Source organism: Wenjunlia tyrosinilytica (assembly GCF_014646055.1).
GTDB lineage: Bacteria > Actinomycetota > Actinomycetes > Streptomycetales > Streptomycetaceae > Wenjunlia > Wenjunlia tyrosinilytica.
Genome location: NZ_BMMS01000009.1, coordinates 56177 through 112959, shown reverse-complemented (window position 1 = coordinate 112959; position 56783 = coordinate 56177). Strand labels below are relative to the sequence as shown.

At 71.7% G+C, this 56783-nt stretch carries 53 protein-coding genes (2 of these 53 running past the window's edge); 24 read left to right on the top strand and 29 right to left on the bottom strand.

The window, feature by feature from the left end:
• Positions 1–35: the 3' end of a DUF4031 domain-containing protein gene (locus IEY86_RS12225; RefSeq protein ID WP_189131634.1), read on the top strand. The gene continues 235 nt to the left of window position 1, outside the view; 35 of the gene's 270 nt are visible here — the last part of the coding sequence; the start codon falls outside the window, past its left edge; its stop codon occupies positions 33–35.
• Between the two features lie 49 nt (positions 36–84).
• On the opposite strand, the gene IEY86_RS12220 is transcribed toward IEY86_RS12225, so the two are convergent.
• Complete coding sequence (locus tag IEY86_RS12220; RefSeq protein ID WP_189131633.1) at positions 85–765, bottom strand: HD domain-containing protein; 681 nt, start codon at positions 763–765, stop codon at positions 85–87.
• Positions 766–825: 60 nt separating this feature from the next.
• Here IEY86_RS12220 and IEY86_RS12215 point away from each other — a divergent pair, with 60 nt between their 5' ends.
• Positions 826–1533: a copper homeostasis protein CutC gene (locus IEY86_RS12215; protein WP_189131632.1), complete on the top strand. Its 708-nt coding sequence runs from the start codon at positions 826–828 to the stop codon at positions 1531–1533.
• A gap of 6 nt (positions 1534–1539) precedes the next feature.
• Here the strand turns inward: IEY86_RS12215 and IEY86_RS12210 are convergent, their stop codons facing one another.
• Positions 1540–3687, bottom strand: coding sequence for a HelD family protein (locus IEY86_RS12210; RefSeq protein ID WP_189131631.1), 2148 nt, complete (start codon positions 3685–3687; stop codon positions 1540–1542).
• 298 nt (positions 3688–3985) lie between these two features.
• Here IEY86_RS12210 and IEY86_RS12205 point away from each other — a divergent pair, with 298 nt between their 5' ends.
• Positions 3986–4171, top strand: a complete 186-nt coding sequence (locus IEY86_RS12205; protein WP_189131630.1) for a hypothetical protein — start codon at positions 3986–3988, stop codon at positions 4169–4171.
• Between the two features lie 33 nt (positions 4172–4204).
• Positions 4205–5392, top strand: coding sequence for a glycosyltransferase 87 family protein (locus IEY86_RS12200; protein ID WP_373287004.1), 1188 nt, complete (start codon positions 4205–4207; stop codon positions 5390–5392).
• Here IEY86_RS12200 and IEY86_RS12195 read toward each other — a convergent pair.
• Positions 5344–6990 carry a DNA repair helicase XPB gene (locus IEY86_RS12195; protein WP_189131629.1) on the bottom strand — a complete coding sequence of 549 codons (1647 nt, stop codon included), beginning with the start codon at positions 6988–6990 and terminating at the stop codon, positions 5344–5346. The two genes, IEY86_RS12200 and IEY86_RS12195, sit on opposite strands and share 49 nt — an antisense overlap.
• A 232-nt stretch (positions 6991–7222) precedes the next feature.
• On the opposite strand from IEY86_RS12195, the gene IEY86_RS12190 reads away from it, so the two are divergent.
• Positions 7223–7828 (top strand): VanZ family protein, encoded by a 606-nt coding sequence (locus IEY86_RS12190; protein ID WP_373287003.1) that lies wholly within the window; start codon positions 7223–7225, stop codon positions 7826–7828.
• Here the strand turns inward: IEY86_RS12190 and IEY86_RS12185 are convergent.
• On the bottom strand, positions 7791–10202 hold the full coding sequence (locus IEY86_RS12185; protein WP_189131628.1) for a helicase-associated domain-containing protein: 2412 nt from the start codon (positions 10200–10202) through the stop codon (positions 7791–7793). The genes IEY86_RS12190 and IEY86_RS12185 overlap by 38 nt on opposite strands.
• A gap of 128 nt (positions 10203–10330) precedes the next feature.
• Here IEY86_RS12185 and IEY86_RS12180 point away from each other — a divergent pair, with 128 nt between their 5' ends.
• Positions 10331–11338: a hypothetical protein gene (locus IEY86_RS12180; protein ID WP_189131627.1), complete on the top strand. Its 1008-nt coding sequence runs from the start codon at positions 10331–10333 to the stop codon at positions 11336–11338.
• Between the two features lie 135 nt (positions 11339–11473).
• Positions 11474–12151, top strand: a complete 678-nt coding sequence (locus tag IEY86_RS12175; RefSeq protein ID WP_373287002.1) for an HAD family hydrolase — start codon at positions 11474–11476, stop codon at positions 12149–12151.
• Here IEY86_RS12175 and IEY86_RS12170 read toward each other — a convergent pair.
• Positions 12115–12372 (bottom strand): hypothetical protein, encoded by a 258-nt coding sequence (locus tag IEY86_RS12170; RefSeq protein ID WP_189131626.1) that lies wholly within the window; start codon positions 12370–12372, stop codon positions 12115–12117. The two genes, IEY86_RS12175 and IEY86_RS12170, sit on opposite strands and share 37 nt — an antisense overlap.
• Before the next feature lie 199 nt (positions 12373–12571).
• Here IEY86_RS12170 and IEY86_RS37810 point away from each other — a divergent pair, with 199 nt between their 5' ends.
• Positions 12572–12955 (top strand): cold-shock protein, encoded by a 384-nt coding sequence (locus IEY86_RS37810; RefSeq protein WP_189131625.1) that lies wholly within the window; start codon positions 12572–12574, stop codon positions 12953–12955.
• Positions 12956–13036: 81 nt separating this feature from the next.
• Here the strand turns inward: IEY86_RS37810 and IEY86_RS12160 are convergent, their stop codons facing one another.
• From IEY86_RS12160 to IEY86_RS12145, 4 genes are all read right to left on the bottom strand, one after another.
• Entirely contained in the window at positions 13037–13885 is an 849-nt protein-coding gene (locus tag IEY86_RS12160) for a 1,4-dihydroxy-6-naphtoate synthase (RefSeq protein WP_189131624.1), read from the bottom strand.
• A complete protein-coding gene (locus tag IEY86_RS12155) occupies positions 13882–14595 on the bottom strand; it encodes a futalosine hydrolase (protein WP_189131623.1) in 714 nt (237 codons plus the stop codon). The genes IEY86_RS12160 and IEY86_RS12155 overlap by 4 nt, the downstream gene beginning before the upstream one ends.
• A 16-nt stretch (positions 14596–14611) precedes the next feature.
• Entirely contained in the window at positions 14612–15079 is a 468-nt protein-coding gene (locus IEY86_RS12150) for a DUF2771 domain-containing protein (RefSeq protein ID WP_189131622.1), read from the bottom strand.
• Between the two features lie 93 nt (positions 15080–15172).
• Positions 15173–16462 carry an MFS transporter gene (locus IEY86_RS12145; RefSeq protein WP_373287008.1) on the bottom strand — a complete coding sequence of 430 codons (1290 nt, stop codon included), beginning with the start codon at positions 16460–16462 and terminating at the stop codon, positions 15173–15175.
• Between the two features lie 418 nt (positions 16463–16880).
• Here IEY86_RS12145 and IEY86_RS12140 point away from each other — a divergent pair, with 418 nt between their 5' ends.
• Both IEY86_RS12140 and IEY86_RS12135 read left to right on the top strand, forming a co-directional pair.
• Entirely contained in the window at positions 16881–17771 is an 891-nt protein-coding gene (locus IEY86_RS12140; protein WP_189131743.1) for a DUF3027 domain-containing protein, read from the top strand.
• A gap of 1248 nt (positions 17772–19019) precedes the next feature.
• Positions 19020–22202, top strand: a complete 3183-nt coding sequence (locus IEY86_RS12135) for a sacsin N-terminal ATP-binding-like domain-containing protein (RefSeq protein WP_229698358.1) — start codon at positions 19020–19022, stop codon at positions 22200–22202.
• A 92-nt stretch (positions 22203–22294) separates the two neighbouring features.
• Here the strand turns inward: IEY86_RS12135 and IEY86_RS12130 are convergent, their stop codons facing one another.
• From IEY86_RS12130 to IEY86_RS12115, 4 genes are all read right to left on the bottom strand, one after another.
• Positions 22295–22489, bottom strand: coding sequence for a hypothetical protein (locus IEY86_RS12130; RefSeq protein ID WP_189131620.1), 195 nt, complete (start codon positions 22487–22489; stop codon positions 22295–22297).
• Between the two features lie 11 nt (positions 22490–22500).
• On the bottom strand, positions 22501–25005 hold the full coding sequence (locus IEY86_RS12125) for an HAD-IC family P-type ATPase (RefSeq protein ID WP_189131619.1): 2505 nt from the start codon (positions 25003–25005) through the stop codon (positions 22501–22503).
• Positions 25006–25080: 75 nt separating this feature from the next.
• The gene (locus IEY86_RS12120; RefSeq protein ID WP_189131618.1) at positions 25081–25449 is read right to left on the bottom strand and encodes a DUF2530 domain-containing protein; all 369 of its coding nucleotides are present in this window, start codon (positions 25447–25449) and stop codon (positions 25081–25083) included.
• A 150-nt stretch (positions 25450–25599) separates the two neighbouring features.
• Complete coding sequence (locus tag IEY86_RS12115) at positions 25600–25785, bottom strand: ribbon-helix-helix protein, CopG family (RefSeq protein WP_189131617.1); 186 nt, start codon at positions 25783–25785, stop codon at positions 25600–25602.
• Positions 25786–25944: 159 nt separating this feature from the next.
• Here IEY86_RS12115 and IEY86_RS12110 point away from each other — a divergent pair, with 159 nt between their 5' ends.
• The 3 genes from IEY86_RS12110 to thpR all read left to right on the top strand — a co-directional run bounded on the left by IEY86_RS12110 (position 25945) and on the right by thpR (position 28572).
• Positions 25945–26379, top strand: a complete 435-nt coding sequence (locus tag IEY86_RS12110; RefSeq protein ID WP_189131616.1) for a MarR family winged helix-turn-helix transcriptional regulator — start codon at positions 25945–25947, stop codon at positions 26377–26379.
• A gap of 133 nt (positions 26380–26512) precedes the next feature.
• Entirely contained in the window at positions 26513–27799 is a 1287-nt protein-coding gene (locus IEY86_RS12105) for an MFS transporter (RefSeq protein WP_229698372.1), read from the top strand.
• A gap of 206 nt (positions 27800–28005) precedes the next feature.
• Complete coding sequence (thpR, locus tag IEY86_RS12100) at positions 28006–28572, top strand: RNA 2',3'-cyclic phosphodiesterase (RefSeq protein ID WP_189131614.1); 567 nt, start codon at positions 28006–28008, stop codon at positions 28570–28572.
• 144 nt (positions 28573–28716) lie between these two features.
• On the opposite strand, the gene IEY86_RS12095 is transcribed toward thpR, so the two are convergent.
• On the bottom strand, positions 28717–28935 hold the full coding sequence (locus IEY86_RS12095) for a DUF397 domain-containing protein (protein WP_189131613.1): 219 nt from the start codon (positions 28933–28935) through the stop codon (positions 28717–28719).
• 28 nt (positions 28936–28963) lie between these two features.
• The gene (locus tag IEY86_RS12090) at positions 28964–29560 is read right to left on the bottom strand and encodes a DUF5919 domain-containing protein (RefSeq protein WP_308425133.1); all 597 of its coding nucleotides are present in this window, start codon (positions 29558–29560) and stop codon (positions 28964–28966) included.
• A gap of 513 nt (positions 29561–30073) precedes the next feature.
• Here IEY86_RS12090 and IEY86_RS36380 point away from each other — a divergent pair.
• Positions 30074–30421: a helix-turn-helix domain-containing protein gene (locus tag IEY86_RS36380; protein WP_229698356.1), complete on the top strand. Its 348-nt coding sequence runs from the start codon at positions 30074–30076 to the stop codon at positions 30419–30421.
• An 8-nt stretch (positions 30422–30429) separates the two neighbouring features.
• Here the strand turns inward: IEY86_RS36380 and IEY86_RS12080 are convergent, their stop codons facing one another.
• From IEY86_RS12080 to IEY86_RS12050, 7 genes are all read right to left on the bottom strand, one after another.
• Positions 30430–30897, bottom strand: a complete 468-nt coding sequence (locus tag IEY86_RS12080; protein ID WP_189131611.1) for a hypothetical protein — start codon at positions 30895–30897, stop codon at positions 30430–30432.
• A 90-nt stretch (positions 30898–30987) separates the two neighbouring features.
• Positions 30988–31182, bottom strand: coding sequence for a DUF397 domain-containing protein (locus IEY86_RS12075; RefSeq protein ID WP_189131610.1), 195 nt, complete (start codon positions 31180–31182; stop codon positions 30988–30990).
• Positions 31183–31277: 95 nt separating this feature from the next.
• A complete protein-coding gene (locus IEY86_RS12070; protein WP_189131609.1) occupies positions 31278–32111 on the bottom strand; it encodes a helix-turn-helix domain-containing protein in 834 nt (277 codons plus the stop codon).
• A complete protein-coding gene (locus tag IEY86_RS12065; RefSeq protein WP_189131608.1) occupies positions 32108–32620 on the bottom strand; it encodes a DUF6879 family protein in 513 nt (170 codons plus the stop codon). The genes IEY86_RS12070 and IEY86_RS12065 overlap by 4 nt, the downstream gene beginning before the upstream one ends.
• Positions 32604–32831, bottom strand: a complete 228-nt coding sequence (locus tag IEY86_RS12060) for a hypothetical protein (protein ID WP_373287001.1) — start codon at positions 32829–32831, stop codon at positions 32604–32606. The genes IEY86_RS12065 and IEY86_RS12060 overlap by 17 nt, the downstream gene beginning before the upstream one ends.
• A 165-nt stretch (positions 32832–32996) precedes the next feature.
• The gene (locus IEY86_RS12055; RefSeq protein ID WP_189131607.1) at positions 32997–33980 is read right to left on the bottom strand and encodes an aldo/keto reductase; all 984 of its coding nucleotides are present in this window, start codon (positions 33978–33980) and stop codon (positions 32997–32999) included.
• Between the two features lie 77 nt (positions 33981–34057).
• A complete protein-coding gene (locus IEY86_RS12050; protein WP_229698355.1) occupies positions 34058–34759 on the bottom strand; it encodes a GDSL-type esterase/lipase family protein in 702 nt (233 codons plus the stop codon).
• Positions 34760–34802: 43 nt separating this feature from the next.
• Here IEY86_RS12050 and IEY86_RS12045 point away from each other — a divergent pair, with 43 nt between their 5' ends.
• Complete coding sequence (locus IEY86_RS12045; protein WP_189131606.1) at positions 34803–35798, top strand: hypothetical protein; 996 nt, start codon at positions 34803–34805, stop codon at positions 35796–35798.
• Positions 35799–36050: 252 nt separating this feature from the next.
• Here the strand turns inward: IEY86_RS12045 and serC are convergent, their stop codons facing one another.
• Positions 36051–37169, bottom strand: a complete 1119-nt coding sequence (gene serC, locus IEY86_RS12040) for a phosphoserine transaminase (RefSeq protein ID WP_189131605.1) — start codon at positions 37167–37169, stop codon at positions 36051–36053.
• A gap of 170 nt (positions 37170–37339) precedes the next feature.
• Between serC and IEY86_RS12035 the strand changes: the two genes are divergently transcribed.
• Positions 37340–40270, top strand: coding sequence for an FAD-binding and (Fe-S)-binding domain-containing protein (locus IEY86_RS12035; protein WP_189131604.1), 2931 nt, complete (start codon positions 37340–37342; stop codon positions 40268–40270).
• Between the two features lie 147 nt (positions 40271–40417).
• Here IEY86_RS12035 and IEY86_RS12030 read toward each other — a convergent pair whose 3' ends face one another.
• Positions 40418–41518 carry a citrate synthase 2 gene (locus tag IEY86_RS12030; protein WP_189131603.1) on the bottom strand — a complete coding sequence of 367 codons (1101 nt, stop codon included), beginning with the start codon at positions 41516–41518 and terminating at the stop codon, positions 40418–40420.
• A gap of 395 nt (positions 41519–41913) precedes the next feature.
• Here IEY86_RS12030 and pdxH point away from each other — a divergent pair, with 395 nt between their 5' ends.
• The gene (gene pdxH / locus IEY86_RS12025; RefSeq protein WP_229698371.1) at positions 41914–42549 is read left to right on the top strand and encodes a pyridoxamine 5'-phosphate oxidase; all 636 of its coding nucleotides are present in this window, start codon (positions 41914–41916) and stop codon (positions 42547–42549) included.
• 517 nt (positions 42550–43066) lie between these two features.
• Positions 43067–44512 carry a PAS domain-containing protein gene (locus IEY86_RS12020; RefSeq protein ID WP_189131602.1) on the top strand — a complete coding sequence of 482 codons (1446 nt, stop codon included), beginning with the start codon at positions 43067–43069 and terminating at the stop codon, positions 44510–44512.
• 67 nt (positions 44513–44579) lie between these two features.
• Here IEY86_RS12020 and IEY86_RS12015 read toward each other — a convergent pair whose 3' ends face one another.
• Positions 44580–45332: an SIS domain-containing protein gene (locus tag IEY86_RS12015; RefSeq protein ID WP_189131601.1), complete on the bottom strand. Its 753-nt coding sequence runs from the start codon at positions 45330–45332 to the stop codon at positions 44580–44582.
• Between the two features lie 113 nt (positions 45333–45445).
• On the opposite strand from IEY86_RS12015, the gene IEY86_RS12010 reads away from it, so the two are divergent.
• Positions 45446–46138: an iron-dependent transcriptional repressor DtxR gene (locus IEY86_RS12010; protein ID WP_189131600.1), complete on the top strand. Its 693-nt coding sequence runs from the start codon at positions 45446–45448 to the stop codon at positions 46136–46138.
• A 354-nt stretch (positions 46139–46492) separates the two neighbouring features.
• Positions 46493–47359 (top strand): alpha/beta fold hydrolase, encoded by an 867-nt coding sequence (locus IEY86_RS12005; RefSeq protein WP_189131599.1) that lies wholly within the window; start codon positions 46493–46495, stop codon positions 47357–47359.
• Positions 47360–47401: 42 nt separating this feature from the next.
• Here the strand turns inward: IEY86_RS12005 and IEY86_RS12000 are convergent, their stop codons facing one another.
• Entirely contained in the window at positions 47402–48052 is a 651-nt protein-coding gene (locus tag IEY86_RS12000; protein WP_229698354.1) for a bifunctional DNA primase/polymerase, read from the bottom strand.
• Between the two features lie 265 nt (positions 48053–48317).
• Here IEY86_RS12000 and IEY86_RS11995 point away from each other — a divergent pair, with 265 nt between their 5' ends.
• Entirely contained in the window at positions 48318–49700 is a 1383-nt protein-coding gene (locus IEY86_RS11995) for an NsdA family TPR-like regulatory protein (protein ID WP_189131597.1), read from the top strand.
• Positions 49701–50090: 390 nt separating this feature from the next.
• Positions 50091–51761: a hypothetical protein gene (locus IEY86_RS11990; protein ID WP_189131596.1), complete on the top strand. Its 1671-nt coding sequence runs from the start codon at positions 50091–50093 to the stop codon at positions 51759–51761.
• Positions 51762–51929: 168 nt separating this feature from the next.
• Here IEY86_RS11990 and IEY86_RS11985 read toward each other — a convergent pair whose 3' ends face one another.
• Positions 51930–53180: an ABC transporter substrate-binding protein gene (locus tag IEY86_RS11985; RefSeq protein ID WP_229698353.1), complete on the bottom strand. Its 1251-nt coding sequence runs from the start codon at positions 53178–53180 to the stop codon at positions 51930–51932.
• 352 nt (positions 53181–53532) lie between these two features.
• Between IEY86_RS11985 and IEY86_RS11980 the strand changes: the two genes are divergently transcribed.
• Both IEY86_RS11980 and purU read left to right on the top strand, forming a co-directional pair.
• On the top strand, positions 53533–53979 hold the full coding sequence (locus tag IEY86_RS11980; RefSeq protein WP_189131737.1) for an SCO4402 family protein: 447 nt from the start codon (positions 53533–53535) through the stop codon (positions 53977–53979).
• A 175-nt stretch (positions 53980–54154) separates the two neighbouring features.
• Positions 54155–55036 (top strand): formyltetrahydrofolate deformylase, encoded by an 882-nt coding sequence (gene purU, locus IEY86_RS11975; RefSeq protein WP_189131595.1) that lies wholly within the window; start codon positions 54155–54157, stop codon positions 55034–55036.
• Positions 55037–55157: 121 nt separating this feature from the next.
• Here the strand turns inward: purU and IEY86_RS11970 are convergent, their stop codons facing one another.
• Complete coding sequence (locus IEY86_RS11970) at positions 55158–56405, bottom strand: maleylpyruvate isomerase N-terminal domain-containing protein (RefSeq protein WP_189131594.1); 1248 nt, start codon at positions 56403–56405, stop codon at positions 55158–55160.
• Positions 56402–56783: the 3' portion of a sigma-70 family RNA polymerase sigma factor gene (locus IEY86_RS11965; RefSeq protein WP_189131593.1), read on the bottom strand. The gene runs 158 nt beyond the window's last position; 382 of the gene's 540 nt are visible here — the last part of the coding sequence; the start codon falls outside the window, past its right edge; its stop codon occupies positions 56402–56404. Before IEY86_RS11965 ends, IEY86_RS11970 begins: the two co-directional genes overlap by 4 nt.

Below are 56783 nucleotides of genomic sequence, written 5' to 3'. Positions count from 1 at the left end.
GCCTGCGCCGCCCCAAGCACCGCGCTCTCCCCTGAGCGTCCCCGATCGATCCCTCCTGAACGAGCCGCGGACGCGCGGACCGGCTCAGCCGAGCAGTTCCAGCTCCGTGGACAGATTGCGGCGGGCCTTGGCCTCCCAGCGGTCGTGGCCGGCCGTGGTGCGGAACAGGCGCGGCAGCCCGAGCAGTTGCCGCAGCACGTCGGAGCGGCCCTGGCGGAAGAGGTCGTCGGGGACGAACGCGTACTCCTCCCGTACCGCGGCCGCGTAGCGCGCGTACTCCTGGGGGCCGCCCGCGAGCACCGCGAGGTCGGCGTCGCAGAGCACCTCGCCGTCCCGGTCGCCCCGCGCCGGGTCATGGGTGGCGGTGAGCCGGACCAGCCGGGCGACCTCGGCGACGGTCCGGGACGGGACACCCGCTTCGGTCAGGGCGCGTTCGGCCAGACGGGCGCTGCGCTCCTCGTTCTCGGAGCGGTCCGGCAGGTAGACGGCGTCGTGGAACCAGGCCGCCAGGCGCACGGCGTCGGCGTCGGCCGCGTACTCGGCGAGCTCGTCCACGCGGTCCAGCACCGCGATCAGATGGTCGGTGGTGTGGTAGCGGCGCTGCGGCTCGGCCCAGGCGGAGAGCAGGCGCTCACCGTAGGCGGCGGGTTCGTGGCCCTCGCCGCCGTCGGGCTCGTCCGTAGGGTTCGTACCGCCGCGGGCACGGCCGAGGAGCTCGTTCCAGCGGTCGAGGAGCGCGGAGTGCGCCGGGTGCGTGGCAGCCATGAACGCATTGTCGCAATCCCCGCTCGCCCCCAGGTGCCCGGCTGTGGCACGCTGTGCTACATGTCTAGACCAATCTTCGAAGTGATCGCGGTCAGCGCCGACGATGCCGTGGCCGCTCAGGCGGGAGGGGCCGACCGGCTCGAGCTGGTCACCGACATGGCCGCCGACGGCCTCACCCCACCCCGTGAGCTCTTCGCCCGGATCCGCGCCGCCGTGGACCTGCCGCTGCGGGTGATGCTGCGGCTCCAGGACGGCTTCGCGGCGGGCGACACCGACCGGCTGTGCGCCACCGCCGAGGAGCTGCGGGCCGAGGGCGCCGAGGAGTTCGTGCTCGGCTTCCTCGGCCCCGACGGCGGGCTCGACCTCGACTCCGTCCGGGCGGTGACCGGCGCCGTGCCCGGATGCCGGTGGACCTTCCACCGCGCCATCGACCACAGCGCCGACCGCGACTGGCTGCGGTCCCAGCTCGAGGGGTACCCAGGTCTGGACACCTTCCTCACGGCCGGCTCGGCCCGCGGTGTAGACGACGGCCTCGCCACCCTCCTCGCCGAGGCCGCGGCATCGGACAGCGGCGCACCGGGCCATGAGCCCCGCCTCCTGGTCGGCGGCGGCCTGCGCCTGGACCATCTGCCCGTGCTGCGGGCGGCGGGGATCGACGCCTTCCATGTGGGCGGAGCGGTCAGGCAGGGCGGCTGGTCGGGCGCGGTCGACCCCGCCCTGGTGCGGGAGTGGCGCTCCCTCCTCGACGCCCCCGCCGTCCCCGTCTGAGACCGCTCACCGGGCGTCGCTGTCCAACTCCCGCGGCAGCGGGGCCGCGTGCACGATCGTCAGTCCGGAGACCGCCCGGGTGAGGACGACGTACAGGCGCCGCAGCCCCGTCCGCTCGTCGGGCTCGCCGTCGACGATCGCCACCGGCTCGTCGGCGACCACGTAGTCGTACTCCAGGCCCTTGGCCAGGGACGCCGGTACGAGGGTCAGCCGGGCCTGCCGGGAGGTCTCCTCGCCGGGCTCGAGCCGGCTCAGCCCGGCGGCGTCGAGTGCTTCGGCCAGCCCGGGGATCCTGGCGTCGGCGGCGATCAGACCGATGGACCCCTCATGGGTCAGCGCCTCCCGGCACGCGGCCACGACCGCCGAGTCCAGCCCGGCCGCCTCCACCGTACGGATGTCCAGCGAGCCGGGGGAGTCACGCACCGAGGTGGCCGGGGCGAGTCCGGGCGCGATCGACGGCAGCAGGCGCGAGGCGTAGTCGATCACCGAGCGGGGCACCCGGAAGCCACGGGTCAGCTCCTCGATCCTGGCCTCGGCCTTGCCGAGGTGGGACAGCGCCTCCTGCCACGATCCGGTCGCCCACGGCGTCGTTCCCTGGGCGATGTCGCCGAGGACCGTCGCCGATCCGGTCGAGCAGCGCCGTCCCACCGCCCGGTACTGCATCGGGGACAGGTCCTGTGCCTCGTCGACGACCACATGGCCGAGGCTGTGGGTGCGCTGGACCAGATCGCGGACCTCGTCCACGAGCACCGCGTCGGCGAAGGACCACGGCGCGGACCCCACCCCCCTGGCCGGTTTGGACCACAGCAGCAACTTGCGCTCGTCCTCGGTCAGCACCCCCTCCGAGCACTGATCGAGGAACTCCCCGTCGGACAGCAGCCGCAGTACCAGCTTCGCCGGGTCGACCGGCGGCCACAGCTCCTTGACCGCGTCCTTGACCGCCTTGGTGCGGGCCACCGCGTCCTGCACCCGGTCGTCGGGTGCCTCGCCGCCGAGCTCCATCTTCACCAGCACCGCGTGGGCGATCCGCTGGGGCAGCGCCTCGCGGGCAGCGCCGTAGCGGATGTCGCGCTCGCGCAACTCGGTGACGATCTCATCCAGTTCGTACACCGGCACCCGCCAGCGGCGGGAACCGCGCACCACCACCAGGCCCTCCGTCGGCATCCGCAGCCCGGATCCGACCGCGCGCCGCAGCACCTCGGCCATCCGCGCGTCGCCCTTGATCTGCGCGGCCGCCGCCGAGTCCGTGCCGCGCACCGGTACGTGCGCCACCAGTTCCTCGACCGTCGCCTGCGCAACGTCCAGCTCGCCGAGCGCCGGGAGCACCTGCTCGATGTAGTGCAGGAACGACCGGTTGGGGCCGACGACGAGGGTGCCGGTCCGGGCCAGCCGCTCCCGGTGGGCGTAGAGCAGGTAGGCCACGCGGTGCAGGCCGACGGCGGTCTTTCCCGTGCCCGGCGCCCCCTGGACGCAGACCGTCCCGGAGATGCCGGCGCGCACGATCTCGTCCTGCTCCGGCTGGATGGTGGCGACGATGTCGCGCATCGGGCCGACGCGCGGCCGTTCGATCTCCGCCTGGAGAAGGGCGCCGCCGGTGTCCGCCTCGGACGGATCGCTGAGGTGCTCGTCCTCGTAGGCGGTCAGCTCCCCGCCCGTGTAGCCGAAGCGGCGGCGCAGCGCCACATCCATCGGCTCGGCGCGGGAGGCGCGGTAGAACGGCTGCGAGACCGGAGCCCGCCAGTCGATCACCATCGGGTCGCCGTCCTTGTCGTGGACGTGGCGGCGGCCGATGTAGAAGCGCGTTCCGTGCTCGTCCGCGGACGGTTGGGGCAGGGGGCTGTCCGCCTCGCCGGGCGTGTGCAGGTAGTCGAGGCGGCCGAAGAACAGCGGGGTGTCCGCGAGATCGGCGAGCGCGGCGATCCGGGCGGTGATCTCGCGCTGGAGGATCCGGGCGTTGACCCAGTTCCCCGTGACGTCGGTGAGGTCGAGCGCCTGGACGTCGGCGCGCATGGCGGACAGCGCCGCGCGGGAGGCGGCGAGGTGGGAGCGTTCGCGGCCCAGGGGGTCGTCGGGGATGTCGGGTTCGTGGGGAATGCCGGGGTCGTCGGGTCGGGCGTGCGTGGGCACGGGTGTGGCCTCCGGAATTTCACGCATGGCGGCGGAACGCGGCGGGCGGGGCCCACCGCGGCCGGGGAAAACATGGAGACGCCGACCGGTTTCCGTCCGGGCGGCCCTCCCGCGGATGTGCTTCGGGAGGCGGCAAGAGCGGAGAGTGTAGTGCGGCTTCCGGACCCCCGCGACTTGTTTTCCGGCCGTCGGCGCTCGGCCGCCGGCGCTCGCGGGCCGGGGCGCGGACGCAGGCGCGGCGCTCCCGAGCGGGCGTCCGGCGCGCCACGGATTCCGGGCCCGGTGGCCCATGCGTTCCATGTGGAGCGGTTCGTACATTGGGGGTATGAGCACCGCACACATGAACCGTCCGCCCGTGCCACGGGTCCGCGGCAGCACCGCGGTCACCGGCACGCACAACCGCCCCCGGCACCTCGTGGGCTCCGCTCTGCGCGCCATAGGCATCTTCGCCGAGACGGCCTTCCGTGTGACCGTCCTGGGCTCCGAGGGCGTCAAGTACTCCACGTACTGATTGCCGTCACCCGGCCGCGCTAGGGTCGCGCGCGTGATCGCCGAGCTCCGCAGTGAAACGCGCCCCGCCGCGCGCTTGATCTGGACCCTGCCCCTGCTGTCCCTGGCCGCCTACGCGGCCCTGCACGCGACGGTTGTCCCCGCCGAGATGGCGGACATGCTCGTCTACCGCGCGGAGGGCGCGGCGGCCGCGGCCGGAGGCCATGACCTCTACGGCCTGCGGGTCACCGAGTGGGATCTGCCCGCCACCTATCCGCCGTTCGCCGCCCTGCTCTTCGTTCCCACCACCTGGCTGGGTCTGCCCGCGCTCAAGGTGGCGGTCACCCTGGGGAACGCGGCCCTGCTCGCGCTCCTGGTCCATCTCTCGCTGCGCTTGGCGAACTGGCCCGCCCCGCACGCGCGCCGGATCGCGGTACCCGCCGCCATCGCCCTGGGGATCTGGCTGGAGCCCGTCTTCCAGACCCTGCACTTCGGCCAGGTCAACCTGCTCGTCACCACCGCCGTCCTGTGGGACCTCTCGCGCCCCGACGGCGCCCGCGGCAAGGGCCTGGCCGTCGGCCTCGTCGCGGGGATCAAGCTCACTCCCGCGATCTTCGCCGTGCACCTCCTGCTGACCGGCCGCACCCGGGCGGGGCTCACCGCCGCGGGGGCCTTCCTTGCCACGGCCGCCGTGGGCCTGGCCCTGCTGCCGTCGGCGTCCGTGGAGTTCTGGACGCTGCGCCTGTTCGAGACCGGACGCGTCGGCAAGCCCTGGATCGTGGACAACCAGTCGCTCCAGGGGCTGATCGCCCGCGCCCTGCACACCGCGCAGCCCGGCCCGGTGTGGTCGGCCGCGGCCGTCGCCACCGCCGCCGCCGGGCTCGCCGTCGCCGCGCGGGCGAGCAGGCGCGGTGACGAGCCCTGGGCGGTCGTGGCGTGCGCCGTGACCGCCCTGCTGGTGAGCCCGATCAGCTGGTCCCATCACTGGGTGTGGTGCGTGCCCCTGCTGGCCCTGCTCGCCGCCGATGCCCCGGGGATCGCTCTCGGCGCGACGGCCGTCTTCCTGGCCCGCACCATGTGGCTCGTCCCGCACGCGGGCGTCCTCGATCTGCGCCTGCCCTGGTGGCAGCAACCGCTGGCCGCCCCCTACCCGCTGCTGGGCCTGGCCTTCCTCGCCCGCACGGCGATGCGGGCTCAGTCCGAGGCGAGCAGCTCGTCCGCGTCCACGATGCGGTACGCATAGCCCTGCTCCGCCAGGAAGCGCTGCCGGTGAGCGGCGAAGTCCTGGTCCACCGTGTCGCGGGCCACGACCGAGTAGAAGCGGGCCGCCCGGCCGTCCGCCTTGGGCCGCAGCACCCGCCCGAGCCGCTGTGCCTCCTCCTGCCGTGATCCGAAGGTGCCGGAGACCTGGATCGCCACCGCCGCCTCCGGAAGGTCGATGGAGAAGTTCGCGACCTTGGAGACCACCAGGACCGAGATCTCTCCCTGGCGGAACGCCTCGAACAGCTTCTCCCGCTGCGGGTTCGAGGTGTCGCCCTTGATCACGGGCGCGCCGAGGTGGTCGCCGAGCTCGTCGAGCTGGTCGATGTACTGGCCGATCACCAGGGTCTGCTCGCCGGTGTGCATGCGCACGATGGCCTCGCACACATGCTGCTTGGTCGCCGTGGTCGAGCAGTAGCGGTACTTCTCCTCGGGCTCCGCCGTGGCGTAGGTGAGCCGCTCGTGGTCGGTGAGGTTGACCCGCACCTCCACGCAGTCGGCGGGCGCGATGTAGCCCTGCGACTCGATCTCCTTCCACGGGGCGTCGAAGCGCTTGGGCCCGATCAGGGAGAACACATCGGTCTCACGGCCGTCCTCGCGCACGAGCGTGGCCGTCAGGCCGAGGCGGCGCCGCGCCTGGAGGTCGGCGGTGAACTTGAAGACCGGCGCGGGCAGCAGGTGCACCTCGTCGTAGATGATCAGGCCCCAGTCACGGGAGTCGAACAGCTCCAGGTGCGGGTAGACGCCCTTCCGCTTGGTCGTCATCACCTGGTAGGTGGCGATGGTGACGGGGCGGATCTCCTTGCGGGTGCCGCTGTACTCGCCGACCTCGTCCTCGGTCAGCGAGGTCCGCCTCACCAGCTCGTGCTTCCACTGCCGGGCGGAGACGGTGTTGGTCACCAGGATCAATGTGGTCGCCTTCGCCGTGGCCATCGCCCCGGCGCCGACGAGCGTCTTGCCCGCGCCGCACGGCAGCACCACGACACCCGAGCCGCCGTGCCAGAAGCCCTCGACCGCCTGGCGCTGGTACGGGCGCAGCGCCCATCCGGTCTCGTCGAGCTCGATGGGGTGCGCCTCGCCGTCCACGTACCCGGCGTGGTCCTCGGCGGGCCAGCCCAGCTTCAGCAGGAACTGCTTGATCTGCCCGCGCTCCGAGGGGTGCACGACGACGGTGTCGGGGTCGACCCGCGCCCCGACGAGCGGAATGATCTTGCGTGAGCGCAGGACCTCCTCCAGGACCGGGCGGTCGCTGGAGGTCAGCACGAGGCCGTGCACCGGGTGCTTGAGGAGCTGGAGGCGCCCGTACCGCGACATGGTCTCGGCGACGTCCACGAGCAGGGCGTGCGGGACGGGGTAGCGGGAGAACGTCACCAGGGCGTCGACGACCTGCTCGGCGTCGTGGCCCGCGGCCCGCGCGTTCCACAGGCCGAGCGGGGTGACCCGGTAGGTGTGGATGTGCTCGGGAGCGCGCTCCAGCTCCGCGAAGGGGGCGATGGCGCGGCGGCACTCGTCGGCCTTGGGATGCTCCACCTCGAGCAGGAGTGTCTTGTCGCTCTGGACGATCAGCGGTCCGTCGTTCACGCGCTGGGCCTTTCCTCCGGCTCGGTGGGTGATGGCTGGCTCGGTGGCTCGGTGGGTGGTGCAGCCAAACAACCAGTGTCGCTCATCGGCGCAAGTACCCGCCCCCGCCGCATGCGAGCTCTCACCCTGGGTAGCCGCCCCCACGGCAGAGCTCCCGCGACTGGGCTTCCGCACGCGGACACAGACGCGGACGCGGACCGACACCGCACAACCGACCCCCGGGGGGTGGACCGTGGCGCGCAGCCTCGTGTTCGGCAGAGACAGGACCGGCAAGGCAGGAGCGGCGGAAAGGGTGCGGGAGGAGGAGCGGGACGAGGCTGCGGCCGCGCCGAAGGCCCCGGCCCCCCTCGCGGTGCGGGTCCTGGTGATGCTGGCGGCCTTCGCCGCGATGGTGGCGTTCGCGGTGGTGCTGGCCAGGCTGACCCTCGTTCCGTCCCAGGCCTCGGTGCCCCTGACCCACACCAACCTGCGCCCCGGCGACTCCATCCGCGACTACATGGACCAGCCGGCGCTGCGCGACACCTTCAAGCAGATCGGCGGGAACATCCTGCTGGGCGTGCCGTTCGGTGTGCTCCTGCCCGTGGTGTGGCCGAAGGCGCGCGGGCTGCTGAGGGTCTGCGTCCTCACCGCCGTGGTGATGGTCATGGTCGAGACCGTCCAGGGCATGCTCGTGGAGGGCCGGGCGTTCGACATCGACGACGTCATCCTCAACACCGTGGGAGCGCTGCTGGGCTACCTGGTCCTCGGCCGCCGCCTGGGCCGGGCCATCCACCCCCGCCGCCACCACTGGTGGCACCGCTTCACGCGGGCTCGTCGGCCAGTTCCGCGACGCCCGTGACGCGGTGCAGGGCGAAGGTCCGCACCTCGTCGGTGGTGTGGTCGTAGGCCGTGACGAACCCTCCCTCGACACGGACCGGGGCGATCACCCGCTGGCTGGCCGCCCCGTCCGCGTTGACGTAGCCGATCCAGACGGTCTCCCCGACCATGACCGCGGCCTGCATCGCCGCCAGGGTCTCGGCCGCCGCCGACCGCGGCAGCCCTCCGTCGGCGGGCGCCGGAACGGCCGGCCGGCGTGTGGCCGTGGACGCCCGGTCGCCCGCCCGGATCGCCTTGACCGCGGCCCCCAGCAGCACGGCGTCCGGGACCGGGGGCCCCTCGGGGACGGGAACGGGCGCGGAACGGGGCGGCGTGCGGTGGGCGTCCGCGCGGGCGATGAGCACATCGCCGTCGGCCGACTCCGCCGCCGGGGCGCAGCCCATCGACCGCAGCCGCTCCAGCAGGACATCCGGCGGGGCCTGCGCCGCCAGCACGGTCGGCGCGAGCCTGCGCAGACCGAGGCCCGACGAGCGGCGGTCGGCGAGGAGTTCGGCGAGCAGGGCGTCGTCGTCGCAGCGCAGATACGCCGACGCGGCGCCCACCCGCAGACGGCCGTGCTTACGGGCCACATCGTCGATCAAGTACGTCAGCGGCTGCGGAACGGGCGTCCTCGAGTGCTCGGCGAGGAAGGCGTGAAGGTCGGAGGCGCTGCGTCCGGCGTCCAGCGCCCGACGCACCGACTCCGGAGTGAACCGGAAGACGGTCGCCCCGCCCTTGGACTCCACATCGGCGGCCACCGCCAGCGTCTCGGCGAGATGGGTGACCAGGGGACCGGGTGCCACCGCGGTCAGATCCGCCTGGAGCAGCACATGGTCCAGCGGCTGCGGGAGCAGAGGGGCCAGCAGCGGTGCCGGGTGGCCGCCGGAGAGCAGGGCGCGGCCGTGGGAGGACAGGGCGCCGCGGCCGGTCACTCCGAGGAGTTCGGCCTCGAGGAGCGTCCAGTCCATGATCTGCTCGCGCAGCCCGTCGGCGCCGTCGCGCAGCGGCCGGTCCCAGCGCAGCCGGGCGAGCAGCTGGTCGCGGCCGGCCGCGCCGCCCTCGGGCAGGCCGGCGAGCAGGGCCAGCAGTCGGCGGCGCACCTCGGCGGCCAGTGAGCGGTCCAGGTCCGGGCCCAGGGCGGCGAGCACCCTGCCCTTGCTGTCCTTCGTGCCCACGAGACCGGGGACGCGGGTGGCGGTGAGCCAGGCGGCGGCGAGCTGTTCCCAGCGGCGTTCCGTGGGGTGTTGCCGCCACTCGTCGTACGCGGGGGTGGGCGCCCACTCCTCGTCCACATCGCCGTCCGACGCCAGCAGTCCGGCGCCGAAGGCGACCTCCAGCCAGAACGCGGCCGTCTGCTCGCTCAGGTCGAGCGCGGCCGCCGTGCGCTTCAGGTCGCGCACGCTCAGGCCTCCCGCCCGCAGCACCGCGGGCCCGCCGGTGTCCCAGCGCTTGAGCAGTTCCTCCACGGTGCGAACGGCGGTGAACGCCTGCCCGGCCGCGGCCGCGTCCACAGCCTGTGGATCACGCTCGACCGGCTCGACCGACGGCGGAACGGGCTCGTGGTGCCGGTGCGCCCGGCCCCCGCGCAAGTACAGTCCGGCCTCGCGCGGCAGCACGACATTGCCGGGACCTGATGGCAGCAGGAGCCCCCGGGCCAGCAGCCACTGGACCGGGGTCACCGCGTCGGCGGCCCGCACATGGCGCCCGGCGTCCGGAGTCTCGCCGTAGGGCGGCCCCCAGGTCAGCTTGCCCAGCACCTCCGTGGTGCCGCGGGGCGCCGAGGCGAGCAGGACGTCCATGCGCTCGGCGTCGCTGAACAGGGCCGTCAACGAGGCGACGGCGCTCACCGGATCGTGTGTCGCGGGCAGCCCGGCGTCGGCCAGCAGCTCCTGCATCCGGCCCGGCGACGTACCGGAAGTGGCCTCCGCCACGGTCGGGCCGAGGCCGGTCGGGGAGGGCGCGCCCGTGGACGGGGCGAGCATGTCGCGGGCGGTGCGCACCAGGCGCAGCCGCTCGTCCGACCCCCACACCAGGGCCCGCTCCCGCAGCCGCTCCACGGCCGCCTCGACCGCCGGGGCCTCCACGTCCGGCATCAGCGCGCCCAGAACACCCAGGTCGCAGCCGTCCGGCCCCACCGCCATGGCCTCCGCGGTCTGGAGGGTGAAGCGGTCCAGCCGCTCCAGGGCCCGCACCACCGAGGCACGGGTCCCGGCGCGAGTGGCCAGCTGGGTGAGGTCGTTGGGCACGGGAGAGAGCAGATCGGGACGCGCCCGAAGCAGGCCGGACAGCGCCTCGTCGTCGCGGGCGCGCAGATCCTCGGCCAGGGTCCGGGGCGCGGTGCTCTGCTCTGTGCTCATCCGCTCAACATTAGCCGCCCTGTGTCGGGGGAGGCTTGTGCGTGGGCGGGCTCTATCGTTTCGGATGGGCCGACAGGCCACGACGAAGGCCGGCCATGACGAGGACCGGCACAGGCGGGGGTCGGACAATGGGGATCGAGAGCGAGCAGCTGATCTACGACTACCTGAGCCGGGTCGGCGACCTGGCTCAGTCGGCGCTGCCCGCGGCGGAGCGCCTGCGGCTGGTGACCCAGCTGCGCCAGGACATCGAACGGGAACGCGAGCGGTCGGCGGGGCAGGCCGACAACCCGGCGGCGGTACGGCGGATCCTGGGGAAGCTGGGCAGCCCCGACACCGTGGTGGAACGGGCGGCGGCTTGGGGCGACACCCCGCAGGACGATCCGGACGCTCCTCCGTTCCCCGGCAGCGAGGTGCTGGTCGATCCCGCCGAGGTGGCCGTGGCCGCCGAGTGGTGGCGGCTGCCGCAGCAGCGTTCGGGCTCGGCCGACTCCGAGCCCGCCGACCCGGATCCCGCCGACCCGGGTCTCAATGTGTCCTCGCTTCCCCCGGGCTTCCTTCCCAAGCCGACCGTGGTGTCCCCGTCGAAGTCGACCTTCGGAGGTGTGGGCAAGACCACGGATGTACCGGCACAGCGGGGCTTCGAGCAGAAGAAGGCGCGCAAGCACTGGTGGAGCCCGCTCAGCCCCGCCGATCCGGGTCCCGACCCCGGGACAGCGGTGGAGCAGGCGGAGCCGCAGCGGCGGCGAGGGCTGCTGCGCCGACGCCGGAACGCGGCCGCCTTCTCCCCGGCTCGCGGGGTCTTCTGGCGTGAGTGGCTTGCCGCGGCGCTCCTGCTGGTGGGCACCTTCACCGGCTCGCTGTTCGTGGTCGCGGCGGGCTGGCTGGTCGCCTACTACTCGTCCCGGCTGACCCGGATGGAGGCCCAGGTCGCGGCGCTCGGCATCCCGGCCCTGACCGCCACCGGCACCTTCACCTGGCTCTGGGGCCGCAACACCGGCCGCTGGGGCGAGCCGCTGAAGGACGGCAGGATGGGGCCCGCGCTGCAGGACGCGCTGCCGGTGATGGTGCGGGTGGCGGCGATCGGTTCGGCCGTGTACCTGGTCTGGCGGGCGGACCGCCGCGCCCGGAGGGGCTGAGCGCCGACCCGCAGGGGCTGAGCGCCGACCCGCAGGGGCCGGGCACCCTGCCCGCGCAGGGCCGGCCGTCGCCGGCGACTCGGCTGGGGCGAACCCGTTCGAGGGGCGGCGGCCCCGTCAGCCACAATGGGCCCCATGCCCATGACGCGACCTGGCCCCGCCGCGCCCACGAGAGCGAGCACACGCCCCTTCACCGTCGGCTTCGACCTCGACATGACGCTGATCGACTCCCGGCCCGGCATCAAGGCGGCGTTCGACGCGCTCGCCGAGGAGACCGGCACGTTCATCGACACGGACCTGGTCGTCACCCGGCTGGGGCCGCCGCTGGAGATCGAGTTGGCGCACTGGTTCGCGGCCGAGCGGATCGAGGCCATGACCCTGCGGTACCGAGAGCTCTATCCGGTGCACGCGATTGCCGGGACCGCCGCCATGGCCGGGGCCCGTGAGGCGGTGGACGCGGTGCACCGGCACGGCGGCAAGGCCATCGTCGTCACGGCCAAGCACCAGCCCAACGCGCAGCTGCACATCGACCGCCTCGGCATCGCCGCCGACTCGGTGATCGGCTGGCTGTGGGCAGAAGCCAAGGCGGAGGCGCTGCGCGAGCACGGCGCCTCGGTCTACGTCGGCGACCACATCGGGGACGTGCGCGGGGCGCACGCCGCCGGGGCGTTGAGCGTGGCCGTGCCCACCGGGCCCTGCGGGGCGGAGGAGTTGCGCGGCGCCGGAGCCCATGTGGTGCTCGACGACCTCACGCGCTTCCCCGCCTGGCTGGACTCCTACGCGGCCGACGAGATCGAGGAAGCCCTCATCTGAGCCCGGCGCTGGGACAGCACCGATCGGACCGTCCCGGCGATGGCGAGGGCGAAGCCCGTCGGCATGAGCATGGACACCAGGTAGGCGGCCGTCGGCAGCGGGTCCAGACCGAGCAGGAGCGGTATCACGGTGACGACCGTGGCGACCGCTCCGACAATGAAGACGATCACCCCGATACGGACGAGGAGATCGCCGGGCTGCGCATTGGTTTCGTTGCTCACCGGACCAGGGTAGAACTCGCGGGCATCTTGCCACGGGGTGGGGGACCATTAGCCTGGTGGGAGCGGGTTACCGGTCGTCCGGTCACCCGCGACAATGTGTTACCCGAGCTTTTCTGTTTTTCGACGCGTATTCGAGTGAGTGACGAGCGCCAATCGCGCTTCAGTTTTTCCGACGCGAGGACGAGGGACGAGGTCTGACGTGCCTACCGGCAAGGTCAAGTGGTTCAACAGCGAGAAGGGCTTCGGCTTCCTCTCCCGCGACGACGGCGGCGACGTCTTCGTGCACTCGTCGGTTCTTCCGAGCGGGGTGGATTCGCTCAAACCCGGCCAGCGTGTGGAGTTCGGCGTGGTCGCCGGCCAGCGCGGGGACCAGGCGCTCTCGGTGACCCTGCTGGACCCGGCGCCCTCCGTGGCGGCCGCTCAGCGCCGCAAGCCCGATGAACTGCTGCCGATCGTGCAGGACCTGACGACCCTGCTGGAGGAGGTGGCCCGCTCGCTCCAGCGCGGCCGCTACCCGGAGAAGACGCACGGGCGCAAGATCGCGGGGGTCCTGCGCGCGGTCGCCGACCAGCTGGACGTCTGAGCGGGGGCGCCGGCAGGGGAAGGCGGGACGGCCGTCCGGGGAAGCAAGGAGCTTTTCCGGACGCGCGCTTGTCCGGGGGCGTTATCCGGGGAAGCGCAGCGCGTCGGGCTTGATCGGCGGGACGAGGCCCTCGGCGGCGGCGCGGGTGAGGAGCCCGCGCACCGCCGCATAGCCGTCCACCCCGAGGTCGGCGGTGAACTCGTTGACATAGAGCCCGATGTGCTGCCGTGCCACGGAGGGGTCCATCTCCTGGGCGTGCTCGGCCACATAGGCCTGCGACGCCTCGGGGTCGTCCCACGCCAGCAGCACCGAGGCCTTCGCCGCCTCGGCGAGTTCGACCAGCCGCTCCTCGCCGAGGGACCGCTTGGCGATGATCGCGCCCAGCGGGATGGGCAGCCCGGTCTCGTCCTCCCATGCCTCGCCCATGTCGGCGAGGCAGTGCAGGCCGTACTCCTGATAGGTGAAACGGGCCTCGTGGATGACCAGTCCCGCGTCCACCCCGCCGTCGCGCACCGCGGGCATGATCTCGTGGAACGGCATGACGACGATCCTGCCGACACCGCCCGGCACCGCGCGCGCCGCCCACAGCCGGAAGAGCAGGTAGGCGGTGGAGCGCTCGCTCGGCACGGCCACGGTCCCACCCGCCAGCCGCGCCGGATCGCTCTCCTCGCGGGTGAGCACCAGCGGCCCGCAGCCGCGGCCGAGCGCTCCCCCGCACGGCAGCAGGGCGTACTCCTCCAGCACCCACGGCAGCACCGCGTAGGAGACCTTGAGGATGTCGGACTCGCCGCGCTCGGCCATGCCGTTGGTGATGTCGATGTCGGCGAAGGTCACATCGAGCTCGGGCGCGCCCGGCACCAGTCCGTGCGCCCACGCGTGGAAGACGAAGGTGTCATTGGGGCAGGGTGAGTAGGCGATCCGCAGGCTCATGTCTTCTCCAGTAGCGGGCGCAGCTTCCCGAACGCGTCGGTGAGCGCGGCCAGCGCGTCGCCGATCCGCCAGGCGTCGCGGTCACGGGGCCCGACGGTGTTCGAGACGGCGCGGATCTCCAGGACGGGTACGCCGTGCGCCTCCGCGGCCTCCGCGACGCCGAAACCCTCCATGGCCTCGGCGGCGGCGCCCGGGTGGCGGGCGGCCAGCAGTTCGGCGTTCCGCGCGGTACCGGTGACGGTGGAGACGGTGAGCACCGGCCCCGTCACCGCTTCGAGCGTACGCGCCACCTCACCGGCCAGGGGCTGCGGCGGCAGATGCACGGAGGTGCCGAAGCCGAGCTTCTGGACCGGCAGGAACCCGGCGGCGGTCTCCGCCCCCAGGTCGGCGGCGACGATCGCGTCCGCGACCACCACCGATCCCACGGGGGCGACACCGCCGAAGCCGCCCGCGATGCCCGCGGCGACCACCAGGTCGTAGGCCTCGTTGGCCAGGAACGCGGTGGCCAGCGCCGAGGCCGCACCGGCGGCGGCCGCGCCCGGGCCGACACCCGCGGCCAGCAGGTCGGCGCGCAACGGGCCCCCTGCCACGCCCAGTCGGCGCAGGCGGTGGCCCGGAAGCGGATGCACTCCCCTGTCTTCCAGGGCGCGCAGTCCCTGGGCGACGGAGTCCAGCTCCGCCGCCACAGCGGTCACGACGAGCAGTCGCACGGGACGCGGCGGCGTGTCAGTCGGCCAGCTTGACCTTGTAGTTCCACACGCCGTAGTACTCCTTCTTCTTCAGCGAGTTCTCGATGATCGAGACATTCACCGACTTCGCCCGCTGACCCGTGGTCTGGTCCGCCTGGAAGAAACCGTCCACGGGGTAGCTGTGGTAGGTGTCCTTCGTCGGGTCGTTGATCTGCTGGCCCTCGATGCCCAGCGACCAGCCCTCCTTGGCGATCGTCGGGTCGACGCCGAAGCGGATCCGCTCACCGAGGTGCACCGTGATCGTCTTCTTCGGCTTGGCGTTCAGGCACTGGCGGACGCGGCCGAGCGAGATCTGGTCCCCGTCGTCGTAGCACTGCGCCTCGGCGTGGACCGAGTCGGTGCCCGAGGTGATGTAGGCGAGCGGGGTGGGCTTGTCGCAGGCGGCAAGCGTGGCCAGCCCGACAGCAACGGCGCCGATCACGGCGGCACGGCGGCGAATGGTCATGGCCCGAGGCTACCGGGCGCCACCCGCGCCACCACGCGGGGGTGCGGCGTGCCGCGCCCACATCAGAGGGGACACCCTGCGGGGCCGTGCGTCTCAGACGGTCCGTGGATGCGGTGTGCCGCGTCGGCCGGCGAGCAGCAACCCGCGCACCGTCGTCACGAAGCCCAGGGCCACCAGCCCGGCGGCGACACCGAGTCCGAGCTCCCCGTTGAGCGGCAGCATGATGCCGATGGCGCCGCCGACCACCCAGGCCATCTGGAGCGCCGTCTCCGAGCGGGCGAACGCCGAGGTGCGGACCTCCTCCGGCACATCGCGCTGGATCAGCGCGTCCAGCGAGAGCTTGGCGAGTGCCTGCGCCAGGCCGGCGGTCGCGGCCACCAGGGCCACGGTGACCGTGCTGTACCAGATCGCCGCGGCGATCGTGGCGCCGAGCGCCAGCGCCAGGACGGTGGTGATGATCGCCTCCGGCGCCCGGGACTTCAGCCAGGAGCCGAGGGCGGTGCCGAACGCGTTGCCCAGGCCCGCCGACACCACGACCACGCCGAGCGAGACGGGGGCGCTGAGCCCCCCTATCGGATGTTCACGCAGCAGGAACGCCATGAAGAGGGTGAGGAAGCCGGACAGGGCGCGCAGCGAGGAGTTGGCCTGGAGGGCGTTCAGGACCGAGGAGCCGACGTTGCGCAGGCCGGGGGCCCGCCGCTTCTTCAGCGTGGCCGCGCCGGTGTCGCGCTTGTGCAGGTCGACCATGTGCGCGCGCTCCTCGCCCTTGGCCGAGTCGACCTTGTGCGGCAGCGAGAACGCGAGGACGGTGCCCAGGACGAAGATGCCGAACGCCCCGTAGAGCGGCCAGCCGGGGCCGATCATGTGCAGCAGGCCGCCCAGGGGAGCGGCGACGGCCGTGGCCACGAGTCCGGCCAGCGTGACCCGGGAATTGGCCTTCACCAGCGTGACCCGGTGCGGCAGGAGCCGTGGCACGACGGCACTGCGCACGACCCCGTACGCCTTGGACGCCACCAGGACGCCCAGCGCCGCCGGATACAGCTCCAGCCCCGCGTTCGCGACGGAACTCGCCATCGTCCACGCCAGGACCGCGCGGGCCAGCATGGCCATGGCCATCGCGGTGCGGCGGCCGTGGGGGACGCGGTCCAGGAGCGGCCCGATGACCGGTGCCAGCAGGGCGAAAGGGGCCATGGTGACCAGCAGGTACAGGGCGACCCGGCCGCGGGCCTCGCCGGTCGGGACGGAGAAGAAGACGGTGCTGGCGAGGGCGATGGTGATGAGCATGTCGCCCGCGGAGTTCACGGCGTGCAGCTCGATCAGCTTGCCGAGGCCGGACTCACCCGCCCCCTGGGCATGGGTGGCCTTGCGGATCCGGCCGCCCACGGCACGGCCCGCCCGTCGGAATCCGCCGAAGAATCGCGACCCGCCGCGGGCAAGCGTGCTCTCGGACCGGCGCGCCGGCCCGCCGTCGGTCCTCCTGTCGGCTGCCACCTGGCCATACTGCCTCAACTGAGGCGGACGACGGCCGACTAGTGGACAAACCGCAGGCAGTCTCCTCCTTGCGGTGGGGCTTGCGGATCCTCGCGGTCGCGCTTCCGCAGGTGCTTTCCCGGTGCTGTCGGAGCCAGGTACCGTGCACGAGGCAGCCGTCCGGTGAACGGCACCGCTCCCGGTCCAGCAGAATGGTCGGGACAAGCGTTTGCCGGTGCACGCGTCGATGCGGATCCAGATATCCGCTCCGCCACCCGGAGGGCGCCATTGATCTGCGGCTTAGGAGAGAATCGTTCTTGTGAGTGCTGCGATGCGAAGCCGTACCCCTGACCGCCTGTGTGCCGAGGCCGTCGAGCTCGCCCGTGCCGCGGCCGAGGACGCCGCAGGCCCCGACGGCGTGGGCGAGCACCTTGGTGTGGTGGCGGACGGCGACCGGGTCGTCACGCACTCGTTCGCCACGAAGGAGGCCGCCTACCGCGGCTGGCGCTGGGCGGTGACGCTGGCCCGCGCGTCCCGCAGCAAGCAGGTGACGGTCGACGAGACGGTGCTGCTGCCGGGCGGGGACGCGGTGCTCGCGCCCGAGTGGGTGCCGTGGAGCGAGCGGCTGCGCCCCGGTGACCTGGGGCCGGGTGATCTGCTGCCGACGGAGGCGGACGATCTCCGGCTGGAGCCGGGGTTCACCGGGGCCGATGAGCCGCCGCCGAACTCCGCGGTGTCGCCGGAGGTCGCGGAACTGGCGGAGGCCGAGGACGCGGATGTGGAGCCGAAGCCGGCTCCGGGTGTGAGCAGTATCGCGGCTGTCGCCGAGGAGATCGGCATGGCGCGGCCGAGGGTGCTGTCCCGTTACGGGCTGCACGCGGCCGCGGACCGGTGGGAGGAGCAGTTCGGGCCGAAGACGCCGATGGCGCAGGCGGCGCCGGCCAAGTGCGCGACCTGCGGCTTCCTGGTCCCGATCGCGGGGTCGCTGCGGCAGGCGTTCGGGGTGTGCGCGAACGAGTACGGCCCGGCCGACGGGCATGTGGTGTCACTGTCGTTCGGCTGCGGGGCGCATTCGGAGGCGGCGGTGGTCCCGAAGCCGCCGAAGCCGGCGGAGCCGGTGCTGGACGAGATGCACGACGTGGACCCGATGTCGCTCCATCCGGAGCGGACCGGCGGATCGGTGGAAGAAGGCGCCGAGTCGGAGGAACTGGGCCACAGCTGAGCGGCGCGCGGGGACGCGGGCCGGCGTCGCCGCGACGGCGGCGCCGCCGGGCGGGGCGTGGGTTGCGCACTTCCCGCGCGAGTGAGACAGGAACGCCGACAACGGCAGAGGCGGGCGCGGGGTGGGCCTGCCCCGTCGGGCGGGTCTGGTTCGTGGGTCGGGGTTGTGGGTCGGGGTTGTGGGGTCGGGGTTGTGGCGCTGGTGTGACGGTTTTCTTTGCCGGGTGGCAGTTCGGTCCGCGCGCTGTCGCGCGAAGGATAAAAGCGTCGGCAACGGCGAAAGTGGGCGCGAGGTGCGGCCGCGCCGCCGGGTCGGCGGTTTTCGCGCGCCGCTTCGCGTCGGTGAGGCGTGCACGGGCCGGGGGTATGGGTACCGTTTCTGAAATTGGTGGTGCAATTTCACTTGTGCCCAGGGGGGTGTGCGCGGGGGCGCGCGGCCAAATTCTCACCACCAGTTTTGAAAACGGCATCCCCGTACCCCTGCCACCCGTCCCCTCGCCGCGAAGCGGCGCTAGTAAACCGCCGCCCGGCTGCCGGAGCAGGTCCCTCGCCCGCCCTTCCGCCGTTGCTGGCGCGTTTGTCCTTCGTGCGGCAGCGCGCAGATCGAACCGCCGCCCGGTGGTGGAGCCGTCAGATCGGCGTCACCAGTCCGTCACTATCGCCGCGAAGCGGCGCTTCGAAGCCGCCGCCCGGCTGCCGGAGCGGGCCCCGGCCCCTTCCGCCGTTGCTGGTGCCTTTGTCCTTCGTGCGGCAGCGCGCAGATGGAACCGCCGCCCGGCAAACGAGACCGTCGGACCAGCGTCACCAGTCCGTCACTATCGCCGCGAAGCGGCGCTTCGAAGCCGCCGCCCGGCTGCCGGAGCGGGCCCCGGCCCCTTCCGCCGTTGCTGGTGCCTTTGTCCTTCGCGCGGCAGCGCGCAGATGGAACCGCCGCCCGGCAAACGAGACCGTCGGACCGGCGGCGCCTGTCCGTCACTATCGCCGCGAAGCGGCGCTTCGAAGCCGCCGCCCGGCTGCCGGAGCAGGCCCCTCGCCCACCTTCCGCCGTTGCTGGTGCCTTTGTCCTTCGCGCGGCAGCGCGCAGATCGAACCGCCGCCCGGCAAACGAGACCGTCGGACCAGCGTCACCAGCTCGCCCCCCGGCTCCGGTCCCCGTCGCCGCCCACAAGGGCGATGATGTTCCCAGGGCGGTTCGGCTGTACCTTCACCGGACCAGGTAGCTCGGCGTCGGTGGCGGAGGAGAGCGGCAGTGGGAACGGCATCGTTTTTGTCGTCGTTGGTCCAAGGGCAGTCCGGCGGAGCCGACCCCTTCGGGACCACTGACCTGCGCGGGGCCGTGCTCGATGCCTGGGCCGCCTCGCCCGCCCGCTTCCGCGAGGACGCCAACGCCGAGGAGGACCTCGTCCTCGGTGGCTACCGTGACCGCCTCGTCGTGGAGCTCGCCCAGAACGCCGCCGACGCCGCCGCCCGCGCCCGTGTCCCCGGCCGTCTCCGGCTCATCCTCCACCCCGCCCACGGCGGCCAGCCGGCCATGCTCGCCGCCGCCAACACCGGCGCCGGGCTCGACGCCGCCGGTGTCGAGTCCCTGTCCACCCTCCGCGCCTCCGCCAAGCGCGACGACACCCAGCCCACCGTCGGCCGTTTCGGTGTCGGGTTCTCCGCCGTCCTCGCCGTCACCGACGAGCCCGCCGTCATCGGCCGCTCCGGCGGGGTGCGCTGGTCGCTCGCCGAGGCACGCGAACTGGCCGAGGAGACGGCCCGCACAAGCTCCGGCCTCGGCGACGAACTTCGCCGCCGCGACGGCCATGTGCCGCTCCTTCGACTGCCGTTGCCCGCCGAGGGCACACCTCCCGACGGTTATGACACCGTCGTCGTCCTGCCCCTGCGCGACGGCGCCGCCGAGGACCTCGTCCAGCGCCTCCTCGCCGCGATCGACGACGCCCTCCTCCTCACCCTCCCCGGCCTGGCCGAGGTCGTCGTCGAGACCCCCGAGGGCGTGCGCACCCTCATCCGGAGCGAAGAGCAGAACATCGTCGTCGTCACCGACTCCGCCAACGGCACCACCCGTTGGCGCGTCGAGAGTGCCCAGGGCCCCATCGCCGCGGAGCTCCTCGCCGACCGCCCCGTCGAGGAGCGCCTGCGTCCCTCCTGGGCGCTGACCTGGGCCGTTCCCGTGGGCAGCGACGGCGCCCCCGCCGCCACCCGTACCGCACCCGTCGTGCACGCCCCGACCCCCACCGACGAACCCCTCGGGGTGCCCGCGCTCCTCATCGCGAGCCTGCCCCTGGACCCCACCCGCCGCCATGCCGCCCCCGGCCCGCTCACCGAGTTCCTGCTCTCGCAGGCCGCCCGGGCCTATGTGAAGCTCCTGTGCGACTGGGAGCCGGTCGGTGTGGGCACCCTCAGCCTCGTACCCGGCCCCTTGGGCAAGGGCGAGCTCGACGCCCGCCTGCGCCGCGGCGTGCTCGAACTCCTGCCCAGCACCCGTTTCCTGCCCACCGCCGCCGCCCCGCCGGAGGACGAGGACGTACCTCTCGCGCTGCGCCCCGCCGACGCCGAACTCGTCGAGGGCGCCAACGCCGCCACCGTCGCCGTTCTCGCCGAGGTCTTCCACACCCTGATCCCCGGTGGCCTCGAGCGCCGGGTGGAGCTGCGCACCCTCGGCGTCCACCGTGTCCCGCTCGGCGAGATGATCGACCGCCTCGCCGGTCTGGAACGCCCCGCCGACTGGTGGTACCGGCTGTACGGCGCCCTCTCCGGCACCGATCCCGACCTGCTCGGCGGGCTTCCCGTGCCGCTCGCCGACGGCCGGACGGTCACCGGGCCGCGCCAGGTGCTCCTGCCGCTGCCCGACGCCAACGACCCGAACACCGAGCACCACGGCATCGACCCCGCCCGCCTGGCTCGTCTCGGGCTGAAGGTCGCGCATCCCGACGCCGCCCATCCCCTGCTGGAGAAGCTGGGCGCGCTTCCGGCCACCGCCCGCGCGGTGCTGACCACTGCCCAGGTGAGGGCCGCCGTCGCCGACTCGCTCGACGCCGAGGAGGCGTGGGACGAGGACCAGGGCCCGCTGGCCGCCGACGAACTGGCGGACGTGGTCCTCCGGCTCGTCCAGGCCAGCGGTATCGGTCCCGGCGAGGAGCCGTGGCTGGGCGCGCTGGCCCTCCCCGACGACGAGGGGGAGCTCGCTCCCGCGGCGGAGCTGGTCCTGCCGGGCAGCCCTTTCGAGGCCGTCATCCGCGAGGGCGAGCTCGCCGCCTGCGACGTCGAGCTGCTGGAGCGGTGGGGGGAGCGTCCGCTGACAGCGCTGGGCGTCCTGGCCACCTTCGCGCTGGTGCGCGCGGAGGACGTCGTCCTCGACCCCGACGACCTCGAACCCGACGAGGGCCTGGAGCCCTGGGCCGAGGACGTCGGCCTGCTGGACGCCGTGGACGTGTGGTGCGAGGACGTGCTCGACCAGCTGCCCGAGTCCGATGTCCCGCCCGTGGCCACCGAGCTGGTGGCTGTGCGCGACCTCGACCTCGTGGATGACGACGCCTGGCCGCAGGCGCTGTCCATGCTCGCCCAGCCGCCGCTGCGGGACGCGCTGATCGCCCCGGTGCGGGTGCTCCTGCCGGACGGCTCCACGCAGAACGTCCGCCCGTACACCGCCTGGTGGCTGCGCGACCACCCGGTGCTCGACGGCCGCCGCCCGGTCGGTCTGCGGGCTGCGGGTGGCGACCCGTTGCTCGAAGGGCTCTACGACGACGCCGGAGTCGACGTGGAGCACCCGCTCCCCGACGACCAGGTGCTGCGCTGCCTCGGCGTGCGGACGTCGGTGGCCGCGCTCCTGGACGAGCCCGGTGGCCCGGCCGAGCTGCTGGCCCGCCTCGCCGACCCCGACCGCGAGGTCAGCCCCTCGCAACTGCACGGCATCTACGCCGCCCTGGCCGAGCTCGACCCGCAGACGCTGACCCTGCCCGACGAATTGCGGGCCGTGGTCGACGGCTCGACGGAGGTCGTGGACGCCGCCGACGCCGTCATCGCCGATGCCCCCGACCTGCTGCCGCTGGCGGCGGACGGACCCCTGCTGCCGGTGCCGCCGCGCCTGGCGGACGACCTCGCCGAGCTCCTCCAGGTGCGGAAGGCGGGCGACGCGCACACCGCCGAGATCGTCACCGAGGGAGAGCCCCACGGTGTGCCGGCCGAGGTGCTCGCCGTCCTGCCGGGCGCCCCCGAGAGCTACTTCGAGCACGAGGAACTGCGCGTCACCGGCGATGTCGAGGTGGACTGGCGCTACGTCGACGGGGTGCTGCACGCGGCGACCCTGGAGGGGGTCGCCGCGGGCCTGGCCTGGGCGGCCGGCCAGTGGCAGCGCCGCTTCGAGATCGCCGCACTCCTGGCGGAGCCGGACCGCTCGGCGGAACTCGCCGAGGCCCGCTGGTTCGAATAGCCGCCCAGCCCGCCGAGCGGCCCCGAGCACGCGGAGCCCGCCGAGCGGCCCGAGCGCCCGGCGGGGCGCGGGGGCCCCGCCGCTCTGATGACTCAGTCGGACTGGCTGCGGCTGAAGCCCCACACGACCAGGCCGATGACCACGAGGGCGATCAGCACCCACATCCATGTCGGCATCGAGCCGCCGCCGCCGCTGCCGCTCCCGTGGTAGTGGTGGTAGTGGTGACCGCCACGACGACCGCGTGCCAGTATCCCGCCCGTCGTCCGAAGTGCCCCGTTAATTGTCATGAACGCAGACCTTAGTGGGTGGGGTGAGCTCTGGCCGCACGGGCCTCCAGCCGCCACACGCACTCCAGCACCACCGACGCCACCACGGCGACCCCCACGCCCATCCAGGGCTCCTCGACGCCGACCAGCCTCAGCTCGAAGAACGTCTGCAGATACGGGGTGACCAGCACGACGAAGAACCCGAGGCCCATCGCCAGCACCAGCCCGATCCGCCACCACGTGTACGGCCGGGCGATGATCGCCAGCACCCATATCGCCACGAGGAACAGCGTCAGCGTCGCCACACTCGTCTCCGCCTGGAGCGCCTCCGGCCCCGAGTAGTGATGCCTCGCCAGCAGATACGAGACAAAGGTCGCCAGCCCCGCGATGATCCCCGCGGGCAGCGCGTACCGCATCACCCGGCGCACGAAGCCGGGCCGCGCCCGCTCCTTGTTCGGGGCCAGGGCCAGGAAGAACGCCGGGATGCCGATCGTCAGCGTCGACAGCAGCGTCAAATGGCGGGGCAGGAACGGATAGGGGAGCTGGAATATCGCCACCAGCAGCGCCAGCAGCACCGAGTAGACGGTCTTGGTGAGGAAGAGATTGGCGACTCGCTCGATATTGCCGATGACCCGCCGTCCCTCGGCGACCACCGAAGGCAGCGTGGAGAAGCTGTTGTTGAGCAGGACGATCTGCGCCACCGCCCGGGTCGCCTCCGACCCGGAGCCCATGGCCACACCGATGTCGGCGTCCTTGAGCGCCAGGACGTCATTGACGCCGTCACCGGTCATCGCCACGGTGTGCCCGCGCGACTGCAACGCGCCCACCATGTCCCGTTTCTGCTGGGGCGTCACCCGGCCGAAGACCGTGCCGCCCTCCAGCGCCTTCGCCATCGCGTCCTTCTCGGCGGGCAGGATCCGGGCGTCCACCGGGGTGTCCGCGCCCGGCAGCCCGAGGGTGGCGGCGACAGCTCCGACCGACACCGCGTTGTCGCCGGAGATCACCTTCGCCCTGACATTCTGATCGGCGAAGTACCGCAGCGTCTCGGAGGCGTCGGGGCGCAGCCGCTGTTCGAGGACGACGAGTGCCACGGGGGCTGGCCGTGTCCCCGCCTCCGGATCGGTCAGCCGCTCACGCGTCCGCGCGAGCAGGAGGACGCGCATCCCCTGCTCGTTGAGCCGCTCGATGTCCGGCAGGGCCTCGTGCTCGTAGGGCAGCAGGACGTCGGGGGCGCCGAGCAGCCAGGTGCTGCGTTCGCCGGAGGGCTCGGCGAACGTCGCTCCGCTGTACTTGCGCGCGGACGAGAACGGCAGGGTCTCCACCGCCCGCCAGCCGTCACCCGAGGGGCCCGAGGAGCCCGAGGAGCCGTGCGAGTCCGACGAGCCGGGGGAGCCCGACGAGCCGGGAGGGCCGGGGGAGCCCGAGGGACCCTCTCCGGAGGGGGGCGACGAGCCGGAGGGGTACGCCTCGATGATCGCCTGGAGGCTGGCGTTGGGGCGCTGGTCGGACGCGCCGAGGGCGCCCAGCGCACGATGGGCGCGGCCTTCCTCCCCGTCCAGGACGATCAGCTCCTTGACGTCCATGCCGCCCTCGGTGAGCGTGCCGGTCTTGTCCAGGCACACCGTGTCCACCCTGGCCAGCCCCTCGATGGCGGGCAGTTCCTGCACCAGGCACTGCCGGCGGCCGAGCCGCACGACCCCGATCGCGAACGCCACGGACGTCAGCAGCACCAGCCCTTCGGGGACCATGGGCACGATGCCGCCGACCATCCTGCGCACCGCTTCCTTCCAGTCGTGCTTCTCGACGTAGAGCTGGCTGGCGATGAGCGCGAGGGCGGTAGGGGCCATCAGATAGGTGACGTACCGCAGGATGGTGTTGATGCCGTTGCGCAGCTCGGAAGCGACGAGGGTGAACCGGCTGGCCTCCTCCGCCAGTCGCGCCGCGTAGGCCTCGCGCCCGACCTTGGTGGCGGTGAAGGCGCCGGTCCCGGCCACGACGAAGCTGCCGGACATCACCTCGTCGCCCGCGTTCTTGAGGACGGGGTCGGCCTCGCCGGTCAGCAGGGACTCGTCGATCTCCAGCCCCTCTGCCTGGACCACAACCCCGTCGACGACGGCCTTGTCGCCTGGGCCGAGTTCGACGACGTCGTCGAGGACGATCTCGGCGGTCGACACCTCGAGGGCGCGGCCCGCACGGCGGACGACGGGTCTCGCCTCGCCGATGAGCGCGAGGCCGTCCAGGGTCTTCTTGGCGCGCAGTTCCTGGATGATGCCGATGAAGGTGTTCGCGATGATGACGAAGCCGAACAGGCCGTCCTGGATCGGCGCGACCGCGACGATGATCACGAAGAGCACGCCGATGATCGCGTTGAAGCGGGTGAAGACATTCGCCTTGACGATCTCGGCGGTGCTGCGGGAGGAGCGGACGGGGATGTCGTTGACGTCTCCGCGGGCGACCCGCTCGCCGACCTCGGCCTCGGTGAGCCCGCTGACACGGGCCGCGGGCACGGCCGCGTCGGTCCCGGTCCGATCGGTCATGCCACCGACGTTACGGGCGGTCGGTCGTGAATGCCTGTGGTGGCGGCCAGGAACGGTACCGGAGGAGGACCCGGATCATCCCCGGGTCGCAGGGTCCTGTCCGGACCGTCCGCTGTCCGGGCCGCTCTCCTGCCCGCCGTCGTGACCGGCCCCCGGCCCGCTCCCCGGCCCCTTCCCGTTCCCGTTCCCCGGCCCGTTCCCGGACCGCTCGTGGCGGCGGATGGCGTCCCGCCTGCGCCGCACATACCACAGGCCGATCAGGCCCAGCCCGGCTCCGGCGAGGCAGGTCCACACCCACCAGGCGTGCCCGTGGTCGTCGAACCAGCCGTAGAACGGCAGCTGGACGAGGAAGAGGACGAACCAGAGGATCGTGCCTCCGGTGACGATCGCCACATCGTTCGCCTCGAGGGGCTCGGGGGCCGGGCGGAGCGGGGTCTTGGCCATGAGGCTCAGCCTAGGGCTTGGACGAAGGCACAAGGTCGGCCCGGTGTCTACGCGCGCAGATGCTGTTCGTCCGGCGGTAGCGGCACGGGTCGGCCCAGGGGCGGGAACGGACGTTCCGTGCCTGGGCCGACCCATGTGCGACGGGGGCGCCTAGGAGGCGTCCCCGTAGAGTTCCTGGGCCTCCTCCACGGAGGCGCTGAAGCGCTGGTCGAAGTCGTCGCGCGTCAGGGTGTCCAGCACGTAGTCCCGCACGGTCGTGCCGCGCTGAGCCGCGCGCATCCTGATCCTCTCGAGCAGATCGCTGTCGAGGCGAAGGCTGAGCACTGTCGTCCCCATACCGGTCATGCTCGCGCGCGGTGAGCACGGATGCGATGGATTCTCTCGTTTTCGCCGTAGTCCGCCCAAAGTGTGATCGGTCCGGTCGGGTTTGGTCTGTTCCGGCATTCCTTCCTGTTCGCATTTTCCTTAGCGAGGGTAATGAGTTACGCTAACGACATGGCGGAACTGTCCAAGGACGACCTCACCGCGGTGAGCAGCCTGCGAGCGGCGGTCCTGCGTCTGTCGCGGCGACTGCGCCACCAGCGCGTCGACGAGTCGCTCAGCCCGACGGAGATGTCCGTGCTCGGCACGCTCACCCGTTGTGGCTCGGCCACCCCGGGGGAACTGGCGCGCAAGGAGCACGTCCAGCCGCCCTCGATGACCCGCATCGTGGCGATGCTGGAGGCCAAGGGCCTGGTCAGCAGGGAGCCCCATCCGGACGACCGACGGCAGATCGTCGTGTCGCAGACGGAGCAGGCCGAGGCGATCCTTGAGGAGAGCCGCCGTCGCCGCAACGCCTGGCTGGCGGAGCTGGCGAGCGGACTGACCGAGGACGAGTGGCGCAAGCTCCGTGAGGCGGCACCGATCCTGGAGAAGCTCGCCGAGATGTAGCCGCCGCACGTTTGTACGCATGTGGATGCACAGCGGTGCACGCAGGTGCACACAGGTGCACGTAGGTTAAGGAGATGCCCCGTTGAGTTCGGCCTCAGAACCAGCCGAAGTCGCAACCGAACCCGAAGAACCCATCACCAAGCGCGGTACCTTCAGCTCGCTCAAGGTCCGCAACTACCGGCTGTTCGCCGGTGGCCAGGTCGTCTCCAACACAGGCACCTGGATGCAGAGGATCGCACAGGACTGGCTGGTCCTCAGCCTGACCGGCTCCTCCGCCGCCGTGGGCATCACCACGGCGCTTCAGTTCCTCCCCATGCTGCTGTTCGGCCTGTACGGCGGAGTGATCGCCGACCGGTACGCCAAGCGCACCCTCCTGCTGATCACCCAGGCCACCATGGGCCTGCTGGGTCTGGCGCTCGCCGTCCTCACCCTCTCCGGCACCGTCGAGGTCTGGCATGTCTACCTGATCGCGTTCCTGCTCGGCCTCGCCACCGTCGTGGACAACCCGACCCGTCAGGCGTTCGTCGTCGAGATGGTCGGCCCCCAGGACGTGCGCAACGCCGTCAGTCTGAACGCCGCCAACTTCCAGACCGCCCGCATCATCGGCCCCGCCGTGGCGGGTGTGCTGATCGCGGCCGTCGGCAGCGGCTGGGCGTTCGCGCTCAACGGTGTGTCGTTCATCGCGCCGCTGACCGCGCTGATGCTGATGCGGGAGTCCGAGCTGCACCGCATCCCGCGCGTCCCGCGCGAGAAGGGGCAACTGCGCGAGGGCCTGCGATACGTGGCCGGACGCCCCGATCTGATCTGGCCGATCGTGCTGGTCGGCTTCATCGGCACATTCGGATACAACTTCCCGATCTGGCTGACCGCCTACGTCGACGACGTCTACCACGCCGGGGCGGGCACCTACGGCCTGCTCAACACGCTCATGGCCGCGGGATCCCTGCTCGGCGCCCTGCTGGCGGCCCGGCGCGGCACCACGAGGATGCGCATGCTGGTCGGCTGCGCGCTGATCTTCGGCGTGCTCGAGGCCGCGGCGGCGCTCTCGCCGGCGTTCTGGCTGTTCGCCGCCCTGCTGGTCCCGATCGGGCTGTTCGGCCTGACCTTCAACACCACGGCGAACTCCTCGGTCCAGCTGGCCACCGACCCGGCCATGCGCGGCCGGGTGATGAGCCTGTTCCTGATGGTGTTCATGGGCGGCACCCCGATCGGTGCCCCCATCGTCGGCTGGGTGACCGACACGTACGGCGCCCGCGTGGGCTTTCTCTCCGGCGGCCTGGTCTCCGTCGGCGCGGCCGTCGTGGTGGGCCTGGTCCTGGCCCGAATAGGCAATCTGCGGGTCAAGGTCGACCTGCACCGGGGCAAGGGCCACCCGCTGATCGCCTTTGTCCCCAGAGAGAAGCTGACCGCGGCGGCGTGAGCTCCAAGGGGCCGCCGGTCGGGCTGTGAGACCAGCCGGGCCCTTGTCCGGCCCGGCTGGGTCAGAGCCTCATCTCCAGGAGCCGACCCGTCCACTCCCCGCTCGGTGAACGCGCCCCCGCCGGGACGCCTGGGTCGACCTCCGCGGTCTGATCTTCATAGCGGCGACCGTATCGAGGAAGCCGGGGAAATGGAGAGACTGTCCGCATGAGGCTCTTCGTCGCGGTCCAGCCGCCCCCGGCCGCCGTCGCCGAGCTGGCGGCAGCCCTCGCTCCGCTCCACAAGCTCCCCGATGCCGACCGGCTGCGGTTCACCGAGCAGGCCGGGTGGCATCTCACACTGGCCTTCCTCGGCGACGTGGACCCCTCCCTCCTGCCCGAGCTGGGCACCCGCCTCGCCCGCGCCGCCCACCGCCATGAGCCGATGGAACTGCGCCTCGCGGGAGGCGGCCGCTTCGCCGACCGGGCCCTGTGGACGGGCGTCACCGACGGCCGCCGGGCCCTCGGCCGCCTCGCCGACTCCACCGCCGCCGCGGCCCGCCGCACGGGCATCGACGCCGACGAGCGCCCCTTCAAGGCGCACCTGACGCTGGCGCGCAGCCGGTCGCCGGTCGATCTGCGGCCGTTCCGGCGGGCGCTGGAGGGCTTCGAGGGCAGTGCCTGGCCGGCGGACTCGATCCGGCTGATGAGCAGCACCACGGCGGGAGTGGGGCAGCCCCCGGTGTACGAGACGGTGGAGCGGTGGCCTCTGGGCAAGGGGGCGGACAAGGGATGACCGGCGTGCGGTTACCGTTGAATGCGTGAACCCGAAGACCCGCACCCGCGTCCTCAGCGCATGCCTGCTCCTCCTCCTGGTGGTAGTGATCGTCAGCCAGGTGGCCAGGTAGCGATTCGGCGCACCGCGGCCGCGCCCCGCCCCTCAGGGACTGGTGGGGAAGTCGCCTGTCTTGATCCCTGCGATGAACGAGGCCCACGCGGCGGTGGGAAAGAGCAGGGCAGGCCCCTGGGGATCCTTGGAATCGCGAACGGGCACGGCGCTGTCGAGGCCGTCTGCGACCTCGACGCAGTTCCCCCCGTTCGTATTGCTGTAGCTGCTCTTGCGCCACACGGCGGCGCTCAGGTCGGGGGTGGTTCGCATGGCTTACGGCCTCCCTTGCTGGTTGGGATCAACGTGCCGGGGGTTCGATGGCGCGGGACCAGAGCACGTCCGCATGCTCGGTGAACCGGTCGAACAGCCCGCCCTCGTCGCGCTTGCGCAGGTGCATCATGGGCGAATCGTGCCCGGACAGCAGCGCCAGGTGGGGCGTCACAAGCGCGTCGTCATCGAATCGGAAGACGCTCAGGGAGATGAAGTTCGGGGCGTCGTCCGGACCGCAGAAGCGCATTTCGATTCCCTCGGCCTGCCGAAGCTTGTCGAGGTTCTCGAGGGTGATGCGAATTCGCGTCCCGACGGTCAGGGCGACGTCCTCGATCCGCTCGCGGGCCCTTGTCAGCTCGCTGTCGGGATCGCCGATGAGGAAGCGGATCCGGCAGCCGGTCCGCGCCTTCGCCTTGAGCGTCGCGTGGAAGGCCGGTTGCTCCAGCCAGAGGAAGTAGTTCGTGTAGCCGGCGAAGATGAGCTCGCGCTCCGCGGAGGCGATGAGCTCGGCCCACACCGTCGACGGGCAGGCGGCGCGGTAGGGGTAGACGCTGACGACTTCCCGGTCGTGTCCCGTCTTGACGGCCGACCTGACGGATTTCGGCCACAGCATGTCCTCACTCACCCCTAGCGTCTCGGCGACGTCGGCTCTGCTCCGAGGGTGCGGAACGAGCTCTGGATCAGAGAGCCATCGTTCCACCGTCTTCGCAGTGACCCCCGCTCGGGCGGCAAGCTGCCGAGGGGAGACCTTCCGGTCGTCCATAGCACGCCGTAACGCAGTGTTCAATGTTCCTCCCCGCGACGTTTGGGCGTCTTTGACCATAGCGCCAAGGCCGCCTGACGGTCCGCTACTTGGGAGGCGCACTCATCGGTACGTCGGGCGATGATCCGGATACACGCCAAACGATTGACATCGGGGAGTCGGCTTGATGGCGCCGATCAGCAATATGACGATGAGGGTGTATCAGGTGGACCGGTACGGGGTGGTCAGCCGTCCGTTGACTGTCACGGCTGTGGCGCGCGGGCCGCTCTCCTTTACCGCGCCGGCCAATGGGCCCTGGCCTCCCTGCCGGTGCGCGCGGTGCGCGGACCGGCTGGGCCGGGGCGGTCGGCGGAATGCGCTCGGGGTGGCGGACCTGTGAGCCCGCGCAAGCCCGAACCCCCCATCACGCCCGCGCTCGCGTTCTTCGGGGCCGTGGCCACGCACTTCCGCCGCCGGGCGGGGCTGACCCAGCAGGAACTGGCCGAGTTGCTCCACTACTCGGGCGGGATGATCGGCATGGTCGAGTGCGGGCGAAGGGTGCCGGGGGAGAGCTACCTCCTGATGCTCGACGACGTGCTCGACGCCGGAGGGCTGTTCAAGGAAGCACTTCCCATGCTGGAGGCCGAGCAGGTGGGCCGCCTCGGCCCGTTGCGGGTGGACAACGAGATCAGGGCCAATATCGCGGCCCTGGCGGCGTGGGCGTTCTCGCACCCGGAGCCATAGCCCGTCCGCTACCGGGCCGGGCAGGCCAGTTCGGGGGCGGCGCGGTTGGGGGAGCACGTCACGACGGAGAGGCTGAGGAACTGAGCCTGCCCGAGGTAGAAGCCGAGGGTCACGTCGCCGCCCCACGTCAGTCGTTCCGTGGCTGAGGTGACGTGGAGCTCCAAGCGGCTTCTGTCCTGGTCATACTCGGAGGAGAACCGAGGTGCGTACTCGGTGAGTTGACGGCTCAGCCACTGCGCAGCTTCCTTCGGCTCCTCCCAGGTGCCGCGAATGAGCCTGGACGGCTTCAGCAACCAGAACGCCGATTCGATCGGGGGCACCTCCGACACCGGAAACTCACCCACCGCCTGCCGGTACCGCTCCACCACCTCGGGGGGACTGGTCGGCGCGGGCTCAACCCCGGGCGCGGGGCGGCGAATGCTCTCGGTGTCGAATCGGGCCTTGTCTCCCAGCCAGAGATAGCCATGGTGATGCACGACGCAACCTGTCCGTGAAGTCCGTGTGGCCCTCGGTCCTTGGGGGAAGGACCGAGGGCCGCGCCTGGGTTGTGAAAGCGGTGCCAGGGGTCAGGCGAGGTCGAACTCCCCGGCCTTCGCGCCCGCCAGGAAGTCCTGCCATTCCCGCGGGGTGAACTGCATGACGGCCTCGGTCTTCGTGTCACGTATCGCGACGATGCCGCTGACGTTCGTCGCCACCTCCACACACCCCTCGGTGCACGGCCCACCGCACGCGGCAGCGGTCCGGAACTCGTACTGCGCCATGGTTCCTCCCTGGCATCGGATCGGACTCGGCTTGTCGCAATGCTGTCGGGTCGAGGGTGCCGAATTCCAGAACATTTCGCGTTTCGGACTGAAAATCATGAACGGAAGGCCGCCGACCATTCCTCGATCTTCTCCCTGGCTTCGTCGCCGAAGAGGGCGTGTCGCTCGTAGCCCGAGAACTCGTCGAAGTGGTCGCGCACGTCCCTGGGGTCTCGGAAGACCATGACGCCCGTCGAAATCTCGACCGTCGACAGGCGGCTGTCGTAAATGGTGAAGGTATTCAGCGGGCAACCCGGCAAAGGAATTTCCATCGGGAGTACCGCCAGGCGCACATTGGGGAGGCGGCTCAAGGAGACCAGGCGATCAAGCTGAACCGCCATCGCGTCGGGCGACACGAAGGGAGAGCGAGCCGCTTGCTCGGTGAGGATGAACGTAAACCGCTTCGAGCGGTCGTAGAGGACTTCCTGCCGCTCCAACTTCTTCGCAATGGTATTGCTGTGGTCGCCGGGAACGTGCGACAGGGTGGCGCGGATGTACTCCGGGGTGGAGAGCAACCCTGTGATCATCGAGAGCAGGAAGTAGCGGAGTTCCGTCGATGAGGACTCCAACCCGGCCAGCTCCCACTGTTTTTTGTCCAGCCCTTTGCGCCTCATGGCCCGCGCGTCCTGCCATTCGGTGTTCGCGATGCGCGCCAGGGCGGACACTTCCGCCGCTACGCGCGGGGGTACATCCAAGGCAGTCAAGATGCGTTCGATGTCGACGAGGCTCGGCCGCACCCTGCCGTTCTCGATCCGGCTGATCTTCGACTGAGATATGTTGCAACGTGCAGCGAGCCGGTCTCCGGAGAGACCGGCCCGCTTTCGGAGTGCTTTGAGCATGTAGGCCAGCTCCTGCTGCGACTGACCCATCTGCTCGGGTTCGAGCGTCACCCCGCCACGTACTCCTGAAATGGAACAGATTCGGCGAGGGCGATTCGCTGATACTCGCAGAACGGGGCGAGGTCTCCCGCGTGCAGTTCGCGGCCGAGTTGCCTGCCGTCCTCCTCGAAGTGCATGAGGACGACCGTTGACCTGTCGAACATCCAGAAGTCCTGGACGTCCGGCAGGGGATTTTCTCGTTCGGTCACATCGAGGATTCGGATGTCTTCCCCGATCGCTGCCTGGTGTTGGTAGTAGCGTGCGAACTCGAACTGGAGATACGGGGAAAGGGGGCGAGTCACGACGTGCACGCGCCCGATAGTCCTCCCGGCTTCCCTATGATTCCGGATGAGGGAAGTCCAGGAGTCCTCGATGGGTTCGGAGAATCGCTCCCCGGTGAGGAACCGAGAAAACTCGTCCGCCTCTTGGGGAACGTGATAGTGGGGCATCGTCTCAAGCCGCCAGGCTTCCGTCTCGAACTTTTGGAACTTGGCCGTCCACTCGTCACCGTCCAAGAGCATAGAACGCCTCCCGCAGCACGCTCTCCGGGATCTCGACAAGCCCTTCACCCTCAGGCGGAGTGAAGCCTTTGAACACGTCTCCCTGGACGACTAACGTCCCCTTCTCGGTGCGATATACGTTCGGACAATCCGACTGTCCGCACTCGCCGTTGCCGCCACCATCACCTTCGGCCTTACCGGTCAGGCGGGTCAGCCCTGCTCGCTCAGACACGCGAAAACCCCTTCATTCGGGGCCTGCTTGGCCCTGTATCCGATGACGGTACGAGGGCTGCGGCGGGATCGTCCATGCGCTCACGCGACTATGCGCGTTGTCGCATAAACCGCAGGTTCCCAATGTCCCGCCGGGGGCGGCCCCGGCGGGACATTGGGCGCTGACCTACCAGGCGAAGGCCTCCGGGGAGGGGCCCGGGCCCGGGAAGATCTCGTCGAGTTCCTCCAGGAGGTCGTCGCTCAGGTCCAATTCGACCGCCCGCAACGCGGACGTCAGCTGCTCCGCCGTGCGCGGGCCCACGATCGGGCCCGTTACGCCGGGGCGGGTCAGAAGCCAGGCCAGGGCGGCCTCGCCCGGTTCCAAACCGTGCTTTTCGAGAAGGTCCTCGTACGCCTGGATCTGCTCGCGCTGTTTGGCACTGCTCAGCGCGTCCGCCGAGCGGCCCGACGTCGAACGAGAGCCCGCCGACTCGCGCTCCTTGCGGATCGCCCCTCCCAGCAGGCCGCCGTGCAGGGGGGACCACGGGATGATGCCCAGGCCGTACGACTGGGCCGCCGGGATGACCTCCATCTCGGCGCGGCGCTCCGCCAGGTTGTACAGGCACTGCTCGCTGACCAGACCGAACGAGTGGCGCCTGCTCGCGGCCTCGTTGGCCTGGGCTATGTGCCATCCGGCGAAGTTGCTCGATCCCGTGTAGAGGATCTTGCCCTGCTGGACCAGGACGTCGATGGCCTGCCAGATCTCGTCCCAGGGCGTGCGCCGGTCGATGTGGTGGAATTGGTAGAGGTCGATGTAGTCCGTGCCGAGTCGTTTGAGGCTGGCCTCGGCGGCGCGGCGGATGTTCAGGGCGGACAGCCGCCCCTCGTTCGGCCACTCCCCCATGTCGCCGTAGACCTTGGTGGCCAGGACCGTCTTCTCGCGGCGGCCCCCGCCCTGGGCGAACCAGGACCCGATGATCTCTTCGGTACGGCCCTTGTTCTCACCCCACCCGTACACATTCGCCGTGTCGAAGAAGTTGACGCCCGCGTCCAGTGCGGCGTCCATGATCGCGTGACTGTTGGATTCGTCGGTCTGCGGGCCGAAGTTCATGGTGCCGAGCACCAGACGGCTCACGGAGAGTCCGGTCCTGCCGAGCTTTGTGTACTCCATGCCCCCATCCCAGTCGTTCGAGTGCACTCGAAGCAAGGGGCATGCCTTCGCGGGCTGCCGCGGCCGCGGCTTCGGCCCTAGACGCCGGGGGAGTACTCGCCGCCCAGGTCCCATGCCTGGTGCATGGCGTCGGCGAAGGCCGCGGCCAGAAGGTGTTCGCCGAGCGCGTTGGGGTGGGTGCCGTCGTACGTGTGGGTGTCCGGGTCCCAGTACGGGGGCGGGGACGCGAGCAGGAGGGGGGAGGCGTCGGTGTCGAGGTCGGCGACGGCCTTGGCCATGCGTTCGTTCAGCTGGTCGCACTCGGCCAGGAACAGCGGGTCGGTCAGTGCCCGTGTGTTGGGGATCACCGGCAGGAGCACCATATGGATGCCCGGGTTGGCGGCCCTGGCCTCGGCGATGAACAGGCGCAGGTTCTCGGCGGTGTCGGCGGCGTCGGTGTAGAAGCCGAGGTCGATCAGGCCGAGGGAGACCAGCAGGAGATCGGGGCGGTGGCGGGCCACCGTCTCGCGTATCAGCGGGGTCATATGGCACCAGCCCTCGCCCCACCCCGCCAGATGGTGGCGGGCCTTCCGCGGGAAGCCCGGGTCGGCGTAGTCGAGGGATACGGGCGCGTCCGCCCATGGGTCGTGGAGTTCGTGGCGGGGCCCCACGATGGTGAACGGGCCGCCGAGGGTGGCGCACAGGTGCTGCCACATGCGGTAGCGCCAGGTGTGGTCACCGGCGCTGCCAACGGTCATGGAATCGCCGACGAACATCAAACGCACTCGGACATCATCCATGGGACGTGGGTGGAGTGTGGCGCGGGGGTGGCAGGCTTGGCGCATGCGTGCGTCTGTTGTGTGTGCGGTTGCCCTCGCTGTTGCCGCTGCCGTCGCGGGTCCCGCCGCGCTGCCCGCTTCGGCGGACAGTGGGCGGCCGGAGGTCGCGTTCTCGTTCCAGGACAGCAGGATCAAGGAGTCCAGTGGCATCGCGGCGAGCCGCCGGCATCCGGGGGTGTACTGGACGCACAACGACAGCAGCGACGGGCCCTACGTCTACGCCGTGGACGGGAAGGGGCGGACGGTCGCCAGGGTGACGCTGCGCGGGATCGACCCCCGCGACGTCGAGGCGATCTCCATCGGGCCGGACGACCAGATCTATGTGGGCGACATCGGGGACAACCTCGGCGGCACCTGGCCCGAGGTGTGGATCTACCGCTTCACCGAGCCGAAGGTGCTGAAGGACACGACCGTGGACGCGGTCCGCTATCGGGTCCAGTACCGGGCCGGGCCGCGCAACGCCGAGGCGATGATGGTCGATCCCGTCACCGGTCGGGTCTACATCGCCAGCAAGAAGGAGGGCGGCGGCGGGCTCTACCGCGGGCCGCGCACGCTCTCCGAGAGCAGGGTGAATGTCTTCCGCAGGGTGGCCGATGTGCCCTGGGTGACCGACGGCTCGTTCTCGCCCGACGGCTCCCGTCTGGTGCTGCGCGGGTACTTCTGGGCGGCCGAGTACCGGTGGAAGAACGGGGTGATGTCCGACCGGAAGAGCCTTCCGCTGTCGGTGCAGCCGCAGGGGGAGGGCGTCACCTTCGGCGCGGACGGGCGCTCGGTGCTCTTCAGCAGTGAGGGCGAGGGCAGCGAGGTGCTCAGGGTCGGGCTCGGCGGCGACATGCTGCCCGACGACGCGGCCAAGGAGTCGTCCAAGCCGGGCAGGGGGCACAAGGACGCGGGAGCGGACGGGGACCAGGGTTCCGGGAGCACGGCGAAGATCGGCCTGGCGGTCGTGGTGGCGGCGCTGCTGGCGTTCTTCGGGCTGCGGCGCGCGCGTCGGAAGTAAGCCGGCGCGCCGGAAGGAGACCGCACCCTCGCAAGGGGCCTGCCCCCGGGAGGGGCCTGCCCTCAGGAGGGGCCTGCCCTCGGAAGGAGCCTGCCCCCGGAAGGGGCCTGCCCCCGGAAGGAGTCCGCACCCCCGAGGGGGCGCGGGAAGGAGCCGGACGCGGCGCAGCCCCCTCCCGGACCGGCCGGGAAGGGCCGGACTGCCGGGAGGGGGCTGCGCCCATGCGTCGGAGGCGAGCGGTGAGCCCGAGCCTCAGAGGCGCTCGATGACGTGGTCGACGCAGGCGGTCAGCGCCTCGACGTCCGCAGGGTCGACGGCCGGGAACATGGCCACGCGCAGCTGGTTGCGGCCGAGCTTGCGGTACGGCTCGGTGTCCACGATCCCGTTGGCCCTGAGCACCTTGGCCACCGCCGCCGCGTCCACGGAATCGGCGAAGTCGATGGTGCCGACGACCTGCGACCGCTTGGCCGGGTCGGTGACGAACGGGCTCGCGTACTCGGACTTGTCCGCCCACCCGTACAGCCGCGAGGAGGAATCGGCCGTGCGCGAGACGGCCCACTCCAGCCCGCCCTGCCCGTTGATCCAGTCGAGCTGGTCGGCGAGGAGGAAGAGGGTGGACAGCGCCGGGGTGTTGTAGGTCTGGTTCTTGAGCGAGTTGTCGATCGCGGTCGGCAGCGAGAAGAACGCCGGGATGTGGCGTCCGCTGTCGGCGATCTCGGCGGCGCGGGCCAGCGCCGCCGGGGAGAAGGCACCGATCCACAGGCCGCCGTCGGAGGCGAACGACTTCTGCGGCGCGAAGTAGTAGACATCGGTCTGGGTGATGTCCACCGGGAGACCGCCCGCGCCGGAGGTCGCGTCGACGAGGACCAGAGAGCCGGCGTCAGCGCCCTCCACACGCCGGATCGGGGCGGCGACGCCGGTCGAGGTCTCGTTGTGGGTGAACGCGTACACGTCCACGCCCGCCTCGGCGTGCGGCTGCGGGTGGCTGCCCGGGTCGGACTTCACGACGGTCGGCTCGGCCAGCCACGGGGCGGCCTTCGTCGCCGCCGCGAACTTCGACGAGAACTCGCCGAAGGACAGGTGCTGGGACTTCTCGCGCACCAGGCCCGCCGCGGCGATGTCCCAGAACGCGGTGGAGCCGCCGTTGCCGAGCACGACCTCGTACCCCTCGGGCAGGGAGAACAGGGCGCGCACTCCGTCGCGGACCCGGCCCACCAGGTTCTTGACGGGGGCCTGGCGGTGGGAGGTGCCGAGAAGAGAGGTGCCGGTGGCGGCCAGGGCGCTCAGCGCCTCGCTACGCACCTTGGACGGGCCCGAACCGAAACGACCGTCGGCGGGCTTGATGTCAGCGGGAATCTGGATGTCGGCCACGGTCGAAGCCTAGTCGGCGCTCCTCGCGCCCCAAGGGAGAGTCCAGTTAGTGAGATGAGGTGATCAGCTGGCGGACTACTCTGCCAGTGGTCCCGTCCTGTGGCGGGCGGCGGCCACCCCAGAGGGCGTTGCGCTGGCACGCGCCAGGCGGCGAGGGCCACCATGGACGGATGGGCGATCTCATGGGCGGTCTCGAGAAGGCGTTGCGGGAACGGGTTCGCGGAGAGGTCGCGTTCGACGCCGCGCGGCGGGCGCTGAACACCATGGACGCCTCGAACTACCGCAGGGTCCCGCTCGGGGTGGTCTGCCCGCTGGACGCCGAGGACACCGCTCGGACGCTGGAGGTCTGCCGGGAGCACGGCGCCGCGGTGGTGCCCCGCGGCGGCGGCACGAGTCTCGCCGGGCAGGCGACCGGGGAGGGGGTCGTTCTCGACTTCACCCGGCATATGGACCGCATTGTGGACCTCGACCCCGAGGCGCGCACGGCCCGGGTGCAGCCCGGCGCCGTGCTCGACACCCTGCGGGCCGCCGCGGCCCCGCATGGGCTCACCTTCGGCCCCGATCCCTCCACGCACAGCCGCTGCACCCTCGGCGGAATGATCGGCAACAACTCGTGCGGCGCCCACTCCGTGGCCTGGGGCTCCACCGCCGACAACGTCCACACGCTGGAGGTGCTCACCTACGACGGGCTGCGGCTCGAGCTGGCCGCCGTCGGCGCCGGCGGGCTGGACGCCCTCGCCGGACGGGCGGGGCGCGAGGGAGCGCTCTGGTCCGGGCTGCGCGACCTCACCGAGCGGAACCTCGCCGTCCTGCGCACCGGCCTGCCCGATCTGCCGCGCCGGATGTCCGGCTACCTGCTCGACCAGCTCCTGCCGGAGAAGGGAACGCATCTGGCGAGGGCGTTCACCGGAAGCGAGGGCACGCTCGGCGCGGTGACCGAGGCGACCGTGCGCCTGGTGCCGTCGCCGCGGGCGCGGGCGCTGGCCGTGCTCGGGTACGAGGACGAGGGAGCGGCGGCCGACGCGGCCCCGGCGCTGCTGCCGCTCGAACCCCTGGCGGTGGAGGGCATGGACGCGGGGCTTGCCGCACTGGCGTCGGGCGGGGCGGCGGCGAGCCTTCCCGCGGGAGGGGCGTGGCTGTTCGTCGAGGTCGGCGCGGACACCCCCGCCGAGGCCGAGGCCAATGCCGCGAAGCTGTGCCGGGAGGCCGCCCAGGGCACCACCGGGCAGCTCGTCGTCACCGATCCCGCCCGGCAACGGGTGCTGTGGCGGATCCGGGAGGAGGCCGCGGGGACCGCGACCCGGCTTCCCGACGGCTCCGAGGCCTGGCCCGGCTGGGAGGACACCGCCGTCCCGCCGCGGCGGCTCGGCGCCTATCTGCGGGCATTCCGGCGCCTTCTGAAGGAACACGGCCTGCGCGGTGCGCCCTATGGGCACTTCGGTGACGGCTGTATTCACGCCCGAATCGACTTCGACTTGATGAGCGAGGAGGGAATCCGGCGATTCCGGGTGTTCTCCGAGGAGTTGGCCGAACTCGTCGTGGCGCACGGCGGTTCGCTCTCGGGTGAGCACGGCGACGGGCAGTCGAGGGCGGAACTGTGGCCCAAGATCTTCGGCCCCGAGGTGATGGAGCTGTTCACCGGCTTCAAGGACCTGTGGGACCCGGACGGGAGGATGAACCCGGGCATGCTGATCCGGCCCTACCGCATCGACGAGAATCTGCGGTTCGCGGTCCTGCCTCGCAAACCCGTGGATGTGGAGTTCTCCTATCCCCACGACCGGGGCGATTTCTCGGCGGCCGTCCGCCGGTGCGTCGGCGTCGCCAAGTGCCGCACCACGACGCCGGGTACGGACACGATGTGCCCCTCCTACCGGGTCACGCTCGACGAACAGCACTCCACACGCGGGCGGGCGAGGCTCCTGCACGAGATGCTGGCGGGCGAGGTGGTCGCGGACGGCTGGCGGTCGCGGGAGGTCCGGGAGGCGCTGGACCTGTGCCTGTCGTGCAAGGGATGCCGCTCGGACTGCCCGGTCGGGGTGGACATGGCGACGTACAAGGCGGAGTTCCTGCATCACCACTACGAGGGGCGGGTGCGCCCGGCCGCGCACTATTCGATGGGGTATCTGCCGGTGTGGCTGCGCGCGGCCGCTCCGGCGGCGGGCCTGCTCAACGCACTGGCGCGCACCCCCGCCGCCGGGCTCGCCAAGCGGGTGGGCGGGATCGCGCCGCAGCGCTCCCTCCCCGTACTGGCCACGGAACCGTTCACCCGGTGGTTCCGGGCGACGGCCCGGCAGCGGCGGCTGACGGGGCACGCGGTGGTGCTGTGGCCGGACACCTTCACCAACTACTTCAGCCCCGGCGTGGGGCGGGCGGCGGTGCGGGTGCTGGAGGACGCCGGGCTGCGCGTCGTCATTCCGCCGAAGCCGGTGTGCTGCGGGCTGACCTGGGTGTCCACGGGCCAGCTGGGAAGGGCCCGCAAGGTCATGCGGCGCACACTGGACGTCCTGGAGCCCGCGCTGGACGCGGGACTGCCGATCGTCGGCCTGGAGCCCAGCTGTTCGGCGGCCCTGCGCACCGATCTGCCGGAACTCCTGGGGCCCGACGAGCCCCGGGCCGCGATGCTCGCCTCCTCGGTGAGGACGTTCGCCCAGGCACTGGAGGAACTGGCGCCGGGGTGGCAGCCGCCGCGGGTGGACCGGCCCGCGGTCGGGCAGACCCACTGCCACCAGCACGCGGTGCTCGGTGACGCGGCGGAGCGGCGGCTGCGCGACCGGGCCGGGATCACCGGGGAACTGGCGGGCGGCTGCTGCGGACTGGCCGGGAACTTCGGTTTCGAGAAGGGGCACTTCGCGGTGTCGGCGGCGTGCGCCGAGGAGCAGGTGCTGCCGGCCGTACGCGAGGCGGCGTCGGAGGCGGTCCTGCTCGCGGACGGCTTCTCCTGCCGGACGCAGATCGCGGGTCTGGCGGGGGCACGGGCCCGGCACCTGGCAGAGGTACTGGCGCAGGGGCTCGAGGAGCGGTCCGGGGACTGCGGGGGCCCCAGGGGCACAACCGGGGACGCAAGCGGGGACTCCGGGGACTCCGGGTACGAGAAGCCGTAGCGGCCGGAACCGTTTCGGTTCCGGCCGCCAGCGATCAGGCGGGCGCCGCGGACCTCCGACGAGCGCTCCGTTGCGCCCTTTCCGCCCGCCTTGTCAGTGTGCCCCGCTTTGTCGGTGTGCCCCGCCTTGTCAGTGTGCCCCGCCTTGTCAGTGTGCGATGTCGCCGTAGCCCTCGACCTCGCGCGGGTCGCGCGTGCCGGGGCCGATGTAGCGGGCCGAGGGACGCACCAGGCGCCCCGTGCGCTTCTGCTCGAGGATGTGCGCGCTCCACCCGGCGGTGCGGGCGCAGGTGAACATCGAGGTGAACATCTGCGCCGGAACCTCTGCGAAGTCCAGCACGATCGCGGCCCAGAACTCCACGTTCGTCGCCAGGACACGGTCCGGACGGCGGTTGTGCAGCTCCTCCAGCGCCGCCTGCTCCAGAGCCTCGGCGACCTCGAAGCGGGGAGCGGCCAGCTCCTTGGCCGTGCGGCGCAGCACACGGGCCCGCGGGTCCTCGGCGCGGTAGACGCGGTGACCGAAGCCCATCAGGCGCTCACCGCGGTCGAGGATGCCCTTGACGTAGGCGCGGGCGTCGCCGGTGCGCTCGATCTCCTCGATCATGCCGAGGACACGGGACGGGGCACCGCCGTGCAGCGGTCCGGACATCGCGCCGACCGCGCCCGACAGGGCGGCCGCGACATCGGCGCCAGTGGAGGCGATGACGCGCGCGGTGAACGTGGAGGCGTTCATGCCGTGCTCCGCGGCCGACGTCCAGTAGGCGTCGACGGCCTTGACGTGCTTGGGGTCGGGCTCGCCGCGCCAGCGGATCATGAAGCGCTCGACGATGGTCTGCGCCTTGTCGATCTGGCTCTGCGGCACCATCGGCTTGTCCAGGCCGCGGGCGGACTGGGCGACGTAGGACAGCGCCATCACGGCGGCGCGGGCGAGGTCCTCACGGGCGGTCGCGTCGTCGATGTCCAGCAGGGGTTTGAGACCCCACACCGGGGCGAGCATCGCGAGCGCGCTCTGCACGTCGACGCGGATGTCGCCGGAGTGGATCGGGATCGGGAACGGCTCGGCGGGCGGCAGTCCGGGGTTGAACTTGCCGTCGACCAGCAGGCCCCAGACATTGCCGAACGAGACGTGACCGACCAGGTCCTCGATGTCCACGCCTCGGTAGCGAAGGGATCCGCCTTCCTTGTCGGGTTCGGCGATCTCCGTTTCGAACGCGACGATTCCCTCGAGTCCGGGTACGAAGTCGGACATCAGGCGGCTCCTCATGATGTGTTCGACGGGTGACTTGTGGCCAGGTCGGGTTGTTGTGCGAAGCGCCCGTCGGCGCCCCGCGCGAGGCCTCGGCCCCGCGACGTATCCCGGTGATGCCCCGCTCAGGTGTTGGTCACCCAGTCGAGGTGGTCACGGACTCGCCCAGGGTGCTTGCGAGTCGCGCGCCGGTAGCGCTTGTACGGGTCGTGCCGGACAGACACGATATCTCTCGATGTCAAGATGCCACAGTGAGCGGGTTCGCATTTTGGCGGTACCGCTACATGCGGCGCACCGTGATCTCCGGCACACTGCCGGGCGCGCGCGAGCATCCGCGGCGGCGGCATGCGAGTCCGTGTTGCAACAATGTGCCCGTGCATCACCCAGATCCCGCCGCGATGCGGAAGCAGTACCGCGCCCAGGGGCTCGTGGCGACCGAACTGGCCGCGGACCCGCTGCGGCAGTTCGCCCACTGGTTCGCCGACGCGGCGGCCGGCGGGATCGACGAGCCCAACGCCATGGTCCTCTCGACCGCCGACGCCCAGGGCAGGCCCAGCTCCCGCACGGTGCTGCTCAAGAGCTTCGACGACCGGGGCTTTGTGTTCTTCACCAACTACGGCTCCCGCAAGGGCACGGAACTGACCGAGAATCCCCATGCCTCGCTGCTGTTCCCCTGGCACCCGATCGCGCGGCAGGTGATCGTGGACGGCGGTGTCACCCGCGTCGGTGAGGACGAGACGGAGCGCTACTTCCGCAGCAGGCCGCACGGCTCGCAACTGGGGGCGTGGGCGAGCGCCCAGTCCACCGTGATCGGGTCGCGCGAGGAGCTGGAACGGCGGTACGCCGAGCTGGTCGCGCGCTACCCGGAGGGCGGTGAGCCGGTGCCGGTCCCCCGCTTCTGGGGCGGCTACCGGGTCCAGCCGGAGACCATCGAGTTCTGGCAGGGGCGGGAGAACCGGCTCCACGACCGGCTGCGCTACCGCAGCGCCCCCGAGGCGCCCACCGGGTGGACCGTGGAGCGGCTGTCGCCCTGATTCGCGGGAGGGGGAACTTCCCGGGAGGGGGAACTTCGCGCCGGGGGGGAACTCCGCAGGAGGGGAACGGGGCGAAACCGGGTGGAAAAAAGGACAACCCGTGGGCCACTTCCTGGAGATCCTCGCGGATCCACCAGGCACCGGACGGACGATCCGGCGAGCCCACGGGTCGGGTAGCTACTTGGGAATAGCCCGCCGCGCTCTCGCGTAGCGAGCGTGCGGCTAGCTGGTAGCCACCTCACGCGTCCGATGAGCAAGCATTCTTCGGACCACCTCCCTTCGTGTGTAGGGCCACACTAAGCACCGCCCCGGGCAGCGGCAAGGGAATTTATCGGGGTGCCGATTTCGCTGAATTGCGTGTGGGCTGCGTCACAGCCGAGTTGAATATCACTCGGCTGTGCTGTGTGACGTCAGGCGCCACTTGCCGTGACGCAGAGCCACCCAGGGTCGAGCCGCGAGAGTGCAGGGGATGCCCCATGAGCGAGCGGAGCGAGCGAACAGTCCAGGGGGTCGCGCGATGAGCGCGGCCCGTCAGGTTCCGCGCCAGGGGACGCAGGATCCGCAGGAGCCGTCCGGGCAGGATGGGACACGGCACGGCCCGGCAGCCGCCGGGCGGGGAGGCGACCCCGATCCGCAGCCGGAGTTCTCCTCCTCGGCGGACCCGGCCGACACCGACCTGCTGACCGCGATCCTCGACGGCATGGACGTCGCCCTGTGCGCGTTCGACGCCGACGGGACGGTCACCCACTGGAACCGCGAGGCCGAGAAGATCCTCGGCTGGACGGCGGAAGAGGCCGTCGGCCGCCAGGGCTTCGCTGGATGGGCCGTGCGCGAGGCCGACGCCGACGAGGTGCGCGACCAGCTCCTCTCCGTGATGGACAGGCCGCGCCGCCGTGTTCATGAGTTCGCCCTGCTGACCAAGGACGGCCGCCGGGTGCTCGTGCGGACCCAGTCCGCCGTCGTGAGCGATCCGGACGGCGAGCCCGCGGGCGTCTACTGCGCCTTCTCCGAGGTGCACACCCAGATCGAGCTCGAGCGCTCCCTCGCCCTGTCCGAGGCGCTCTTCGACGACGCCCCGTGGGGGGTCATCGTGATCGACGCCGATCTGCGCCCGGCGGTCGTCAACGGGGTCGCGGCCCGCTCGCTGCACACCGGCCGCGAATCGCTGCTGGGCCGCCCGATCGCCGAACTGCTCAGGGACGGGGCGGAGGAGCTGGAGAGCGCGGTCCACCACGTGCTCGGCGAGGGCACCCCGCAGGCCCCCGTGGAGCTGTGGATCAGTCTGCGCGAGGACGAGACCGGGGCCCGTTCCTGCTGGCGCAGCACGTTCCTGCGGCTCGGCTCGCCGCTGGGGGAGGAGCCGGTGCCGCTGGGCGTGGCCTGGCTCTTCCAGGACGTCACCGAGACCAAGCAGGCGGAACAGGAGTCGGCGCTCCTGCGCTTCCGCGGCAACCAACTGCGCCGGGCGTCCCGTACCGCCGCCGAATGCGACGACCCGATGGAGGCGGTGACGGTCCACCTGGACTTCGCCCTCGCCGGGTTCGCGGACCACGCGCTGATCGACGTCGCCACGCGCGACGGGCGTCTCGTGCGGGTCGCGGCCACCCCCACGGACGCGGCGGGGCCGTGCGTCCCGTCCGAGCCCGGCGGGATCCCCGTCGGCTACGACGAGGGCCACCCGGCCCTCCAGGCGGTGAACCGGTGCGGGTCGGTGAGGACCAGCGTCGGCCGGGCCCCCGAGGGCGCCGAGGTGGAGGGCGAGCGGTGGGCGGAGGCCAGGCGCTGGCCCAAGGGCACCGTTCACGGCCTCAGCACGGTGCTGCGCAGCCGGGGCCGGACGCTGGGGGCGGTCACGTTCCTGCGTGGGCCCAGCCGACGCCACTTCGACCGGGCGGACGCCGCGTACGCGGAGGAGGTGGCGGTCAGGATCGCCGCCGCGCTGGACCTGGCCCAGCAGCTCTGAGGCCGCCCCCCTGAGCGCACGGGGCGCGGCGTCCTCGGGTGCGGCGGCGGATCCGGGGCCGTCCGCTCTACGCGTGGTAGAAGATCCGGTCGCCGTACTCGCGCATGATGCGGCCGTTCCAGTCGTGGCCGCCGTCCACATTCCCCGAGCGCAGCATCGGCGGGGTGATCCCGCGCTCCGCGAGCCCCGCGACGGCGGAGGCGACCACGGACTGCATGATGGCGCTGGTGACCACCGTGGAGGCGGACGCGAACCGCGTCGGCACCCCCTCGACCTCGAGCTCCGCGTCCCCGACCGCGATCTTGCTGTCGAGCGCCACGTCGCAGTGGTCCTTCAGGAACGTTCCCGAGGAGTGGCGGGACGTGGTCTCCTTCGTGTACTCCACCGATGTGACCGCGATCACCTTCAGGCCGAGCGCTCGCGCCTTCATCGCCATCTCGACCGGCAGGGAGTTCCGCCCCGACAGCGAGATCACCACGAGCACGTCGCCCTCGCGCGCGGGGCTGGTCTCCAGCACGGCCGACGCGAGCCCGTCGACGCGCTCGAGGGCGCTGCCCAGCGTTGCCGGCATCACATCGACACCCACCGCGCCGGGCACGGCGAGGAGGTTCATCAAGGCCAGGCCGCCGGCCCGGTAGACCACGTCCTGGGCCGGGAGCGAGGAATGGCCCGCCCCCGTGACGAAGATCCGGCCGCCCTCGGCAACGGCATCGGCGATCAGGGAACCCGCCGCGGCGATGTTCCGCGACTCCTCGTCCCTGACCCTTTGCAGCAGGCCGATGGCCGCGTCGAAGTACCGCTCGGACAGCTCGTCAGTCATGGTCGCTCACGGTGCTCGTTGTGCCGCGCCCTGTCAATACCGCTCGACGGCCCGCGTTGTCCCCGCCATGCGTCAGAATTGGAGCAGGACCACGAGCAGATCGAGGGGCACGCATGTCCGGACTCATCGACACCACCGAGATGTATCTCCGCACCATCCTGGAGCTGGAGGAGGAGGGTGTGGTCCCCATGCGCGCCCGCATCGCCGAGCGCCTCGACCAGAGCGGACCGACCGTGAGCCAGACCGTGGCGCGCATGGAGCGCGACGGCCTGCTGAATGTGGCGGGGGACCGCCATCTCGAGATGACCGAGGAGGGGCGGCGGCTGGCCACGCGCGTCATGCGCAAGCACCGCCTCGCCGAGTGCCTCCTCGTGGACGTGATCGGCCTGGAGTGGGAGCAGGTGCACGCCGAGGCGTGCCGCTGGGAGCACGTGATGAGCGAGGCGGTCGAGCGCCGTGTCCTCGAACTCCTGCGGCATCCGACCGAGTCCCCCTACGGCAACCCGATTCCCGGCCTGGAGGAGCTGGGCGAGAAGGCCGAGGCCGACCCGTTCCTCGACGACGGACTGGTCAGCCTGGGTGAGCTCGCTCCCGGGGCCGAGGGCAAGACGGTCGTGGTGCGCCGCATCGGCGAGCCCATCCAGACCGACGCCCAGCTGATGTACACACTGCGTCGGGCCGGAGTGCAGCCCGGCGCGGTCGTGAGCGTGACCGAGTCCGCCGGCGGTGTGCTCGTGGGCAGCGGCGGGGAGGCGGCCGAGCTCGACGCGGAGGTCGCCTCGCACGTCTTCGTCGCCAAGCGGTAGTCGCGCGTCAGGCACCGCCCGGCGCTCCCGCGTCGGGTACCGGCACCCAAAACGGCACACTCAAACCGGCACCGGCACCCAAACCGGCACCGGCACGAGGGAGGGCGGGGCGGCCCAGGCCGCCCCGCCCTCCCTCATTTCCCCCAGGGATACCCGGAACCCCGAGCTCACCGGGTCTCCCCTTCTCACCGCGGTCCGGCTTCCCCATCCGGACCCCCTCCCGCTTCAAGGCTCCCCTCGGCACGGCCCGGCAATCCTTGAGCGCCGTCACTCGTACGAGCGATCTTGGCATCCGAACCCACGTGTTCGAATAAAAGTTCGATAGCGTGGCCTCGAAGCGAATGGGGGTGCGACATGGTTCGGCGCACTGATGTGACAGGCCCCGGCGGCGTCAGGCTCGCCACCTGGGAGTTCGGCGACGGTCCCAAGGCCGTCCAGGGCGGCGACGGCGGTTCCCGGCCGTGCCTCCTGCTGCTGCACGGCCTGATGGGTCGTGCCTCCACGTGGGCGCAGACGGCCGAATGGCTCGTCCCCGGCTTCCGCACGGTCGCGCTCGACCAGCGCGGGCACGGCCACAGCGACAAGCCGGACGGCCCCTACTCCCGCGAGGCGTACATCCGTGACGCCGAGACGGTGATCGAGCAGCTCGGCCTCGGCCCGGCGGTCGTCGTCGGCCACTCGATGGGCGCGCTCACGGCATGGCAGCTCGCCGCCCGCCGCCCCGATCTCGTGCGCGGCCTCGTCCTGTCCGACATGCGCGCCTCGGCGTACGGCGAGACCAGCCAGCGCGAGTGGTGGGAGTGGTTCGCGAGCTGGCCGCTGCCGTTCGACTCGCTGGGCCAGGCCCGCCGCTGGTTCGCCGAGGACGACCCCGCGCTGGAGCGGCCCCGCCCGGCGCGCGGCGACTTCTTCGTCGAGCTCATGCACGACGGCGAGGACGGCTACCGGCCCGGCTTCTCGTTCGACCACATGCTGGCCACCCGCGAACCCTGGGTGGACGAGGCGCACTGGGAGGAGCTGGCCCATGTGACCTGCCCCGCCCTCGTCGTCCGCGCCCTCGACGGCGACCTCGGCCGCGCGGAGGCCCAGGAAATGGTCCGCGTCCTCCCGCACGGCCGCTACGCCGAAATCCCCGACGCGGGCCACCTCCTCCACTACGAACAGCCCACAAGTTGGCGCCAGACGGTGGAGCCCTTCCTGCGGACGCTCGTCCCGGCCTGAAGGGCGTGGGTGCGAGGCGGGCGCCATGCGCAGGGCCGGGCGTCAGCGATTGCGGGTGGCGGCGGCTTCGCGGGCGCAGGCGTAGGCGAGGGGGCCGATGAGTTCCTCGGCTTCCGGGAGCCAGCGGTTCGACGAGGTGGGGCGCCGGGCCCACAGGGCGCCGCCTGTGACCGTGCGGGACGGGGGCGCCACCACGTACTCGCCGTCGCCGCGGCATGCGAGGTCCACCGAGCCCGGCATCCAGCCGAGGCGGCGCAGGAGGTCGGGGACCTTGGCGCTCGCGCCGGGCAGGACGAAGAACTGCAGCCGCCGGTCCGGGGTGGAGCAGACCGGGCCGAGGGGGATGTCCATGCGCTCCATCCGGGCCAGGGCGAGGCAGCCCGCGACCTCGGGGACGTCGAGTACGTCGAAGGTGCGGCCCGCGGGCATGAGGACCGAGGCGCGCGGCAGCTCGGTCCACAGGCGGCGGATGGCGGCCGGGGCGCCGGTGGCCCGGTTGACCCAGTCGTCCTCGACCGGATGGGCGCCGGGGCGCGGACAGTGCGGCTCGCCGCAGGAGCACCGGAGCGGGCCGTCGTCCTCGATCAGCCAGGTCCCCGGGTGGACATCCCAGTGCCGTTCCTCCGCATAACGGACGGCTGACTCCAGCAGGCCCTCGGCCTGCTGTGGGGATGGGGCTCCGTTGTCTTCCACGTGCTGCACAACTCCGTTGCTGACTATGGGTTACGGCCACTCGTCGGCCACTTAAGTGGGCCAATGCCCGTGCACGCAGGGGCGCATGGGTGCACCGGCGGGGGCGCAGGGGAGGGGCCGATGCCGCTCGTGGGTATGCCGGTGATGGTGTGTTCGACTGCGCGTGCACCGAAAACGCCACATATGGTGGAGAATTTCAGTGGATTTCGGTGGGAAGGATTTCTCCAGGATTGAGCGATGAGGCCCTAAACAAGAAGGAGGGGCCATGGCCGCAAGACCGCTGGTCGCACGACAGCCCAACGAACGGCTGCAGGCACTGATCCAGGAAGCCGGCTGCTCGAACGCCGGATTGGCCCGCCGAGTCAACATGTGCGGAGCGGAGCACGGTCTCGACCTGCGTTACGACAAGACGTCCGTCGCCCGATGGCTACGTGGCCAACAGCCACGAGGCCGCGCCCCGGCCATAATCGCCGAGGCCCTGGGGCGGAAGATCGGCCGCGCCGTCACCCTCGAAGAGATCGGGATGGCGGACGGAAAGAACCTCGCCTCGGGCGTGGGGCTCCAGTTCGCGCCCACGGTCGTCGGGGCGGTGGAGCAGGCGTGCGAGCTGTGGCGCAGCGACGTCGGCAGACGGGACTTCCTCAGTGGAGCCTCCGTGGCCGCGTCCGCGCTCGTGGAGCCCAGCCGGGACTGGCTGATCACCGGACCGGACCAGCAGGTGGGGCGCACGGCCGGGCCCCGGGTGGGGCGGGCCGACGTGGCGGCGGTGCGGGCCACGACACAGGCACTGACGGACCTCGACCACCGGTTCGGCAGCGGCCACATCAGGCCGATCCTCGTCCACTACCTCAACAGCGTGGTGTCGGGGCTGCTCGGGGGCTCCTATACCGAGGCCACCGGGCGTCAGCTGTTCAGCGCCGTCGCCCGGTTGACCGAGCTGGCCGGGTACATGGCCGTGGACACCGGGCAGCCCGGACTGGCCCAGCGCTACTACATCCAGGCGCTGAGGATGGCTCAGGCGGCGGGCGACCGTGCTTACGGCGGGTATGTCCTGGCGGCCGGGATGAGCCATCTCGCGGCGCAGTTGGGCAGTCCCAGGGAGATCGCCCAGCTGGCGAGGGCGGCCCAGGAGGGCGCGCGAGGACAGGTCACGCCGACGACGCTGGCGATGTTCTTCGCCGCCGAGGCCCGCGGGCACGCCCAGCTCGGGGACTCCAGGGCCTGCCAGTTGGCGACCGCGAGGGCGCTGGACGCGATGGAGCGCAGCCGCCCGGACGACGACCCGGACTGGATCGCGCACTTCGACCACGCCTATCTGGCGGACGAGTTGGCCCACTGCCACCGCGATCTGGAGCAGCCGGGTCCCGCGCAGCGCTACGCGCAGGAGGCGTTGGACGCCCACCCGGAGAAACGGGTGCGCAGGCGCGCGGTCGATCTCCTGCTGCTTGCCACGGCGCAGGTCCAGCAGCGCGAGGTGGAGGAGGCGTGCTCCACGGCGGAGCGGGCGGTCGGGCTGCTGGCCGGGCTGCGCTCCAACCGGGGCGCCGAGTATCTCGACGACTTCCGGCGGCGGTTGGAGCCGTTCCGCGAGGAGTCCGTGGTGCGGGACTTCAGTGCCCGGCTGGTCGAGGAGGAGATGGCCGCTTGAACATGACGGGTTCCTGAACGGCGTGACGGCCGTCCGCGGTCGTCCGACGGCCGCCCCGCGCGGCTGTGCGAAAACCGTCCGAAACAGGGGCCGCCGGCGTCGGGTGGGTGTCGGCGGTCGCTGGTCACCGGTCGGCAGGACCGCTCACCAGCGCACTACTCATGCGTAACCAGTGATGCTTACCCATGGGCTCCAGCCGGTATGGCCGATTGTGAATGTGACGGCGGCCACGTGGCATAGGGGACTTCTGACGGGGTAGTTGGACGATTCGATTCGGCTCACACCGCGTGGGCCTCGCACCTGCTTTCGGGTGCGTGGTCGAGCGTGGACGGGAGCGGGTAGCGTGAGCCGACGATTCCGTAGGGTCCAGGTACCGAGGCAGGAGTTCCGGTGACGAACAGCGGACGGGGAAACGAGACGGGGGGCCCCGGAGGGCACCGCCGTGTGGACCCTGACGAGCTGACACTGGACGATCTTTTCCGTCCCGAGCCGCCGGGTCAGCCCCAGCAGGCGGCGCAGCACTACCAGCAGCCGCACTACCCGTCGGCCCAGCCGCCGTATGCCCAGCCGCAGGTCCAGCCGCACGTCCAGCAGCCGCAGCCGCCGCATGTCCAGCAGCCCCCGGCGCCCCAGGGCGGGTTCGGGGAGTGGCAGCAGGCGGAGCCGTGGCAGGGGCAGGCGTGGGGCGCGCCGCAGGGCACGGCCCCGGAGCCGGATCCCGGCTCCGCCGACGAAACGCAGCTCATCGCTCCGTACTCGGACGGCAGTTCGCCGGTCGGCGGACAACCGTCCGGCGGCCACTCGGCCGACAGCCACCCGATCGGCGGCCACCCGACCGGCCACCCCGGCGCGGGACACCCGGGCACCAGCGGCTACCCGGACACCGGTGCCCACCCGGGCGGGTTCCCCGACGGAGCCGCGGACGAGACCCGGCAGATACCGCAGATACCCCAGTCGTTCCCGCCGGTTCCGCCGATCCCGACGGCGCCCCCCGAGGTCAGCGCCAATCCCTCGCCGCGCCCGTCGAGACCCTCGGCGCCGCGCTCGCACCGCCAGCAGCCGCAGACACAACAGCAGCGCTCCCAGGCGAACGAGCCCGCCGGCGGCTCCCCGTTCACCATCCGGCCGGGGCTGCCCTCCGGCGCCTACGGCGAGGAGCCCTCCTATGTGACCCCGGGCGAGGAGGAGGACGGCTCGGCGGACGAGACGAGGGTCCTGCCGCCCGTCACCGCCGACACCCCCGCGCCGGCGCCGGCTCCCGGCTACCCGCCGGCCCCGCAGGCGCACGCGCAGCCGCAGCCGCAGCCGCAGCACCGGGCCCCCGTGCCCACGCCGCAGTACCAGCCCGCACCGCCCGTGGCCGACCCGGTGCCCCCGGGTCCGCCGCCCCCGCCCCGCTCGCGCAGGGCGGCTTCCGGCCCCTCGCGCGGCGGCCGCCGCCTGCCGCCCGCCGTCCTCGTCAGCCTCGTGGTCGTCGGCTGCGTCGCGGTCGGCCTCGGCGCCGCGGCGGCGTTCAGCTCCGGCGGTGACGGCGACAGCCGGCCCGACGACGCCAAGCAGAACGCCGGCTCCTCCTCGACCGCGCCGAAGCGCGACGCCAAGGACCCGGTCAAGGCGCAGGCCGAAGACCTCAACGCCCTGCTGAAGGACAGCAACCAGAGCCGTTCGACGGTCATCTCCGCGGTCAACGACATCAGGCGCTGCGACGACCTGCGGGACGCCGCCCGGAACCTGCGCGACGCCGCCGCCCAGCGCAACGACCTGGTCTCCAAGCTCTCCGAGCTGGACCTGTCCAAGCTGCCGAACCACGCGGAGCTCACCTCCGCTCTGAACAAGGGCTGGGCGTCCTCGGCCTCCGCCGACAACCACTACGCCTCCTGGGCCGACCAGGTGGACAGGAAGCACGGCTGCCGCAAGGGCCGTGCCAGGGTCACCCTGCACCGCCATGAGGGCGACCGCGCCAGCGGCAACGCCTCCCAGGCCAAGCAGCGCGCCGCGGACCTGTGGAACGGGATCGCCAAGAGGTACGGGCTTCCCCAGCGCACCAGGACCGATCTCTGAAGAGGCCGCGGGACCTGCCGCCGGAAGGCGTGAACGCCGGTCCCAAGGACCACGCAGCCGACGCGGCCACTGCCCACGCGGCCACAGCCCCCCGGCTACTGACGGACCCCCGTGGGCCGGACCCGGAAACGGGTCGGCCCACGGGGGTCCGGTCGTCTGCGGCGACGCTCAGCCCGTCGCGTCCTCCACGTCGACCTCCAGGAGCTTGTGCACGTCCACGAAGCCCTTGCGCAGGGCGACCAGGCGGCCTTCCTTGACCACCTGGTAGGTCACGGCGGTGTTCACGATCCGGGAGTGGTCGCGCAGCGGGAGCATGTCCTCGAAGCGCCAGCTCAACGGGGGAGTCAGGCCGCCGGTGGAGATGCCCTTGCGGTTGTCGAGCGCCTGGCGCACGGTGTCCGAGTCGATGGCCTCGCCCTGGATCGTGCGGGCGATCTCCTCGAAGGCGGTGTACGCGACCCAGGTGGTCTGCGCGCCCGGGTCGGCGGTGTCGATGCGCTGGTCGCTGAACCCGTACTCGCGCACCGCCTCCTTCATCGGGTCCCACCGCGGGTCGGCCGCGGGCGGGTACCAGCCCGTCACATAGACGCCTTCGAGCGGACCGGAGGCACCGCCGGTGGCGTCCACGAGGGACTGGCGGATGCTGCCGAGCACCGAACTGAGCTTGGTGTGGCGGGGTTCGAGGCGGCGGTAGGAGTCGAAGAAGGTGCTGGTGCGGTCGCCGAGCGCGGCGGTCACGCAGTGGCCGCGCAGATCGCTGCCGACGGAGTGCCGGGCCTCGGGGGTGTAGTCGGTGGCGTCGTCCAGGGCCTTGATGTCGACGGCGCGGGGGCGCCTGCCCGCGTGCAGGCCGCCGTCGAGGAAGAGCGGCATCAGGTCGCCTGCGGCGGTGTCGGGGCGGATCAGGGAGACGGTGTCGCAGCCGTAGTCGGCGAGCTGGCGGCCGTTGCCCGCGAGGAGGGCCGGGGTGCCGCCGTTGACGGGGTAGGACAGGGCGCTGCTGAACTCGTCGGTCGTGATGCCGTAGCCGCCGACGTACGGGATGCCCGCTGTCTCCAGCAGGGGCATGAAGCTGCTGCCGAACTGGCTGTAGGAGCCGACCACCGCCGCGGCCTTGGCCTCGACGGCCTCGTTGGCGCAGTCGGCGGCCTTGTGGGAGTCATTTCCCTCGTTGCAGGTGATGATCTTCAGCTTGCGGCCGTTGATGCCGCCGCGGGCGTTGACCTCCTTGGCGAAGACCTGGGCGATGGCGGGCATTCCGGCCATATTGGTGCCCTTGGTCCCCTGCGGGGCCCATGTCATGAGGACGATCGGGTCGCTCGAGGCCCCGGTGCCCGGCAGGGCACCGCAGCCGGCGGTCCCGGCGATGAGGGCCCCGGCCAATCCGGCCACCCCGACCGCCGCGAGGGCTTTGCGCACACGGGAACCGGGAAGGCGGATGCTGCCCGCAGGAATGCCCGGAATGCGGAGGCCGGGAACGGGTATGGCCGGAATCCGCAGGCCGGGAAAGCGTATGCGTGAGCGTTGAGCGGGGCGGCATCGGCCAGAGGACGTGCCTGGCGGAACGGTGGGTACGGAGGTAATCCGGGCTTCCCGGTTCGCGGCGGTCACGTTCTCCCATGCTTCCCCTACATCCCGAACGCCGACGTCACCGAATGACAACGGAAGGTGACGCGGAGGTGAATTGCGGCAGCCGTGCGTAGAGAACGTACGATCGACCCTCGTGCGAGCTACGGAGAACTCTTCCCGACGGGGCACCCGCTCATCCACCATGGCCGGTATGCCGCTCAACGACATGCCCTGGTGGCGCTGGCGCAGCAATGTGCGTTCCGCGCTGCACATGCTCAGCGACCCCGAGTTCCAGCATGCCTGCTGGCTGGAAGGCCGTCCCGGCTACGGCGACGTCACCGACGCCGTGTACCGCCTGGTCGAGGACACCTGGCTGGACAGCTGGTCGGCGGACAAGTACGTCGGGACGATCTTCCGCGACGCCCAGGAGGCGGCGCTCGTCGATGTGGCCGTGCTGAGGGTGCTGCGCATCCTCCACCAGGTCGGCGCCGACGCTCCGGCGCAGGCGTACTTCGACCACCACGCCTGGCCCGAGGCGGTGCGGGCGGCGCGCGAGGCCCATGTCCGGCTGGCGACGGCGGACGGCGAGGACCCGGACGTGCCCCCGCGCTCCCTGGACGTGCTCAAGATCATCACCAGGTCGGCCTGAGCGGTCCGCCGGGGCGGGGCCGGAGCGTCCCGTCCGGGCGCGTTCCCAGCCGTCTCGGCGGTGCCGCGCCGGGCCGTCCCGTCCGGGGCGGGTCTCGCCGAGCGAGACGCGACCCGGTGTACGCACCCGGTATGGGACGCTTAGAGATCCACGAGGAACGCGAAAGGGACACCAGGTGACCGAGGCGCAGCCGCAGGCGCAGACACAGCCCGAGCAGTTCGTGCTCACCCTGTCCTGCCCGGACAAGCAGGGCATCGTGCACGCCGTGTCCAGCTACCTGTTCATGACCGGCTGCAACATCGAGGACAGCCAGCAGTTCAAGGACCACGACACGGGTCTGTTCTTCATGCGGGTGCACTTCTCGGCCGAGCATCCGGCCACCCTGGAGAAGCTGCGGGCCAGCTTCACGGCCGTCGCCGACTCGTTCCGCATGGACTGGCAGCTGCACGAGGCGGACCGGAAGATGCGGGTCGTCCTCATGGTCAGCAAGTTCGGGCACTGCCTGAACGACCTGCTCTTCCGTACGAGCATCGGCGCGCTGCCCGTCGAGATCGCCGCCGTCGTCTCCAACCACCTCGACTTCCAGGACCTGGTGGCGAGCTACAACGTGCCGTTCCACCACATCCCGGTCACCAAGGCGAACAAGGCGGAGGCCGAGGCGCAGCTGCTGAAGCTGGTGGAGAACGAGGGCGTGGAGCTCGTCGTCCTCGCCCGTTACATGCAGGTGCTCTCCGACGACCTGTGCCGGGCGCTGTCGGGGCGGATCATCAATATCCACCACTCGTTCCTGCCGAGCTTCAAGGGCGCCAAGCCCTACCACCAGGCACACGCCCGCGGGGTGAAGCTGATCGGTGCCACCGCCCACTACGTGACGGCCGAGCTGGACGAGGGGCCGATCATCGAGCAGGAGGTCGAGCGGGTCGGGCACGGGGTCACCCCCGAGCAGCTCGTCGCGGTCGGCCGGGACGTGGAGTGCCAGGCGCTGGCCCGCGCGGTGAAGTGGCACAGCGAGCACCGGGTGCTGCTGAACGGGACCAGGACCGTCGTCTTCGCCTGAGGCGCCCCGCGCCCGCCCGCGCCCTGTCCGACGGCTACAGGACGGCGGCTACGGGACGGCGGCTACGGGACAAACGACAACGGGACAAACGGCTACGGGACAGCGGCTACGGGACAAACGACTACAGGCGGGACAGCGACGCCGCCGCGTAGAGGACGTCCCGCACCGCGTCCCGGTCGCCGTCCACTCCCGCCGCTATGGCCTCCGGATCCCGGTGCCCTGCCGTGAGCTGGCAGAACTCCACCGCGTCGAGCGCGATGTGCGCCACGCTCTCCTCCGCCGTCGCGAGGGCGGCGGGGGAGTCCAGCGGTACGTAGTAGTCACCGCCGCCCGGCCCCTCGATCTCCAGCCGGATGGAACGGCCGGGCGCCCCGGCCTCGACCAGCTTCGCCCGTGACGCGGCCAGTCCCTGCCTGCGCCGCCCGGCGACGGCCACCGGCAGCAGGCTCGCGGTGGCGTCGATCATCTGCTTGAGGTGTTCGGGCGCGGGAGCGTCGTAGGGGTAGTCGATCGCCTTCGCGATGTCGTCGGCGTGGATCCAGCACTCGAAGGCGCGGTCGAGGAACGCCTCGCGCATGGGCAGGGCGAACTCGCCGTAGTTCACGCTCAGCCGGCTCGCACCGGATCCCGCGAAGGCCGCCGTTCGCACGATCGAGTGCGTCTGGCGGCGCCAGAGGGTTCGTACCTCCTCGTGTGTGCGGTCCGCGTGCTGCCGGGCGAACGCGTCGGTGCGCGCCACGGTCTCACGGGGAGCGCCCTCGCCGAGAGGGTCGGCCAGCCCGAGCACCGACGCCACCAGACCGTCGACCGCCGCGAGGTGGCCGAGCACGCCGGAGACGCTGAATCCGCGGGCGCCGCCCAGCCACACGAGCCCCACCGCGGTGTCCCACTCCTCGTCGCCGAGCGAGCCGAGGAGCGCGTCCAGCCTGGCCGACTCCGCGGTGTAGGGGGCGGCCCAGTCGGGGACGGGCACCCGCGGCGGCCGTCGTCCGAGGCAGACCTCGAGCACCCGGGCCCGCAGCAGGGGGTCGAGGTCGAGCGGGTCGTCGGGGGAGAGCCAGCGCACGGCGTCGCGCAGCCGCTCGGCCTCGTCGCGGCAGGCGGTGCAGTGCGGAAGGTGCCGGTCGACGGAGTCGGCCTCCTCGGTCGAGCAGGCGTGCAGCGCCCAGGCACCGAGCAGGGAGCGCAGAGCGCGGTGGTCCGCGGCGTGCGGGCCGAAACCGGCGACGGAGCCGAGCGATCCCCGGGTGCCCCGCGAGCCGTGGGAGCTCGCCCGCGGTCGGGGGATGCGGTACTCCCCGGGCTCTCGCGCTCCCACCTGTTCGGGAGGCTCGTCGTCCCCGGGGAAGGGACCGGGGCGGGGCGTCACAGCTGCCTTTCGGGGTCGTCCGCGGCCGTGGACAGCAGTTGGAGCCCCAGCCGGAGCCTGCGGCGGGCCTCGTCCTCGGAGACCCCGAGCTCGGCGGCGGCCTGCCGGTAGTTGCGTTTTCCCTTGTAGGCGAGGTCGAGCGCCTGCCGCAGCGGATACGGCATGGAGGAGACGATGTAGTCGGCGCGCGCGGCGGTCGAGGCCGCGTGCACCTTCGCCTCCACCGCCTCCCGGTCACGGGTCGCGCCATGGGCCACCTGCCGCAACCGGTTCACCGCCTGCCGGTGGGTGAGCGCGGCCACCCAGGACCGCAGCGAGCCGTGCTTGGCGTCGAAGGCGTCCGGGTTCTCCCAGATGTAGCCGAAGACCTCTCGGGTG

Coding starts and splice junctions, on each gene's coding strand:
- IEY86_RS12020 (WP_189131602.1), top strand. CDS start 43,067: ATGAGCGCGGCCCGTCAGGTTCCGCGCCAGGGGACGCAGGATCCGCAG.
- IEY86_RS12120 (WP_189131618.1), bottom strand. CDS start 25,449: ATGGCCAAGACCCCGCTCCGCCCGGCCCCCGAGCCCCTCGAGGCGAAC.
- IEY86_RS11980 (WP_189131737.1), top strand. CDS start 53,533: ATGGCCGGTATGCCGCTCAACGACATGCCCTGGTGGCGCTGGCGCAGC.
- thpR (WP_189131614.1), top strand. CDS start 28,006: ATGAGGCTCTTCGTCGCGGTCCAGCCGCCCCCGGCCGCCGTCGCCGAG.
- IEY86_RS12180 (WP_189131627.1), top strand. CDS start 10,331: ATGGGGATCGAGAGCGAGCAGCTGATCTACGACTACCTGAGCCGGGTC.
- IEY86_RS12005 (WP_189131599.1), top strand. CDS start 46,493: ATGGTTCGGCGCACTGATGTGACAGGCCCCGGCGGCGTCAGGCTCGCC.
- IEY86_RS12130 (WP_189131620.1), bottom strand. CDS start 22,489: ATGACAATTAACGGGGCACTTCGGACGACGGGCGGGATACTGGCACGC.
- IEY86_RS12110 (WP_189131616.1), top strand. CDS start 25,945: ATGGCGGAACTGTCCAAGGACGACCTCACCGCGGTGAGCAGCCTGCGA.
- IEY86_RS12185 (WP_189131628.1), bottom strand. CDS start 10,202: ATGAGCACAGAGCAGAGCACCGCGCCCCGGACCCTGGCCGAGGATCTG.
- IEY86_RS12030 (WP_189131603.1), bottom strand. CDS start 41,518: ATGTCCGACTTCGTACCCGGACTCGAGGGAATCGTCGCGTTCGAAACG.
- IEY86_RS12220 (WP_189131633.1), bottom strand. CDS start 765: ATGGCTGCCACGCACCCGGCGCACTCCGCGCTCCTCGACCGCTGGAAC.
- IEY86_RS12205 (WP_189131630.1), top strand. CDS start 3,986: ATGAGCACCGCACACATGAACCGTCCGCCCGTGCCACGGGTCCGCGGC.
- IEY86_RS12055 (WP_189131607.1), bottom strand. CDS start 33,980: ATGGAGTACACAAAGCTCGGCAGGACCGGACTCTCCGTGAGCCGTCTG.
- IEY86_RS12150 (WP_189131622.1), bottom strand. CDS start 15,079: ATGACCATTCGCCGCCGTGCCGCCGTGATCGGCGCCGTTGCTGTCGGG.
- IEY86_RS12210 (WP_189131631.1), bottom strand. CDS start 3,687: ATGCGTGAAATTCCGGAGGCCACACCCGTGCCCACGCACGCCCGACCC.
- IEY86_RS12115 (WP_189131617.1), bottom strand. CDS start 25,785: ATGGGGACGACAGTGCTCAGCCTTCGCCTCGACAGCGATCTGCTCGAG.
- IEY86_RS11995 (WP_189131597.1), top strand. CDS start 48,318: ATGGCCGCAAGACCGCTGGTCGCACGACAGCCCAACGAACGGCTGCAG.
- IEY86_RS12095 (WP_189131613.1), bottom strand. CDS start 28,935: ATGCGAACCACCCCCGACCTGAGCGCCGCCGTGTGGCGCAAGAGCAGC.
- IEY86_RS12065 (WP_189131608.1), bottom strand. CDS start 32,620: ATGCTCTTGGACGGTGACGAGTGGACGGCCAAGTTCCAAAAGTTCGAG.
- IEY86_RS12075 (WP_189131610.1), bottom strand. CDS start 31,182: ATGGCGCAGTACGAGTTCCGGACCGCTGCCGCGTGCGGTGGGCCGTGC.
- IEY86_RS12175 (WP_373287002.1), top strand. CDS start 11,474: ATGCCCATGACGCGACCTGGCCCCGCCGCGCCCACGAGAGCGAGCACA.
- IEY86_RS12160 (WP_189131624.1), bottom strand. CDS start 13,885: ATGAGCCTGCGGATCGCCTACTCACCCTGCCCCAATGACACCTTCGTC.
- IEY86_RS12035 (WP_189131604.1), top strand. CDS start 37,340: ATGGGCGATCTCATGGGCGGTCTCGAGAAGGCGTTGCGGGAACGGGTT.
- IEY86_RS12215 (WP_189131632.1), top strand. CDS start 826: ATGTCTAGACCAATCTTCGAAGTGATCGCGGTCAGCGCCGACGATGCC.
- IEY86_RS12015 (WP_189131601.1), bottom strand. CDS start 45,332: ATGACTGACGAGCTGTCCGAGCGGTACTTCGACGCGGCCATCGGCCTG.
- IEY86_RS12140 (WP_189131743.1), top strand. CDS start 16,881: ATGCGAAGCCGTACCCCTGACCGCCTGTGTGCCGAGGCCGTCGAGCTC.
- pdxH (WP_229698371.1), top strand. CDS start 41,914: ATGCGGAAGCAGTACCGCGCCCAGGGGCTCGTGGCGACCGAACTGGCC.
- IEY86_RS12050 (WP_229698355.1), bottom strand. CDS start 34,759: ATGGATGATGTCCGAGTGCGTTTGATGTTCGTCGGCGATTCCATGACC.
- IEY86_RS12045 (WP_189131606.1), top strand. CDS start 34,803: ATGCGTGCGTCTGTTGTGTGTGCGGTTGCCCTCGCTGTTGCCGCTGCC.
- IEY86_RS12125 (WP_189131619.1), bottom strand. CDS start 25,005: ATGACCGATCGGACCGGGACCGACGCGGCCGTGCCCGCGGCCCGTGTC.
- IEY86_RS12010 (WP_189131600.1), top strand. CDS start 45,446: ATGTCCGGACTCATCGACACCACCGAGATGTATCTCCGCACCATCCTG.